Below are 55,853 nucleotides of genomic sequence, written 5' to 3' on the forward strand. Positions count from 1 at the left end.
GCCTTCGCCGTCGGCCTGACCTTCAGGGCGCTGTGCGCGTTCCGGGCGGGCTTCGTTGGTGCGGCCCTCGCCGCGTGCTTCACCGGCGGGACGCTCCTGGCGGGCACCTTCTGCCCGGCCATCGGCATTGCGTTCACGGCGCTCGCCACCGCGGCCTTCACCGCGCTCGCCACGTTCACCGCGCTGGTCCGGACGGCCTTCGGCACGGCCCTCGCCGCGGCCGCCACGGCCACCACGGCGGCCGTCACGGCCTCCGCGTTCACCGCGCTCGCTGCGTTCACCCCGTTCGCCGCGCTGTTCGTCACGCCGGCCTTCGCCGCGTTCGTCTTTCCTGGCTTCCCTGGCCGGCGCTGCAGCGGCAGGTGCCGTTTCCGCACCCACAAAAAATTCCTTGAGTTTTGCAAAGAAGCTTTTTTCAGCGGGAGCCGCGGCAACCGGGCGTGTAGGCCGGGCTGCAGCTGCAGGCGCTGCCACCGGTGCGGGCTTGGGCACAGCAATCGGTGCGGGTGCGTCGGGCAGCACGCCCTTGATCACGGGTTCCTGCTTGTTGTGTTTTTCCTGGCTGCGGCGGGTGACCGTGGTCGGGTCTTCCATCTCGTCGGCCATCTTGTAGCTGGCCTCGATGTTGTCCAGACGCGGGTCGTCGTGTTTCAGGCGCTCGAGCTTGTAGTTCGGTGTTTCCAGCGTCTTGTTCGGTACCAGCAGCACGTTGATGCGCTGCTTCATTTCGATCTTGGCGATCTCGGAGCGTTTTTCGTTGAGCAGGAAAGACGCGACATCGACCGGCACCTGGCACAGCACCGAGGCCGTGCTGTCTTTCAGCGATTCTTCCTGGATGATGCGCAGGATCTGCAGCGCCGAGCTTTCGGTGTCGCGGATATGGCCGGAGCCGCCGCAACGCGGGCAGGGGATGGATGCGCCTTCTGACAACGCAGGCCGCAACCGCTGGCGGCTCATTTCCATCAGGCCGAACTTGCTGATGGTGCCGAACTGCACACGCGCGCGGTCCTGGCGCAGCGCATCGCGCAGGCGGTTTTCAACGTCGCGGCGGTTGCGCGACTCTTCCATGTCGATAAAGTCGATGACGATCAGGCCGCCCAGGTCACGCAGGCGCATCTGGCGCGCGACTTCGTCGGCGGCTTCCAGATTCGTGCGTGTCGCGGTTTCCTCGATGTCGCCGCCCTTGATGGCACGCGCCGAGTTGACGTCCACCGACACCAGGGCCTCGGTGTGGTCGATCACGATGGCGCCGCCCGAAGGCAACTGCACGGTGCGGGCGTAGGCCGACTCGATCTGGTGCTCGATCTGGAAGCGGCTGAACAGCGGCGCGTCGTCGCGGTAGCGCTTGACGCGGTGCTCGTGCTCGGGCATCACGTGGGCCATGAACTGGCGCGCCTGCTCGTAGACGTCGTCGGTGTCGAACAGGATGTCGCCGATGTCGCTATTGAAGTAGTCGCGGATCGCGCGGATGACGAGGCTCGATTCCTGGTAGATCAGGAAAGCGCCCTTGCCGCCTTTGCCGGCACCGTCAATCGCGGTCCACAGCTTGATCAGGTAGTTCAGGTCCCACTGCAGCTCGGCGGCGCTGCGGCCGATGCCGGCGGTGCGGGCGATGATGCTGGAGCCGGCCGGGTATTCCAGCTGGTCCATGTTTTCTTTCAGCTCGGCCCGGTCTTCGCCTTCAATACGGCGGCTGACACCACCGCCGCGCGGGTTGTTCGGCATCAGCACCACGTAACGGCCGGCCAGCGAGACAAAGGTGGTCAGGGCTGCGCCCTTGTTGCCGCGTTCTTCCTTTTCGACCTGGACCAGGATTTCCTGGCCTTCGCGGATCACGTCCTGGATGCGCGCCTGGCTGACCGACACGCCCTGGGCGAAGTACTGCTTGGAGATTTCCTTGAACGGCAGAAAACCGTGGCGGTCTTCACCGTAGTCGACAAAGCAGGCTTCGAGCGAGGGCTCGACGCGTGTCACGACGGCCTTGTAGATGTTGCCCTTGCGCTGTTCGCGCCCTTCAATTTCGATTTCGTAGTCGAGGAGTTTCTGTCCGTCGACGATGGCCAGGCGGCGTTCTTCCGACTGGGTGGCATTGACCAGCATGCGTTTCATGGGGTTTCCTTCGTTCTTCTGTCACTTCGTACATCACTGCCCAAAAAAATGGGCAAACGATGCCGGAGCAGACGCTGCGCAAACGTGGGGAATTGCCGGAGAGCTTTTGACGCGCCATGGCGACTGAAAAAATCAGTCAGCTGAGCGGTCTGGGCGTAGGCGCGTGGATGGGGTGAGCCGGGGTCTGACAGGTGTTTGCTACCAAAACAGTAGCTGCTTGCGCCCGCAGGACAAGGGCTGGCGGCTGATTTATGCCTGAAAACGGGGCCAGAAGGCGCCGCAGGCATAAAAAAATCAGTGCTGCCAGTGTTGTCAAGAGGCTACCCATATAAAGACCAGATTTCACCTGGATCCGTGTCCAGCCCGCGGGGCTGAACACATCGTATTCCGTAGTTGTGTTCGCGTAACGTCGACTCGTCTGCACTGCATATTTCCGCCGCGGGGTGCCTGGCACCGTGCGCTTGCGGACATTTGCCGCCAGTGGCATCGACCTTCCAGCAAGGCTGTTGGCAGTGGCTTGATGAGTGTGTGGACTAAACTCCCAGACAAATCAACCACTTACAGCTTGTCGCTAGTGAAACACATTATAGGCGCAGGTTCAGCCAAAACACGGCGTCCGGGTAAACCCCCGGCGGCGGCAGTGGCTGTCCGCGCAGCCTCTCCCACCCCAGTGCCAGCCTTGCCGGCGTTGCCCGAAAAAGCGGCAGATCCGGCCGGCAAAGCCGCGCCGCAAGCCACGCTGGTGACGGTGGATGCCGACTTTGCGGGCCAGCGCCTGGACAATTTTTTGATCCGGCAGCTCAAGGGCGTGCCGAAAACCCATGTCTACCGCATCATCCGCAGCGGCGAGGTGCGCATCAACAAGGGCAGGGTGCAGGCCGACACCCGGGTGGAAGCCGGCGACGTCGTGCGCCTGCCGCCGGTGCGAACCTCGGAGCGGGCCGACGACAAGGCGCGGGCCATGGCGGTGGAAGTGGCCCGGCACGGCGCGGCCTCCACAGTTGGAGGTCATGCGCCTTCGCGTGAGTTTCCCATCCTGTTCGAGGACGAACACGTGCTGGCGATCGACAAACCGGCCGGCGTGGCCGTGCACGGCGGCAGCGGGGTGGCTTTCGGCGTGATCGAACAGCTGCGCATGGCGCGGCCGGAGGCGAAGTTCCTCGAGCTGGTGCACCGCTTGGACCGCGAGACCAGCGGCATTTTGCTGGTGGCCAAAAAACGCATGGCCCTGAAAAACCTGCAGGAACAGTTTCGCGAGCGCGAAACCGACAAGATTTACCTCGCGCTGGTGGCGGGCGCGTGGCCGGGCAACAAAAAAGTGCTGGACGCGCCATTGCAGAAATACCTTTTGCCGGACGGCGAACGCCGTGTCAGGGTGGTGGACAAGGAGCACCCGGACGCCATGCGCGCGGTCACGCTGGTCAAGGTCGGTTCTGCGCTGGGCATCGCCGGGCGCGATTACACCCTGCTGGAAGTCACCATCAAGACCGGCCGCACGCACCAGATCCGTGTGCACCTGGCCAGCGCCGGCCATCCGATTGCCGGTGACGACAAATACGGTGATTTCGAACTGAACAAAGCCTTGCAAAAAGAAGCCGGCGGTGTGTCCCTCAAGCGCATGTTTCTGCATGCCTGGCGGTTAAAGTTCACCCATCCGTCCAGCGGCAAACGCATTGATCTGCTGGCCGCGCTCCCCCCTGATCTTGAGAGCTTTATTGCCCATGCCACGTCCGCTGAACTTTGACCTGATTGCCTTCGACTGGGACGGCACGCTGTTCGATTCCACCAAAATCATCGTGCGCTGCATCCAGGCGGCGGTGCGCGACGTGGGCGGCACCGTGCCCACGGACGAGGCGGCCGGTTATGTCATCGGCCTGGGCCTGATGCAGGCGCTGGCCCACGCCGCGCCCGACGTGCCGCCGGAAAAATACCCCGAGCTCGGCGCGCGCTACCGCCACCACTACATCGGCCACCAGAACGACATCATCCTGTTTGAAGGTGTGCTGCCTCTGCTGGACACGCTCAAGGCGCGGGGCCACCTGCTGAGCGTCGCGACCGGGAAAAGCCGGCACGGGCTGGATGAAGCGCTGCAGGCCGTGGAGCTCAAAAACCGTTTTGACGGCTCGCGCACTGCCGATGAAACCGCCGGCAAGCCGCACCCGCGCATGCTGCACGAGTTGATGGAGGAGTTTGGCGTAAATCCGGAGCGCACATTGATGATTGGCGACACCACGCACGACCTGCAGATGGCGCTCAACGCCGGCTGCGCCAGTGTCGGGGTGAGTTACGGTGCACACGACACCGCGGGTTTCAGTGCACTGAAACCCCGTTTTGTTGCACATACCGTGCAGGACCTGGCTGACTGGCTGGCGGGTAACGCCTAGCTATATGGCCCCCACGTTTGTCACTTCGTGTACTGCACTGCCCCCCGGGGGGGCGCTGCGCCTGCGGACCGGCAGAGCCGGATCCGCGGCCCTGGCTGGTGAGGACCGGGGCCCCGGGCTTTTCACTTCGTATGCGCCGGGCGTCCCACGCCTGTCGCTGCGGGTGGATGTGTTTTGTAATGGATGAATCGCTGATCGCCCTTTGTTTGGCCGCTGACCTGGTCGACGGCGGCGATGCCGTGCCCTTCGACGTCAACTATGCGGGCCAGACCTGCCGCGCCTTTGCCGTCCGCTTCGAAGGACAGCCACACGCTTACCTGAACCGCTGCACCCATGTGGCGATGGAGCTCGACTGGCAGCCGAACCGTGTGTTTGACGACAGTGGCCAGTGGCTGCTGTGCGCCAGCCACGGGGCAGCCTACCGGCCCGATACCGGCGAATGCAGCGGTGGCCCCTGCCAAGGCGGGCTGGTCGTCATTGATGTTTCTGAAGAGGACGGCCTTGTTTTCTGGCACACGTCCTACAAACTTAAAACCGTGGAGTTCTAAACTATCCCTTATGAATGATTCAAACCGTACCGAACCGTCCGACACCCCCGATTTCAATCCAGATCGGGCTTCAGCCCTTGGAGGACGGGCGCAGACCGCTCCAGAAAACATAGCAAGCCGCAGTGCCGGAGCCGACCTGGCTCCCGGCTGGGAGCGTGCAACGCTGGAGAAACTGGCGTTTGCCGCCCTCAATGAGCAAAAAGCCACGCGCCGCTGGAAGACCTTTGTACGCCTGTCCTGGCTGGCATTTTTTGTGTTTCTCGTTTGGTTTGCGCTGTCCCGCGGTGCGGCCACCAGCAATGTCAGCGTGCCGCATACCGCGGTGGTCGAGATCAAGGGAGAAATTGCCGACGGCGCCGATGCCAGTGCGGAGTTTGTCAACGCTGCACTGCGCGCTGCCTTTGAGGACGAAGGCGCCAAAGCTGTGGTGCTGCTGATCAACTCCCCCGGTGGCAGTCCGGTGCAGGCCGGCATGATGAACGACGAAATTGTTCGCCTCAAGGCCAAGCACAACAAGCCGGTGTATGCCGTCGTGGGAGAAACCTGCGCGTCGGCTGCCTATTACATCGCCGCTTCGGCCGACAAGATTTTTGTGGACAAGGCCAGCATTGTCGGCAGTATCGGCGTGCTGATGGACGGCTTTGGGTTTACCGGCCTGATGGAGAAGCTGGGCGTGGACCGCAGGCTCATGACGGCCGGTGAAAACAAGGGCTTTCTGGACCCGTTCAGCCCGCAAACCGAACAGCAGCGCGCCTATGCCCAGACCATGCTGAACCAGATTCACCAGCAGTTCATCACGGCCGTCAAAAACGGACGCGGCAAGCGCCTGAAGGAAACACCTGAAATGTTCAGCGGTTTGTTCTGGACCGGCCAGCAGGCGGTTGAACTGGGCCTCGCCGACCAGCTGGGCACGCTCGACTATGTCGCGCGTGAGGTGGTCAAGACCGAAGAAATCATCGACTACACGCGCCGTGAAAACGTGGCCGAGCGTTTGGCCAAGAAATTCGGTGCTGCGATTGGTGCGGGCGCGATCCGGACGCTGAAAACGATTCCTGCGATTCACTAGGCTGGTTCTTTTCCCGGTCCCCAGGCAAAAAGCCCGCAGCAAGCGGGCTTTTTGCTGTGCCGGCAGTTTTATCGGCCTATGCAGAACACTCCGGGCAAGGCCAGCGGTGCAACTGGCTTGTCGCGTTTCCATGCGTTCACCGGGGCGCTGTGTGACCAGCCCGAGCCCAGAGTCAAGCCGCAGCTCAGGGACAGTCGCGTGTTGTTCTGCAGCGTTTGCAGCAACGCCTGCAGCAGGGCGGTGTTGCGATAGGGCGTTTCGATAAAAATCTGGGTCTGGCCGGTTTTCAGCGCCAGTGATTCGAGTTCACGGATGCGCTGGTTGCGGTCACCGCCGTCCTGCGGCAGATAGCCGACAAACGCGAAGTTCTGGCCGTTCAGGCCACTGGCGGCGAGTGCCAGCATCAACGACATCGGTCCCGTGAGCGGCAGCACCTGCAGACCCAGGTCATGCGCGGCGCGCACCACCGACGAGCCCGGGTCGGCAATCGCCGGCATGCCGGCTTCGCTGATCAAGCCCATATCCTGGCCGGCAAGGGCAGGCGCCAGCAGGGGCCTGGCGTCGAAGTTGCCGCCGTGGTCGCCTTTCTTGTGCACTTCGCGCGGCAACTCCTGGATTTGCTGCGCCTGCACCGGCTGTTTCAGCGGCAACACCTCGCCCACCCGTTTGAGGTAGGCGCGTGTGCTTTTGGCGTTTTCACAAATCCAGCAGGACAGGCTGGCAGCGACCTGCAGCGTGCCCAGCGGCATCACGTCCTGCAGGGGTGCCTGCGTGTCGCAGCCGAAATCCAGCGGTGCGGGAACCAGGTAAAGCCTCCCTTTGGGGGCGGCTGTCATGCTGGCTCCTGGCGCGCCGGCAGCAGGGCGATGCCTGCTGCCCGGAGCATACGGCAGGTCCGGATCAGAGGCAGGCCGACCAGTGCGGTCGGGTCGTCGTTTTCAATGGCTTCGAGCAAGGCGATGCCCAGGCCCTCGCTTTTGGCGCTGCCGGCACAGTCGTATGGCTGTTCGGCCTGCAAGTAGTTTTCAATTTCCCCATCGCTGAGCGTGCGGAACTGAACTTTCACGGCCGCCAGGTCGGTTTGCTCAAACCCGGTTTGCAGGCACACCACGGCGACAGCGGTCTGGAACACAACGCTTCGGCCGCTCATCCGGCGCAACTGGGCCACGGCATTGGCATGGTTGCCGGGCTTGCCAAGCGGCTGGCCGTGAAGGTCGGCGACCTGGTCGGAGCCGATCACCACCGCATCCGGGAAGTTGGTGGCCACCGCCCTGGCCTTGGCCAGGGCCAGTCGCCGGGCCAGCGTCGCCGGGGCTTCACCGGGCTGCGGGCTTTCGTCTACATCAGGCGAAACGACTTCGAAAGGCGTCTGCAGACGGTGCAGCAGTTCACGCCGGTAGGGTGAGGTCGAGCCCAGGATCAGCCGGCGTGCCGTCATGGGGGAGATGCCGGTGCGGGCATCCGGGGAAGGTGCAGGGTTCATGCTTCGATTCTCTTACACTGCCTGCATGTCCAGACATCTTCATGCCCAGCGCCTCAATATGCAGGCATTTGCCCAGGAGGGAAAGCCTCTCATCGAGATGACTCCGCTATCAGCGATGGAGCGCCTGGCGCAGGAGCTGCATGCGCAGGAGCCCGATTTGTCTGTCAGCTGGCAGGCCAGGGCCGAGTTGCGCCCTCGTGCTGGCGCTGAAGACGAGGTATGGCTGCATCTGCAGGCCCAGGCAACGCTGCCGCTGACCTGCCAGCGCTGCATGGGCGCGGTGCCCGAAGCGTTGCAGGTGGACCAGTGGTACCGCTTTGTTGCCGATGAAGACATTGCCCTGGCCGAGGATGACCAGTCTGAAGAGGATTTGCTGGTGATGACGCCGCAGTTCGACCTGCTGGCCGTGCTGGAAGACGAATTGCTGATGGCTTTGCCTCTGGTTCCCATGCACGAAACCTGTCCCGTGACACCGGTATTCAGTGCTGGAGAAAGTGAATTGAACGGCCAGGAAGAAGCCAAACCCCATCCCTTTGCCGCCCTGGCCCAGCTGAAAAAGGGCAAGTAAGACTTTCAGCCTCTTTGGCTCCCAGGTCCTTCCTGATACTCCCTCAGACTGTCTGGGCGGAGGGCAACTGGAAAAATGGGCCGTATCAGGCTATAATCAAAGGCTTGGCGCCGCATCCCTCGTGGAGGCTTGCAGCGTAATTTACCAACCTATACCCCCTCAGGAGCGGATCATGGCCGTCCAGCAGAACAAAAAATCACCTTCCAAGCGCGGCATGCACCGTGCGCACAACGCTTTGACCGTTCCGGGCATTGCTGTCGAATCCACCACCGGTGAGACGCACCTGCGCCATCACATCAGCCCCACCGGTTTTTACCGTGGCCGCAAGGTGCTGAAAACAAAATCCGAAGCGTAATTTCACGCTTTAACAACCGGCCCGCACTCATCCTGCGGGCCTTTGTTTTGTTGAATTCCCATTATCTGACTGCACCGGTCCTGCCATGATCAGGATAGCTGTCGACGCCATGGGCGGGGATTTCGGCCCGTCGGTCACCGTACCGGCCAGCTTGGCCTTCCTGGACGGCCATCCTGAGGCTGCAATTTTGCTGGTGGGTCAGCCTGCTGCCCTGTCAGGTCAGGCGCAGTTCTCCAGGCTCCAGACCCATCCGCGCTGCCAGGTGGTCGCCGCCTCCGAGGTGGTGGCCATGGACGACCCGATCGAGGTCGCCCTGCGCCGCAAAAAAGACTCGTCCATGCGCGTGGCCATCACGCAGGTGAAAGAGGGCGTTGCCCTGGCGGCCGTTTCTGCCGGCAACACCGGCGCACTGATGGCGATTGCCCGCTACCTGCTCAAAACCCTGGAAGGGATCGATCGGCCGGCGATTGCCGCGCTGATGCCCAATGCCAAGGGCGAGGCGACCACCGTGCTGGACCTTGGTGCCAATGTGGACTGCACCCCCGAGCACTTGCTGCAGTTTGCCGTCATGGGTTCGGCGCTGGTTTCAGTGCTCACGCACAACGACACCCCTTCGGTAGGCTTGCTCAACATTGGTGAAGAAGTCATCAAAGGCAACGATATCATCAAAAAAGCTGGTGAATTGCTGCGATCTGCCGGCAACTCCGGTGATTTGAACTTTTTTGGAAATATCGAGGGTAACGATATTTTCAAGGGAACAACAGATATCGTGGTGTGCGACGGTTTTGTGGGGAATGTGGCGCTGAAAACCAGCGAGGGCTTGGCGACGATGATTGTCGGGTTCCTCAAGGCAGAATTTTCACGCAACATCTTTACAAAAACCGCTGCCATCATGGCCTATCCGGTTCTAAGTGCGCTTAAAAATCGCATGGATTACCGACGTTATAACGGTGCAGCCTTGCTGGGGCTTCGCGGACTGGTATTCAAGAGCCACGGTTCGGCCGACGCCTTCGCTTTCGAACAGGCCTTGAATCGGGCTTATGATGCAGCTCGCAACAATTTGCTGGACAAGGTGAGAGAGCGCATCGCCCACGCGGCGCCGCTGCTGGCAACCGCGGAGGCGGCATCAGCAGAAATGCCTGCCGCTTCGGCGCCTATCGAACTTGCCGCTCCTACTGCCGCACACTGAGTTATTTCATGAGTCCCTATTCACGTATCACCGGTACGGGCAGCTACCTGCCGCCGCGTCGCCTGAGCAATTCCGAACTGGCTGCAGAGCTGGCGACGCAAGGTGTTGAAACCTCTGACGACTGGATTGTCGAGCGCACCGGCATCCGGGCCCGCCATTTTGCCGAGCCCGGTGTCTGTAGTAGCGACCTCGGGGTCGAAGCCGCCAAAAATGCGCTGCAGGCCGCCGGACTGCAAGCTGCCGATATTGACCTGATCATTGTGGCCACCTCGACGCCCGACATGGTGTTCCCTTCGGCAGCCTGCATCCTGCAGAACAAACTCGGCATCGCCGGTTGTCCGGCGTTTGACGTGCAGGCGGTCTGCAGCGGCTTCGTGTATGCATTGACCATTGCCGATGCCATGATCAAGACCGGTTCAGCCAGCAAGGCGCTGGTCATTGGCGCCGAGGTGTTTTCGCGCATTCTCGATTTTTCCGACCGAACCACCTGTGTGCTGTTTGGTGATGGCGCCGGTGCCGTGGTGCTGGAGGCTTCCCAGACGCCCGGCATCCTGGCCAGCGACCTGCATGCGGACGGCAAACACGTCGGCATTTTGTGTGTGCCGGGCACCGTGTCCGGCGGCAAGGTGCTGGGTGATCCGCTGCTCAAGATGGACGGACAGGCCGTGTTCAAGCTGGCTGTGGGTGTTCTTGAAGATGCGGCGCGTGCGACCCTGGCCAAAGCCGGCCTGCAGGAGAGCGACATTGACTGGCTGGTTCCCCACCAGGCCAACATCCGCATCATGCAGAGCACCGCGAAGAAGCTCAAGATGGCCATGGACAAGGTGATCGTCACGGTGGACCAGCACGGCAACACCTCCGCTGCCTCCATTCCTCTGGCGCTCGACGTGGCGGTGCGCAGCGGCAAGGTCAAAAAAGGGGAGACGCTGCTGCTCGAAGGGGTGGGCGGCGGCTTCACCTGGGGTGCGGTACTCCTGAATCTATAGCAGCTTGCGCCCATCCTTTAAGGGTGGAAGGCTGTTTTTATTGATATTTCTATGAAACCTTTTGCTTTTGTTTTTCCCGGACAGGGTTCGCAGGCTGTCGGCATGCTTGACGCCTGGGGTGATCACCGGGCCGTGCGGGAGGCGTTACGCGAGGCCTCTGACGCGCTCGGTGAGGACCTGGCTCAACTGATCAGCCAGGGGCCGAAAGAGACTTTAGGCCTGACCACCAACACACAGCCAGTGATGCTGGTGGCCGGTGTGGCGGCATACCGTGCCTGGATGGCTGAGACTGGCGTTGCGCCAGCTGTGGTTGCCGGGCACTCCCTGGGTGAATACTCCGCTTTGGTGGCATCCGGTGTTTTGAGTCTTGCCCAGGCTGCACCGCTGGTGCGTTTTCGTGCCCAGGCCATGCAGGAAGCTGTTCCCGTGGGCGTGGGGGCCATGGCGGCGATTCTGGGCATGGAGGCCGCTAAAGTCATTGAAGGCTGCGCCGAAGCTGTGCGCACCTTTGGCCTGGGAACGGCCGAAGTGGTCGAGGCCGTGAATTTCAACGACCCCATGCAGACCGTGATTGCTGGTAGCAAGGCTGCGGTGGAAAAAGCCTGTGAGGTGCTCAAGGCCAACGGCGCCAAGCGCGCTCTGCCGTTGCCGGTGTCGGCGCCGTTTCACTCCAGTCTCATGAAGCCCGCTGCCGACAAACTGAGGGAAAAACTCGCTGCTACAGCTTTTGCGCCGCCGCAGATTCCCGTGATCAACAATATCGAAGTTGCGGTCCAAACCGATCCCGGTCGCATTCGTGCGGCCTTGTACGAGCAGGCCTTCGGTCCGGTGCGCTGGGTGGAATGTATGCAGGCCATCAAGGCGCGCGGCATCACCACCATCGTCGAGTGTGGCCCTGGCAAGGTGCTGGCCGGCATGGTCAAGCGCATCGACACTGACCTGACCGGTGTCGCCATGTTCGATCCCGCCAGTCTGGCGCAAACCAGGGAGATACTTGTATGAGCGATATCAGGTTCGAAGGACAGGTTGCGCTGGTCACCGGCGCTTCGCGCGGCATCGGCGCCGCTATCGCACTTGAACTGGCGCAACGTGGCCTGAAAGTGGTCGGCACCGCCACCACCGACGATGGCGCTGCAAAGATCGGCCAGGCGCTGGCGGCCTTTCCTGGTTGTGCCGGAAAAAACCTCAACGTGAACGATGCGGCAGCGGCGGAAGCGCTGATCGACAGCATCGTCAAGGAGCATGGCGGCCTGCAGGTGCTGGTTAACAATGCCGGCATCACGCGCGACATGCTGGCCATGCGTCTTAAAGACGAAGACTGGGACGCGGTGCTGGACACCAACCTGAAAGCTGTATTCCGCATGAGCCGCGCCGTGATGCGCATCATGATGAAGCAGCGTTATGGCCGCATCATCAGCATCACCTCGGTGGTCGGCGCGTCAGGCAATGCAGGGCAGGCCAACTATGCGGCAGCCAAAGCCGGCGTGGCCGGGATGACGCGTGCACTCGCACGTGAACTTGGCAGCCGCAATATCACTGTCAATTGTGTGGCTCCGGGGTTTATCGAAACCGACATGACCGCCGGATTGCCCGAAGAACAGCAAAAAGCCTTGCTGGGCCAGATTCCGCTGGGCCACCTGGGCAAACCGCAGGACATTGCACACGCGGTAGCCTTTGTGGCGAGCCCGCAGGCGGGTTACATCACGGGGCAGGAGCTTCACGTCAATGGCGGGATGTATATGTAAACCATCCGGCGGCTGCCGGCATGCCTCGTGTCACCAGGATCATGAATAATGGTGACGCATGCAGCCTGCAGGCACCGGACCACAAGCCGGGTTTTATCCGTCCGGCTGGCGGGTTAGGGAATCAACCCCAACAACGCTAAAATCACGGATTAATTCACAACCCTCAGAGGGAACTATGAGCGATATCGAAGCACGTGTTAAGAAAATCATTGCCGAGCAACTTGGCGTGGAAGAAGGTCAGGTCACCAACGAAAAAGCCTTTGTGGCCGATCTGGGCGCTGACTCGCTTGACACCGTAGAACTGGTCATGGCTCTGGAAGACGAGTTTGGCATCGAGATCCCCGACGAAGATGCGGAGAAGATCACCACGGTCCAGAACGCGATTGACTACGCGAACACTCATCAAAAAGCCTAAAGACCCCGGTCTTTTTTCAGCCCGCTCGAAAGGCCTCCCACGGTCTTTCGGGACTTTCTTCAGGATTTGCGCATGAGCCGTCGTCGCGTCGTTGTGACAGGTCTGGGGTGTGTCAGCCCGGTGGGTAACACCGTGGCCGACTCCTGGTCCAACCTGCTGGCCGGAACGCCCGGCATTGACCTGATCACGCAATTTGATGCAAGCAATTTCGCATGCAAATTTGCAGGTGAGGTCAAGGGTTTCGACATCACGGATTACATCCCTGAAAAAGAAGCCCGGCACATGGACCGCTTCATTCACCTGGGCCTGGCAGCGGCCTGCCAGGCGATTGCCGACAGCGGCCTACCCACGGGCGATGCGCTGAGCGAGGAGCTGGCGACGCGCATCGGCTGCAACATCGGCTCGGGCATTGGCGGCCTGCCGATGATCGAGCAGACGCATACCGAGCTGATGAACCGCGGCCCGCGCCGGATTTCCCCGTTTTTTGTGCCGGCCTCCATCATCAACATGATCTCCGGACATGTGTCGATCAAGTTCGGCTTCAAAGGCCCCAATATTGCCGTGGTGACGGCCTGTACCACCGGTCTGCATGCCATCGGCCTGTCGGCACGCATGATCGAGCATGGTGATTGCGACGTCATGGTGGCCGGCGGTGCTGAAGCCACGGTTTCACCGCTGGGGGTAGGTGGTTTTGCGGCAGCCCGCGCATTGTCGACCCGCAACGAAGATCCGAAGACGGCCTCACGCCCTTGGGACAAGGACCGGGATGGTTTTGTGCTCGGTGAGGGCGGCGGTGTGATGGTGCTTGAAGAGTACGAACACGCCAGGGCGCGTGGCGCGAAGATGTACGCCGAGGTTGTCGGCTTCGGAATGAGCGGTGACGCCTATCACATGACCACGCCTGACGTGAATGGCCCGCGCCGTTCCATGGCCATGGCCTTGAAAGACGCTGGCGTCAATGCCGGCGATGTCCAATACCTCAATGCGCACGGTACCTCGACCCCGCCTGGTGACCTGAACGAGACCAATGCCATCAAGGCCGCGTTTGGCGACCACGCCAAAAACCTGGTGATCAGTTCGACCAAGTCCATGACAGGGCACCTGCTCGGTGGCGCCGGTGGCATCGAGTCAGTCTTTACCGTGCTGGCCCTGCACCACCAGAAGATTCCGCCGACCATCAATATTTTCAATCAGGATCCCGAGTGCGATCTGGACTACTGCGCGAACACCGCGCGCGACGCAAAAATAGACGTGGCTGTGAAAAACAACTTCGGTTTTGGCGGCACCAACGGAACGCTGGTGTTCAAGCGGATCTGATGTTTTCCCTCTATTTGCCTGGCTGCAAGTCCTATTCCAGTTACTTACTGTCTTGACCATGCATAGCGCCCCGCCGGTTACTTACCCGATGGGGCGTTCGCATTTTCAGGGTTTCGCGCTGCTGGGCCTCTGGTCGGCCGGCGTGGCTGTGCTGGTGTTGTGGTGGTGGGCGGCACAACATGTTGACTGGCGACTGTGGGTGATGCTGACGGCGGTGCTGACCGTTGGTCTCGCCATCGGCCTGGGATGGAAGAATTCGCCTGCGGGCCAGTTGCGTTGGGACGGCCAGGACTGGTGTTGGGAAAGCCGGGGCTACCAGTCGGGCACGCCAGCGCGTCACCTCGCGGTTGCGCTGGACCTCCAGCGCTCCCTGTTGCTCCGATTGGAGAACCATGACCACGCCACCTTGTGGCTCTGGGCCAGCCGGTCTGCCATGCCTGAGCGCTGGCTGGATTTGCGCCGTGCTGTCCATTCGCGGCGCCGGCGATCCGCACCCGCCGGTACAACGGTGCCGTCGGATATCCTTGCCAGCGCCGTTGTTGTTGCAGATTTTTCAGCAGAGCCACCCCGGCGTACCGGTCCATGAGCACTGTCGACGAACGTGTGCAGGAGCCCGCCAGGGCCAGTGACAGCGATGCAATGCTGGTCGAACGCTCAGTTGCGGGTGACCAGAAGGCCTTTGAGCTGCTGGTTATCAAGTACCAGCGCCGCATCCAGCGCCTGATCGGCCGAATGGTGCGTGACGTGGACCTCGTCGAGGACATCGCCCAGGAAACCTTTATCCGCGCTTACCGCGCGCTTGCCCAGTTCCGGGGCGAGGCCCAGTTCTACACCTGGCTGTATCGGATCGCCGTGAACACCGCCAAGAAAGCCTTGATGGAACTCAAACGCGATCCGACGGTCTCCGAGAATTCCTTCAAATCCGGCCAAAGCGATGAAAGCGATGAAACTTCCCCGCTGGAAAATGAACTAATGAGTTCAGAGACACCCGAAGCTGTACTGGCCGGCAAGGAGATTGCGCAGATGGTCAACGCGGCGATGGAGGCTTTGCCTGAGGAGTTGCGTCAGGCGATCACTTTGCGGGAAATTGAAGGTCTGAGCTATGAAGAGATTTCTGAAGCGATGAACTGCCCGATTGGCACTGTGCGCTCCCGTATTTTTCGCGCCCGGGAAGCGATTTCAGCGCGAATCAAGCCCTTGCTGGAAAATCAGACCGGCAAGCGCTGGTAGTGGCGCATGGTGAGAGTGACACCGGAACACAAATTGACAAGTACCACCACGCCGTTGGCAGCCCGAGCAACTGATTGAAACCGGCAGATACAAACTGCCCTGGACACCATGACATCGACAATAACGCAACATCGTGAATTGATATCTGCCCTGGCGGACGGCCAATTGGTGGGCGACGACTTCTCAAGCGCGTTGGCCGTGTGCGAGGCTGATGCACAGGCACTTGACAGCTGGAATGCCTACCATCTTGTCGGGGATATTTTGCGCTCGCCGGAATTGACGGCGCATGCGGGGGATACGGCTTTCGTCGCACGGCTACGCGCACGTTTGAGCCAGGAGCCGGCTTTTATTGAAGCGCCGGCTGCGTTGGACGTGCCGGCGTTGGCCGGCCGGGCTGTTGGCGAAGCAGCGAACGATGCCAGCTTTCCCTGGAAGCTGGTGGCGGGGTTTGCATCCATCGCTGCCGTCGCGGCGATTGCCTGGAATGCCGGAACTGGCCTTCTGTCGCCATCGAATGCGCCGCAACTGGCCCGCTCGGAGCCCTCTGCCCAGCAAATGCTGGTGGTGTCAGGGCAGGGAACCATGGTGCGCGATGCGCGGATGCAGGAGCTGCTGGCTGCCCACAAGCAGTTCGGTGGAGCATCGGCCTTGCAGGTGCCGTCCGGTTTTCTGCGAAACGCCACATTTGAATTGCCTCAAGGCGAGCGTCGTTGATGTGGCACGGCCCGCAATGACATGCTGGTTCATCCCATGAGATCCAAGCTTTTTCGCCTTCTGGCTTTGATGGGTTTTGCGCTGGCCGCTGCCAGTGGCGCAGCGGCCCAGACGCCGCCGCCAGTTGCAACAGCGGCGTCCGGCGTCCCTGCGGAGCCCAGGAACATCAACGACTGGCTGATGCGCATGCACGAGGCCTCCAGGAACCGCTCTTATGTGGGTACGTTTGTGGTGTCTTCCGGCGGCGCGATGTCCAGCGCCAGGATCTGGCATGTCTGTGATGGGACGCAGCAGCTTGAAAAAGTCGAGACATTGACCGGCGCACCGCGCACCATTTTCCGGCACAACGACAAGGTGGTGACCTTCATGCCGGATCAGAAAGTGGTGCGCGCGGAGAAACAGGAGTCGCTGGGCCTGTTTCCCCAACTGCTTAAATCCACCGATAGCCATATCGCCGACTTTTATACTGCCCGGCAAGAGGGTAGCGAGCGGGTAGCGGGTCTGGAGGCTGACATCGTCGCCTTGATTCCCCGGGATACGATGCGTTTTGGTTACCGCGTCTGGGCGGAGCAGAAGAAGGGCATGGTCATCAAGCTTCAGACCTTGGACGCAGACGGCAAGGTGCTCGAGCAGGCGGCTTTTTCAGAGCTGCAGCTGGATGCTCCGGTCAAACTCGACAAGCTGGTGCAAATGATGGCCAGAGTCGATGGCTACAGGATCGAGAAGTCGGGCCTCGTCAAAACCACAGCCAGTGCAGAAGGATGGATGCTCAAAACGCCGGTGCCCGGCTTCCAGTCCATGGGATGCCACAAACGTCCGCTGGCTGGCCGGGCCGGGAGTGATCCCATGCAATGGGTTTTTTCGGACGGGCTGGCGTCGGTGTCGATTTTTGTCGAGTCTTTTGATGCAGAGCGGCATCTCAAGGAGTCCAGGATGTCCCTGGGTGCCACGCAATCGCTGACCCGGCGGGTCGACGCTTACTGGCTGACGGTGATGGGTGAGGTGCCCATGGCCACCCTGGGCCTGTTTGCCGATGGCCTTGAACGCAAGAAATAGTGCCCCATCTCGGCAGCATTCGTATTTGCGGGTGTGGCTAGCCGGTGTCCGGCTCCCGCCACCTGCCGGGCTTCCGATGCCTGATTTGCCGTGCATTTTCCTTTCCTCTTTTTCGACATTTTTTCAAAGGCTGATGATGCGTACATTGAATTGGAAACAAGGTCGTTCTTGCCTCGCAGCGGGCATGCTGGCTCTGGGGGTCGCCCTGATGCCTGTCGCGCCGGCTGTTGCCCAGGTGAGGGGCCTGCCGGACTTCACCGAGCTGGTCGAAGCGGTAGGGCCTTCCGTTGTCAACATCCGGACGCTGGAAAAAGTCAAGGCAGGTGCAGCAGGCAGTGCCGACGAACAGATGCTGGAGTTTTTCCGGCGCTTCGGCATTCCGGTGCCGCCTAACATGCCGCGGGCGCCGCGGCCTGACGGTGGCCAGCCGGACGAAGACCAGCCGCGCGGCGTGGGCTCGGGCTTCATCCTGACGACTGACGGACTGGTCATGACCAATGCCCATGTCGTTGAAGGCGCCGACGAGGTGCTGGTGACGCTGACGGACAAGCGCGAGTTCAAGGCCAAGATCATCGGGACGGACAAGCGCACCGATGTGGCCGTGGTCAAGATTGAAGCGACAGGCTTGCCGGCTGTGAAAATCGGTGACATCACGCGCCTGAAGGTGGGTGAATGGGTGATGGCGATTGGCTCGCCTTTTGGTCTGGAGAACACCGTGACGGCCGGCATTGTGAGCGCCAAGCAGCGCGACACGGGCGACTACCTGCCTTTCATCCAGACCGACGTGGCAATCAATCCCGGCAATTCGGGCGGCCCGCTTCTCAATATGCGCGGAGAGGTCGTGGGTATCAACAGCCAGATCTACTCGCGTTCCGGCGGCTTCCAGGGCATTTCGTTTGCCATTCCGATCGACGAAGCCACGCGTGTGGCGGACCAGTTGCGCGCCAATGGGCGGGTGACGCGTGGCCGCATCGGTGTGCAGATCGACCAGGTCAGCAAGGATGTGGCGGAGTCCATCGGGCTGGGCAAACCGCAAGGTGCGCTGGTGCGCGGTGTCGAGGCCGGATCACCCGCTGAAAAAGCCGGTATTGAGGCGGGCGACATCATCACCAAATTTGAAGGCAGGGCGATCGACAGGGCGACCGACCTGCCGCGGATGGTGGGCAATGTGAAACCCGGTACCAAAACGACCATCACGGTGTTCAGGCGCGGCACCACCCGCGACCTGAATGTGACGATTGCAGAGGTTGAGGCAGAAAAACCGGTGCGCAGGGCACGAACGCCCGAGAGCAAGCCGCCGGTTGCGGGCCCGGCACAGGCGATAGGCCTGGTGGTCAGCGAACTGCCCGAGGCGCTGAAGAAGGAACTCAAGATCAAAGGCGGTGTCAAGGTGGATGCGAGCGAAGGTTCTGCAGCCCGGGCCGGGTTGCGCGAAGGTGACGTTATTCTTGCGATTGCCAATACGGAGGTCGCCAACGTCAAGGATTTTGAAGCGGTGCTCGCCCGTATCGACAAGAGCAAAGTAGTCAACGTCCTGTTCCGGCGTGGCGACATTGCGCAATATGCGCTGATCCGCCCGACACGCTGACGTTGCATGGGGCGCGCAGTGCTCCCTCGTGTCTATTGCCCTTGAAACCCTCATACCCCGCCGGGTTGGGGGGGGGTGTTTCAACTGCTGCTGCGTTGGCGCTTACAAAAAATATTTCTCAACGCCGGGTTAAATTATGTTTGTGAACACTAACATTGAATTCTGCCTAAGGACGTGTTTAGGTAGAATGGAAAGAGTATTCCGGATCATTCGGATATATCAAGCGTTCAAAAATCTGTCCTGTTGCATGAATTGGCACGATTCATTGCTGATCCACAGATCACCCACAAGTTGTCCATAGGCTCTCAGTTAAAATTGTGAATAAGTTGTGGATAAAATTCATGTTGCAGCCTTGCAACGAGAAAAATTTGGCAATTTCGAGGCTATGCGTGGTCGGCTTTTTGCCTACAATGAAGCTTCCAACTATCGCAGTTGCCATAGATTGTTGGTTCAGGGCGCGTCACAAGTGACGCGCCCTTTTTTATGGCTATCGCGAATTGACTGCGATGTCTTCGCAATACTTTCAAGCACTTAGGCGTCCCCTTTGATGAATCACATCAGAAATTTTTCGATCATTGCGCACATTGATCATGGCAAATCCACGCTGGCTGATCGCGTCATCCAGCGCTGCGGTGGGCTGCAGGATCGCGAGATGAGTGCGCAGGTTCTGGATTCCATGGATCTGGAAAAAGAGCGTGGGATAACCATCAAGGCGCAGACCGCCGCGCTCAAATACAAGGCACTCGACGGCCAGGTTTACAACCTCAATCTGATCGACACGCCCGGCCATGTGGACTTCTCCTATGAAGTGAGCCGGTCGCTGTCCGCCTGCGAGGGTGCGCTGCTCGTTGTTGATGCAAGCCAGGGTGTTGAGGCGCAGACCGTCGCCAACTGCTACACCGCGCTCGACCTTGGGGTGACGGTGGTTCCGGTGCTCAACAAAATGGACTTGCCGCAGGCCGACCCGGAAAACGCCAAGCAGGAAATTGAAGACGTGATCGGCATCGATGCGACAGACGCGATTCCCTGCAGCGCCAAGACCGGCATGGGCATCGACGAAATCCTGGAGGCGGTGATTGCCAGGATGCCGCCGCCCCAGGGCAATCCGGATGGGCCCTTGCGCGCGATGATTGTGGACAGCTGGTACGACGCTTACGTGGGCGTGGTCATGCTGGTGCGTGTGGTCGACGGCCGGCTGGCCAAGGGCGAACGCATCAAGCTGATGGCCAGCGAGGCGACCTACAACGCCGAGCAACTGGGGGTATTCACACCGCATACCGAGCCCCGCGCCTCGCTGGAGGCCGGCGAGGTGGGGTTCATCATTGCGGGCATCAAGGAGTTGCAGGCGGCCCGGGTCGGCGATACGGTCACTCTGGTCAAATCAGGTACCGGCGGTGCGGCGGCAACGGCCACAGAAGCCTTGCCCGGCTTCAAGGAAATCCAGCCCCAGGTGTTTGCCGGCCTGTACCCGACGGAAGCCAGCGAATACGACTCGCTGCGCGACGCGCTGGAAAAACTCAAGCTCAACGACGCCTCCCTGCATTACGAACCGGAAGTCAGCCAGGCACTGGGCTTTGGCTTCCGCTGCGGCTTTCTGGGCTTGCTGCACATGGAGATCGTCCAGCAGCGGCTCGAGCGTGAGTTCGACCAGGACTTGATCACCACCGCGCCCAGCGTGGTCTACGAAGTGCTCCAGGCCGACGGTACGGTCATCAAGGTTGAAAACCCGTCGAAGATCCCCGACGCCGGGAGGGTCACCGAGATCCGCGAGCCGATCGTGACCGTGCATCTTTATATGCCGCAGGATTATGTGGGCGCCGTCATGACGCTGGCCAACCTCAAGCGCGGCATCCAGCTCAACATGGCCTACCACGGCAAACAGGTCATGCTGACCTATGAAATGCCGCTGGGCGAGATCGTGCTGGACTTCTTCGACAAGCTCAAGTCCGTCTCCCGCGGTTATGCCTCCATGGACTATGAGTTCAAGGAATTCAGGGCGTCCGACGTGGTCAAGGTGGACATCCTGCTCAACGGCGAGAAGGTCGATGCGCTGTCCATCATCGTCCACCGCAGCCAGTCGGCCTACCGCGGCCGGGCGGTGGTGGCCAAAATGCGCGAGATCATTTCCCGCCAGCAATTCGACGTGGCGATCCAGGCCGCCATCGGGGCCAACATTATTGCGCGTGAGACAATCAAGGCGCTGCGCAAGAACGTGATTGCCAAGTGTTACGGTGGCGACATTTCACGCAAGAAAAAGCTTCTTGAAAAACAAAAAGCGGGTAAAAAACGCATGAAACAAATCGGTTCGGTCGAAGTTCCCCAGGAAGCCTTCCTGGCCATCCTGCAGGTAGAAGAATAATGCTGGGGTTCATGAGTACGCTCACCGCGCTGGTGCTGATGCTGTTCGTTGGTTACGGCGGCGCCTGGTATCTGGGTATGGTGGAAGGCAACTTTTCCCTGCTGCTTTTCCTTGCGACCGTGGTGACCGGCCTTTACTGGCTGGCCGAGAAGTTTTACTTCTGGCCCCAACGCCGCAAGGCGGCTGAAATCATCGCGCAGGAGGCGGCCCGACGCCGCAGCGAACTGGCTGCCAGGGGCATCAGCCAGGTTGACGGCAATATCGAGGAAGCCCGGGCCCGGGTCATCATGCAGCCCTGGTGGCTGGACTGGACCGCCGGGCTTTTCCCGGTCATTGTGGTGGTGTTTCTGCTGCGGTCTTTCCTGTTTGAACCGTTCAAAATCCCCTCGGGCTCCATGATCCCGACCATGCTGGTGGGCGACCTGATTCTGGTCAACAAATTCCACTATGGCGTGCGGTTACCGGTCATCAACCTCAAGGTCATCAACAACAACAGTCCCCAGCGCGGCGATGTGATGGTGTTCCGCTACCCGCCCCAGCCCAGCCTGGACTACATCAAGCGGGTGGTGGGCGTACCCGGCGACGAAGTGGCCTACCTGAACAAAAAGCTCAGCATCAATGGCAAGCCCGTGCCCAAGGTGGCATTGCCTGATTTCTTTGACGAAGATGCCCTGCGTTATGCAAAACAGTTTCAGGAAACCAGTAACAACAAGTCCTACCGGATACTCAATGACGAAGACCGGCCGGCCTTCATTGCCGGTGCGGCCGACTTCCCCTATCGGCAAAATTGCCGTTACAGTAGCGAGGGCGTGGTTTGCAAGGTGCCGGAGGGGCACTATTTCATGATGGGTGATAACCGCGACAACTCGCTGGACTCGCGTTATTGGGGTTTTGTGCCGGAAGCCAATATCGTCGGCAAAGCCTTTTTTGTCTGGATGAATTTTGGTAACCTTAAACGCATTGGCAAGGTTGACTGAGGGGGGAGCCGGACTGGCCGTGTCGGCATGACAGGGGCAGAACGGACGGGTGCAATTAACTAACAACAGCTGGGGAACCACATGAAAAATCGGCAACGCGGTATTTCTTTCATCGGCATCCTGTTCGTGGGTGGGGTGCTGGCTTTCGCCGGCGTGATTGCGGCCCAGGTGTTCCCCACGCTGGTTGAGTTCCAGGCCATCACCAAGGCGGCCAACAAGGCCGCGGAAGGCAGCACGGTGGCCGAGGTGCGAACGATATTCGATAAAGCTGCGCAAATCGACGACATCAAATCGATCAGTGGCAAAGACCTCGAAGTCGGAAAAAACGGAGACAAGGTCACCGTCAGTTTCGCCTACAACCGGGAAATTCATATTGGTGGACCAGCCTACCTGCTGCTCAAATACACGGGCCGATCCAAGTAAGTGCGTGCAAGTTCCCTTTTGAGCCCCGACCTGCAGGCGTTGCAAACGCGTCTGGAGCATGAGTTTTCCAACCCCCGCCTGCTGCAGCAGGCCTTGACCCACCGCAGTTTTTCGGCCGATCACAACGAGCGTGTCGAATTTCTGGGTGATTCCGTTCTGAACCTCGCAGTAGCTGGCCTGCTCTACGAGCGGTTGAGCGAGTTACCCGAGGGTGATTTGTCGCGGGTGCGTGCCAACCTGGTCAAGCAGGACACCCTGCACAAGCTGGCGGTCCAGCTCGGCCTGCCGCAACTCATCCGACTGGGTGAAGGCGAGGCCAAGTCGGGCGGCCAGAAGCGCCCGTCCATCCTGGCTGATGCGCTGGAGGCGGTGATAGGCGCTGTTTACCTCGACGCCGGTTTCGACCACGCCGACCGGCTGGTGCGCCGGTTGTTCCAGGACGTCGAAATCAACCCGCACATGCAGGCCATTGGCAAGGACCCGAAGACCGAGTTGCAGGAATGGCTGCAGGGCCGCAAAATGAACCTGCCTATTTACCGTGTGGTTGGCACGCTGGGCGCCGCGCACCAGCAGACCTTTGACGTGGAGTGCGAAATCAGCGAATACGGGCGGGCCGAGCGCGGCATTGGCGGCTCCCGGCGCGCCGGTGAGCAGGCTGCAGCGGCGGCCATGCTGGCCTACGTAAAAACGCTCGATTGAATTGAAACCGGCGCTGCAAGCGCAGCCGCCCACAGGCGACCACCATGACTTCCGCAAAAAAGACCCCCAAGAAACCGGCACGTCCGGCCGCACCTGCCGCCGGCGCAGCCAGGGCTGCAGAGGCGACCGTGCCCGCGCAGGATACAGCGCTGGAGGCCATGCTGGCCAAGGCCATGACCTCGCAGGCCAACAACGCGCCGCCAGCCGAAGGCCAGCGCTGCGGGCTGATCGCTATTGTCGGCAAGCCCAATGTCGGAAAATCGACCCTGCTCAATGCCTTGGTGGGGCAAAAAATAAGCATCACCTCGCGCAAGGCCCAAACCACCCGGCACCGCATCACCGGCATGCGCACCATCGGTCCCACCCAATATGTGTTTGTTGACACGCCAGGTTTCCAGACCCGGCATGGCAACGCGCTGAACCGTTCGCTCAACAAAACGGTGGTTGGCACCGTCAACGACGTGGACCTGATCGTGTTCGTGGTCGAGGCCGGCCAGTTCAACCAGGCCGACGCCAAGGTGCTGTCACTGCTGCCGGCGAACACGCCGGCCATCCTGCTGGCCAACAAGTTCGACCTGATCCACCGCCGCGCCGAGATTGCCCCCTGGCTCAAGGAGATGCAGGAGCGCCACAATTTTGCCGAGTTTGTACCCATGTCGGCCAACAACGCCAAGGATGTCGAGCGCCTTTTCGGCATCTGCGAAAAATACCTGCCCGAACAGCCCTGGATGTATGGCGCCGAAGAGCTGACGGACCGCAGCGAGCGTTTCATGGCGGCCGAGATCATCCGCGAGAAGCTGTTTCGCCTGACCGGCGACGAGCTGCCCTACACCTCGACCGTGATCATCGACAAGTTCGAGCAGGAGGGCGAATTGCGCCGGATCGCCGCCACCATCGTCGTCGAGCGCGACGGCCACAAGGGTATGATCATTGGCGAGAAGGGAGAAAAACTCAAGCGCATCGGCACGGAGGCGCGGCACGAGCTGGAGGCACTGACCGGCGGCAAGGTGTTCCTGGAGATCTGGGTCAAGGTGCGGTCTGGCTGGGCCGACGATGAGGCTCGGGTCAAGACATTCGGGTATGAGTGATGTGGCCCCCACGGTCGCTCACTGCGTGTAGCTCCCTGCCCCCCGAGGGGGCCGCTGCGCCTGCGGGCCGGCGGAGCCGGACCCGCGGCCCCTGCTTGATTTTGGGTCCCGTGTGTGGTGTTGGCCTGAGCTGAGCAGTACGTGGCGACAAAGCGCATTTCAGACGAGCCCGCCTACGTCCTGCACCGCTACGACTGGAGCGAGTCCAGCCTGATCCTGGAAGTGTTCACCCGCAGCTATGGCCGCATCGCGCTGGTGGCGCGTGGGGCCAAGAAGCCGAGCTCGAACTTCCGGCCTATTTTGCTGCCGCTGCAGCCCCTGCACATCGCCTTTGGCGGTGACGCCGAGATCCGCATGTTGCGCAGCGCCGAGTGGCAGGGCGGCCACGTCATGCCCACCGGTGATGCCCTGCTGTCGGGCTATTACCTCAATGAGTTGCTGATGCGCCTGCTTGCGCGCGACGACCCGCACCCCGTGTTGTTCGACGCCTATGCCGCCACGGTGCAGTTGCTGGCGAGCCAGAACATTGACACGCTGGAGGTGGCTTTACGGGCGTTCGAGTTGCGCCTGCTGCAGGGCATCGGCCTGCTGCCCACGCTGGACGCCCAGACGGTCACCCTGGCCCCGCTGGAGCCGCAGACCCGCTACGTGCTGGTGGCCGAAGCCGGCTTGCGCGAAGCGCATGACGACGATCGCGCCAGTCTGCCGGGCCGGCAGTGGCTGGACCTGCAGGACACGCTCAGGGACGATGCCCCATTTACCGACACCGTGCAGGCCTGCATCAACCACCTGCCTGAACTCAAAACCCAGCTGCGCGCGCTGCTGCACTACCATTGCGATGTGAAGGTTCTCAAAACCCGGCAGATGATGATTGATCTGCAAGCCTTGTAATGGATCCATTTTCATCATGACACCCGCACACGCCCCGGCTCCCGTCCACAAAACCGCCCTGTCGGTCAACGTCAACAAGGTCGCCTTGCTGCGCAACACCCGTCACCTCGGCATTCCCGATGTGTTGCGCGCCGCGCAGCTGTGCCTGGAGGCCGGCGCCCAGGGCATTACCGTGCATCCGCGGCCGGACGAGCGGCATATCCGCAGCGATGACGTGTACGAGCTGGCCGCGCTGATGAAGGACTGGCCCGACCGCGAATTCAATGTCGAGGGCAATCCGCTGCAGAACCTGCTGGAGTTTGTGCGCAACCTGTCGGCGCGCGGCCTGCCGCTGCACCAGTGCACCTTTGTGCCCGACAGCGAAGACCAGTTCACCAGCGACCATGGCTGGAGCTTTCCCCAAGATGCAGCGCGCCTGAAGCCGCTGATTGAAGAAGCTCACAGACGCGGTGTGCGTGTCAGCCTGTTCATGGACCCGCTGCCCGAGGCCATGGCTGCAGCCCAGGCCGTGGGCGCCGACCGGGTGGAGTTCTACACCGAGACTTATGCCCGCGCCTGGGGTACCGCCGAAAAAAACAAGGCTTTGGAGCCGTTTGTCCTTGCCGGGCGGGCGGCAGCAGCTATCAAATTAGGAGTAAATGCCGGCCACGACCTGAACCGCGACAACCTGTCCGAGTTCCTGCATGTGGTGCCCGGCGTGCTGGAAGTGTCGATTGGCCACGCATTGATTGCCGACGCACTGGAGCTGGGCTACAGCGCCACAGTCAAGGACTATCTGCGCTGCATTGACCAGGCTTTCGCACCGGGATACCAGCCCGAATGATTTATGGCATAGGCACCGACATTTGCGACGTGCGCCGGGTTCGCGCCAGTTTTGAGCGCCATGGCGAGCGTTTTGCGCAGAAGATCCTCAGCGACGCCGAGTTTGCTACCTGGCAAGCCCGCAGTGCCCGCTGGCCCGAGCGCGGCCTGCGCTACCTGGCCACACGGTTTTCCGCCAAGGAAGCGTTCAGCAAGGCCATCGGCCTGGGCATGCGTTTACCCATGACCTGGCGCCACTGCGAAATCACCAAGGCCGCCAGCGGCAAACCGGAAATCGTGTTGCACGGTGCGCTCAAGGAGTGGTTTGAGGCAAAGGGCCTCACCGCCCACGTCACCGTGACCGACGAAACCGACTATGCCGCCAGCTTTGTGGTGGTCGAGCACAACCCTTCCCCTTGAACCCGGCGCCAGCCGAACCCTTTTACAGAGACAGAGCATCCATGAGCCAACACGCCCCCCTGATCATCGACATTGCCGGCCAGACCCTGAGCAAGACCGACAAACGCCGCCTGCAGCATCCTTTGACGGGCGGCATCATCCTGTTTGCCCGCAACTGGGAAAACCGCGCGCAACTCACCGCGCTGTGCCGCGACATCAAGAAAGTGCGTGCCGACCTGCTGATCTGCGTCGACCATGAAGGCGGGCGCGTGCAGCGCTTCAAGACCGACGGCTTCACCCATCTGCCGCCCATGCGCACGTTGGGCGAGCTGTGGCTGAAAGACGCCATGGCTGCCACCAACGCGGCCACCGCCTGCGGCTACGTGCTGGGGGCCGAGCTGCGCGCCTGCGGCGTTGATTTCAGTTTCACCCCGGTGCTGGACCTGAACTACGGTGAAAGCAGTGTGATTGGCGACCGGGCTTTTGCGCGCGACCCGCGCGTCGTGGCCCTGCTGGCCAAAAGCCTGATGCACGGCCTGCTGCAAAGCGGCATGGCCAACTGCGGCAAACATTTTCCCGGCCACGGCTTTGTCAAAGCCGATTCGCACACTGATATCCCCGTCGACAGGCGCAGCCTCAAGGCCATCCTGGCCGACGACGCGGCACCTTACGAATGGCTCAACACCACGCTGACCAGCGTGATGCCCGCGCACGTGATCTACCCCAAGGTCGATGCACGCCCCGCGGGTTTTTCCGAGAAGTGGCTGACCTACATCCTTCGCGGCCAACTTGGTTTTGGCGGCGCCATTTTCAGCGACGACCTGAGCATGGCCGGTGCGCGCCTGATTGACGGCAAACAGGTCAGCTACACCGAGGCGGCCGTCACCGCACTCAATGCCGGCTGCGACATGGTGCTGCTGTGCAACCAGTCGATCGATGACGGCAAAGCGGTTGACGAATTACTCGACGGTATGACCCAGGCCCAGCTCAGGCAGCAGTGGGAAGCGCTGGAAGCCAGCGAGGAACGCCGGCGCGACTTGCTGCCTGCCACACCCGCGATTGCCTGGGACGATCTGATGCTGCACCCGGCTTACATGCACGCCCTCGGCCTGGTGCCTTGAGTATGTTTTAAGGTCCTGGCCCTTGTGTGACGGGCGCAAGCTGCTATCAATTAAATAACAAGTCGCGGCTGCATCACCGGCTCACGGTCCACGGCGCTTCGCCGCCGGCAGCCATGTGGGTCAGGTACAGGCGCAGGTCCAGTTCGAACTGGTGGTAATCCGGCTCCATGTAGGTGCAGAGCTGGTAAAACGCCTTGTCGTGCGCCTTTTCCTTCAGGTGCGCCAGCTCGTGCACCGTGATCATGCGCAGGAACTCGATGGGCACCTCCTTGAACAGGCTGGCCACCCGAATCTCGCGCTTGGACTTCAGCTTGCTGCCCTGCACACGTGACACCGTGGTGTGCGTGCCCAGCGCATGGGCAATCACCTGCAGCTTGCTGTCAAACGCCACCTTGCTCAGTGCGTCAGCATTGCGCAGAAAGCTGTTCTTGATGTCCATCACGTAGTCATACAGCGCCTTGTCGGTGCGTATGTCGTGCGCGCTGCGGTATTTTTTCAGCAGCATCGCGCCCAGGCGGTCCTGGGTGACCAGTTCACGCACCTGGCTCTGCAGGGTATCGGGGTAACCCGTCAGGTAGTTCATGGTGGTGGGTGGGGGTGAGCGATGCACCGTTCATTTTAGTTCCTGCCTGTTTCTTGCTAAGCTCAACACATGAACCTGCCCGCTGCACCTGAGTCTGCCATTCCGCCAGACGCCCCCACGCCGCCGCGCATCAACCTGGCGCTGCAGGGCGGCGGTTCGCACGGGGCTTTCACCTGGGGCGTGCTGGATGCCCTGCTGGACGACGGCCGGTTGGACCTCGAAGGCCTCAGCGGCACCAGCGCCGGCGCCATGAACGCGGTAGCGCTGGCCCACGGTTTTGCCCAGTCCCAGGGCAAACCCCGCGCCGCGCGGCAGGACGCGGCGCGCCAGGCGCTGGACAGCTTCTGGAACGGCATTGTCGATCTCGGGGCGCTGTCGTCCTCGCTCTCGCACTCGGTAAGCAAGATGCAGCAGGCGCCTTTCGGCATCCTGTTCGGCTTGATGGGCGGCGGCAACTGGTCCAGCAAGCTGTGGACTGATGCCATGACACGCTACTGGTCCAACGCACTCTCGCCCTACCAGCGCAACCCTTTTGATATCAACCCGCTCAAGGATTTTCTGGAAAAGCAGGTTGATTTTGACCGCCTGGCCGCCGCCGCCGGCCCCGACGTACCCAAGGTGTTTGTGGTGGCCACGCGTGTCAGCAGCGGCAAGGCTGAAGTGTTTTCCGGCAAGCGGCTCACGGCCAGCGCCGTCATGGCCTCGGCTTGTCTGCCCATGGTGTTTCAGGCCGTGGAAATTGACGGCGACCACTTCTGGGACGGCGGCTATTCCGGCAACCCGGCGATTCACCCGCTGATCTACCGCTGCCAGAGCCGCGACATTGTGCTGGTGCAGATCAACCCCATCCAGCGCAACGAGCTGCCCAAAAAACCCGGCGAGATCATGGACCGCATGACCGAGATCACCTTCAACGCCGCGCTGATTGCCGAAATGCGTGCGATCGATTTCGTCAAGCGCCTGCTGGCCGAAGGCAAGCTCGACGCATCGCACTACAAGGACGTGCTGATGCATCGCATCGACGGTGGCCTGGCGCTCGAAAAATTCACCGCCGCCAGCAAGTCATCCACAGACAAGGGCCTGATCCATTCGCTGCGCGATCTGGGCATCGTCTGCGGCAAAGAGTGGCTGGCCAAACGCTTCGACGCCCTCGGTGTCAAAAGCACAGTCAACATCGCACGCGACTATCTGGATGATCTGCGCATGCCGGTGGAGAAGGCAGATCCTGCGCAGATCGAGCCGCCGCCCGAGCCACCGCCAACTTTCTTGCCGGGGGCCGGGTTGCTGTAGTGTGCCGCCCAGGCCGCAACTGCTGTAAATTTGATGGCATTCGGTGGAGGCTCAAGTCAGATGGCGGTTCATGGTGCTGGAGGCAACCGAAACCGTTACCGTCATTGCGTTCGAAGACCAAAGGCGCATCGCCACGAATGAACCAACAATCAAGGGCACGCATGCCGTTTAGCAAGTCGGCTCACGCGGACGTGCAGCAGCAGGTTGCCCATCGCGCCGAACGTGCTAGGTGCCGGTGGCCTCTAAGGTCAGCTCGCGCGGGGGAGCATTTAGCCGATTCCTTGCCCGAGCGGGCCTCAGCTGGTATAAAACCTCTGGCAACGTCGCCAAGCCCGAGGGGTCTCCCATGAAAAAAGCAGTGGTAGTCGCATTGGTCGCACTCACATCGAGCGTGTTCGCACAGCAACCGACGAGTTTAGGCGCGTTGCTGGATTTGGGGGCGCAAAAGCTCTCGTCTGCTGAAGTCCAGTCTCTGGGTGACCTGCGCATCGTGCGCAAGGCTCCGGACGCCCACGCCTACATGACCATGCGTGCCGATGGCACGGTTGTGGGAGTAGTCCACAACAAGCAAGGTTACGGCTCGAGCGAAGCGGTAGGCGTGTGGCGCGTGGGGCCTGACGGTCGGCGGTGCGTCGAGGTCCAGCTGCCGGCGTTCAGGATGGAGATGAACCAATGCGGCTACACGTACCGCCTGGGGAAAGACATCTTCTTTGCACCGTCTGATACGGATCGAACCGTCGCGGTCAATCATTACGCCGAGAACGCTTTTCTCGAGTAGTGCCAATCAGGGTGCAAGCTAACAAGGCGGTCAACGCGGATGCACAAGTTCGTCCGCGTGCGTTGTGCGCTTCTGGTCTTGTGCGTCGGTTACCTCTACGTTAAACCGCATTGGACGTGCAACCGACAATCCGCGACGCCGAGGAGGGAGATCTCACGGGTGTTCTGGCGCTCTACCAGGAGCTACGGCCCGCTGATCCTGTGCTGTCTCCAGCTGTCGCCCGCGAGGTATTTACGACGCTCCTGGGCAGGAGTGGCCTGCATTTGATGGTTTGCGAAATTGAGGACAGGCTTGTCGCAACCTGCATGTTGGTGGTCGTGCCAAATCTGGCGAATGGGGCTCGCCCGTTTGGCTTGATAGAGCACGTGGTCACGCTGTCCAGCCATCAAAAGCGGGGTTACGCGCGACTCGTTCTGGAGCGTGCACTGGCGCAAGCCTGGGTGAAGGGGTGCTACAAGGTCATGCTCTTGTCTGGCGCGCAACGCGCAGACGCACATAGACTCTACGAGTCCGTTGGCTTCGTGGGTGATATCGAACGCGGTTTCGTCGCCAAACCGATCAAAGCGGTAGCAAATCGCTAGAGTGCAGGAGAGAGGATAAAGTGCCAAGCCAAAGTCGGCGTGGCCTCGGCGCCCAGCTTAACCATTAAGGCATCCAGATCATGGCATTCGATTCCACTCTGGCAGAGCGGGTTCGCAAAACCCTCGGCACACGAGCCGGCATCTCCGAACGCAGGATGTTCGGAGGTCTGGCCTTTCTTGTGGATGGCAAGATGTTCATTGGCATCCGGAACTCAAGCCTGATGGCCCGGGTTGGCCCTGAACATCACCAGGACGCGCTCGCCATGCCAGGCGTGCGGGTGATGGACTTCACTGGCAGGCCCATAAAGGGCTACGTCTATATCGATCCGCCGGCTATTGCCGACGACTCGCAACTGACGGCTTGGGTCGCCTGGTGTGTCCAGTATGTCGCCGGGCTGCCTGCGAAGGGCACGAAACTATGACTCGGGCTCGTTTTCGTCTGCCTCTTCGTCGATAGATGCATGGTTCCTTTATGGGGACTCGGCCCCAAGGACAGGCCCCCCCGCCTCAAGCCTCGTGCCGCAGCGCCGGGAACAGAATGACGTCGCGGATGCTGGCGCTGTCGGTCAGCAGCATCATGAAGCGGTCGATGCCGATGCCGCAGCCGCCGGTGGGAGGCATGCCGTACTCAAGGGCGCGCACGTAGTCGGCGTCGTAGTGCATGGCTTCCTCGTCGCCGCCGTCCTTGGCATCTGACTGGGCGAGAAAACGCGCGGCCTGGTCTTCGGCGTCGTTGAGCTCGCTGAAGCCGTTGCCGAACTCTCGGCCGGTGATGTAAAGCTCAAAGCGTTCGGTCACTTCCGGGCGCGCGTCGTTGGCGCGGGCCAGGGGTGAGATCTCGGTCGGGTGCTCCATGATGAAGGTGGGCTGCCAGAGCTTTTCTTCCACCATCTCTTCAAAATAGGTGACCTGCAGGCTAGGCAGCGAACGCGCGTCCAGCCTGTCTTTGGCGCTGAACTTGCCGAGCTTCTTCAGCGCGTTGAGCAGCCAGGCCGCATCGTCGACATGAACGCCGGCGTCAGTGTGCTTGAGGATGGCTTCGCGGATGGTCAGGCGCTCAAACGGCTGGCTCAGGTCCACTGTCTGGCCCTGGTAGGTCAACACGGTGCCACCGGTGACCTGCTGTGCCACATGGCGGATCAGGTCTTCGGTGAAGGTCATCAGGTCCAGGTAGTTCCACCACGCGGCGTAGAACTCCATCATCGTGAACTCGGGGTTGTGCCGCACGCTGATGCCTTCGTTGCGAAAGCTCCGGTTGATCTCGAACACGCGTTCGAAGCCGCCGACGATGAGGCGCTTCAAATACAGTTCGGGCGCGATGCGCAAGAACATCTGCTGGTCGAGTGCGTTGTGATGCGTCACAAAAGGCTTGGCGTTGGCACCGCCCGGAATCGGGTGCAGCATGGGCGTTTCAACTTCGAGGAAGTCGTTGGCGACCATGAAGTTGCGCATGCTGGAGACCGCCTTGCTGCGGTTGGCAAAACGCTGGCGTGCCGCGGCGTCGGTGATCAGGTCAACATAACGCTGGCGGTACTTGACCTCCTGGTCGGCCACGCCATGGAACTTGTCGGGCAGCGGACGCAGGCTTTTGGTGACCAGGCGCAGGCTGGTGGCGTGAATAGACAGCTCGCCGGTTTTGGTGCGGAACAGGGTGCCGCTGGCGGCCACGATGTCGCCCAGGTCCCAGTGCTTGAACGCGGCGTGCACTTCTTCGCCCACGCCTTCGTTGTTGATGTAGAGCTGGATGCGTCCGCCCGAGGGGCCGAAGGAGGTGTCCTGCAGGGTGGCAAAGCTGGCCTTGCCCATCACGCGCTTGAGCATCATGCGGCCGGCCACATTGACTTTCAGGGCCAGCGGTTCGAGTTCTTCATTGGTCTTGTCGCCGTGGGCGGCGAACAGCTCTGCCGCGTGGTGCGAGGGCTTGATGTCGTTGGGAAACGTGACCCCGCGCCCTTCAGCCTGCTGCTGGCGCAGGGCCTTGAGCTTGTCGCGGCGCTCGGCCATGAGCTGGTTCTCGTCATGCGCAGGCGCAGCGATGGGGGGAGTAGGGGATTGGTTGGACATGTGGGAGCAGGTTTTCGAAAAATGGCAGCGCGCCGGGCCGGCAAAAGCGGCAAAGTCCTGATTTTAGGTTACCGGCGCGGCGCGCCGGCCGCGCCTCACATGGCAATGCCGGTGCGCTCGAGGATGTCGCTGACCAGCTCCAGCCGGACCAACGGGTTGTTCAGCTCCATCAGGCGCTGCTTGAGTTCCAGCGGCATGGGCAGCAGTTCGCACCAGCGGTTGGCGACCCAGCCACAGTCGTCCAGCCGATAAGGCGGCTGCAGAGGCATCTGATCCGGCGGTACAGCCCGTTCCTGCAGGGACTTGATCAGCTTGCCCAAGGCATTGGCTGCTGCGCGCAGGTCATCAGGCACCTGGATGGACTGGTCATCCTCGAGGCGAGTGACGTCGGCAATCCACAGGCCATGCTTGAGTTTTTCACGGTTTGAAATTTCGAAACGCTGCGCACCGGCGCAGCGAATCACCATCAGGCCGGGCTGCGGCACCGAAAAACTGCTGATGGTGGCCAGGGTGCCGACGGTATTGAAGGCTTCGCTGGCAAAGCCGTCTTCCGGCTTGCGCACTTCGGAGCCATGGGTCAGCGCGACCACACCAAAAGGCGCGCCCGTCTTGTGGCATTTGCCGATCATGTCGAGGTAGCGTACCTCGAAGATGCGCAGCGGCAGCACGCCGCCGGGGTAAAGTACGGTGCCCAGCGGGAACAGCGGCAGGCAGGAAAGGGTGAGGGCTTCAGACATCAATGCAGGACGGGAAATTTGCGAAAAAGTTCTGGCTGGGCACCATCTTCCCACGATCCCGTTTTCCCATGCTCAAGCCGTGGCCGAAACTGCGCATCGGTCCGCTATTTCTCGGATGAAATCGGGCTCCAGCCCTTATAGTACAGGCGCAAGCTGCTACTGATTAAATAGCAACCTTGCCCGCACTGCAGAGAATGGGGCCTCTTTTTCAGGCGACAGCGTCGGCCGGCTGGCGCAGCAGCATGGCCAGAGAATTGGCCACGGTCTTGCGCAGCTCGCGCCGGTCGCAGATGAAGTCGATGGCACCCTTGGTTTGCAGGAACTCGGCGCGCTGGAAGCCTTCCGGCAGGGTGACGCGCACGGTGGACTCGATCACGCGCGGCCCGGCAAAACCGATCAATGCCTTTGGTTCTGCAATCACGATATCGCCGACAAAAGCGAAGCCGGCACTCACACCGCCCATCGTCGGGTCGGTCAGCACGCTGATGTAGGGCAGGCCTTTTTTTGCCAGGCGCGTCAGTGCCGCATTGGTCTTGGCCATCTGCATCAGGCTCAGCAGGCCCTCCTGCATGCGGGCGCCGCCGGTGGCAGTAAAGCAGATGAAGGGCACCTTCTGCTCGATGGCGGCATGCACGCCGCGCACAAAGCGCTCGCCGACCACGCTGCCCATGCTGCCGCCCATGAAGTCGAACTCGAAACACGCCACCACCACGCCAATGCTGTGCACGGCGCCGCCCATGACCACCAGGGCGTCAGTTTCCCCGGTGTTCTCCAGCGCTTCTTTCAGGCGCTCGGGGTATTTGCGGCTGTCCTTGAACTTCAGCGGATCCACCGGCAGCACTTCCTGGCCGAGTTCATATCGGCCCTCAGCGTCCAGGAAGGCATCCAGCCTGGCCCGGGCGTCCATGCGGTGATGGTGGCTGCACTGGGGGCAGACGCTCTGGTTTTTCTCCAGGTCGGTCTTGTAGAGCACGGCTTCACAGCTGGGACATTTGACCCACAGGCCCTCGGGCACACTGCGGCGCTCGGTCGGGTCGGTCGGGGTAATTTTGGGCGGAAGAAGTTTTTCTAGCCAAGACATGGGTTCGTCCTTGTGAAGAGTGGCCGATGCCGGCATTCGCGTGCCGGCAGGGCCAAAACCGGAAAAGAAAAGGGATTATGCGCTGTCTGCAGCCCCTGCCGGCTGGTCCAGCGCAGCCCGTATGCCGGTAAGGAAATCGCGCACCAGTGGCACCACCTGATCGCGCGGCTGGCCGTCAATCAGCTGGATGATGCGGCTGCCAATCACCACGGCGTCAGCCACGCGGCTGATGGCTTTGGCGGTGGCGGCGTCGCGGATGCCGAAACCGACACCGACCGGCACCCTGACGTGCTCGCGTATGCGCGGTAGCATGGCTTCAACCGCACCCAGGTCCAGCGTGCCGGCGCCGGTCACGCCCTTGAGCGAGACGTAATACACATAACCGCTGGCCACCTGGGCCACCTGGGCCATGCGGGCGGCGGTGGAAGTGGGTGCCAGCAGAAAAATCAGGTCCATCTGGTGCGCGCGCAGGGTGGCCGCGAAGGCCTCGCATTCTTCGGGCGGGTAGTCCACCACCAGCACACCGTCCACGCCGGCCGCCGATGCATCGCGCACAAACGCGTTTTTGCCGCGCTTGAGATCGTAGGCCTCGATCGGATTGGCATAACCCATCAGCACGACGGGTGTGCTGCTGTCCTTCTGGCGGAACACGTGCACCATCTCCAGCACATGCACCAGGCCTATGCCCAGCGCCAGCGCCTGGTCGCCGGCCTTCTGGATCACCGGGCCGTCGGCGCTGGGGTCTGAAAACGGCACGCCGAGTTCGATCACGTCGGCACCCCCGGCGACCATGCCGTGCATCAGTTCGGGGGTGATGTCGGCAAAGGGGAAGCCGGCAGTGACGTAGGGAATCAGGGCCTTGCGGTTTTGCGCCTTGAGCGCTTCAAAGGTGGAATTTATTCGGCTCATGACTGCGCCCCCACGCCCTTGGCACCGCTGGTCTCAGCGCCGGCGGCACCTTTGACGGTGTGTCCGCGCATCGACGGCCGGTCGTAGAAGTCCGCGCCGGAAAGGTCGGCGACGGTGCCGATGTCCTTGTCGCCGCGGCCAGAGAGGTTGACCAGGATGGACTGGTCGGTGCGCATGGTTTTGGCGAGTTTCATCGCGTAGGCCACGGCGTGACTGGATTCAAGCGCGGGAATAATGCCCTCGGTGCGGCACAGGTAGTGAAAGGCCGAGAGCGCTTCCTTGTCGGTGATGCCGACATATTCAGCGCGGCCGATGTCTTTCAGAAACGCGTGTTCAGGGCCCACGCCCGGGTAGTCCAGACCGGCGCTGATGCTGTGCGTTTCGGTGACCTGGCCATCGTCGTTCTGCAGTACATAGGTGCGGTTGCCGTGCAGCACGCCGGGGCTGCCGCGCTGCAATGAGGCCGAGTGTTTGCCGCTGTCCATGCCTTCGCCTGCGGCTTCAATGCCGATCAGGCGCGTGTTTTCATGGGCGATGTAGGGATGGAAGATGCCCATAGCGTTGCTGCCGCCGCCGACGCAGGCAATCACTGCGTCGGGTTGTTTGCCGCCTGTCATCTCAGGCATCTGCGTCAGGCACTCCTCGCCGATCACGCTCTGGAAATCGCGCACCATCATCGGGTAGGGGTGGGGGCCGGCGACCGTGCCGATGATGTAGAAGGTGTTGTCAACGTTGGCAACCCAGTCGCGCATGGCTTCGTTGAGCGCGTCTTTCAGCGTCTTGCTGCCTGATTCAACCGGCACCACGGTGGCGCCCAGCAGTTTCATGCGGTAGACATTGGGACTCTGGCGCTTCACGTCTTCGCTGCCCATGTAGACCACACATTCGAGGCCGTAACGCGCACAGATGGTGGCGGTGGCTACGCCGTGCTGGCCGGCGCCGGTTTCGGCGATGATGCGCGGCTTGCCCATGCGGCGCGCCAGCATGGCCTGGCCGATGGTGTTGTTGATCTTGTGCGCGCCGGTGTGGTTCAGGTCTTCGCGCTTCAGGTAAATCTGCGCGCCGCCCTGTTCGCGGCTCATGCGCGCAGCGTGATAGATGGGCGAAGGCCGGCCGACGAAGTGCTTGAGTTCGTAGTGGAATTCGGCAAGAAATTCCGGGTCATGCTGGTATCTGGCGTAAGCGTCTTTCAGCTCATTGATCGCACGGGTCAGCGTTTCAGAGACGAAACTGCCGCCGTAAATCCCGAAGTGGCCTGTCGGGTCAGGTTGCTGGTAGGTGTACATGGTTCTTTGCAAGTAAGCCGTCGGCGGCACGAACGGCCGCAACGAACTGATTGATCTTTTCGGCGCTTTTGATTCCTTTCGAAATCTCGACGCCCGAACTGACATCGACGGCCAGCGTCTTACAACGCGGCCGCACTTGCAAAATGCCATCGGTCACATTTGCAGGTGTGAGTCCACCAGACAAAACGAGGTGAGCGTTGACGCTTGGAGGAAGAAGTGACCAATTGAATGCTTTGCCGCCGCCGCCATATCCCTCGACATGTGCATCGAGCAGGATGGCCTGGGCCGCTTTGAAGTCCTGTGTATATTTTACGAGATCGAAGGGGGCGCTACCAGAGACGGGGATTTCCAGCGGAATACGCGCGGCGCGCATGAAGGGCCGCCCTGCCTGCAGGCAGGTTTCGGGCGTTTCATCACCATGAAATTGGAGAAATGCCGTTGGTACGCGGGCGCAGGCAGCTATGATTTCAGTAGCAGATGCATTGACGAACAAGAACACCGGCGTGACAAAGGGCGGCAGGCGGCTGGCCAGCTCGGCGGCGCGTTCAGCGCTCACGTAGCGCGGGCTGGAGGCGTAGAGCACAAAACCCACCGCATCAGCACCAGCGGCCACAGCAGCGTCCACGTCTTCCTCGCGGGTGAGGCCGCAGATCTTGATGCGCGTGCGCTGAGATGAGGAAGAGGTCATAAGGTACCCCGTGTTCGATGACAGCTCAGGTGCTTTTCATACCAGCAGGGGCCGCGGAACCGGCTTCGCCGGGCCGCAGGCGCAGCGGCCCCCCCGGGGGCAGCGTATTGCACGAAGTGAAAAGCGTGGGGGTAGTCATGGCAGCCAATCATAGGCCGGTGTACGTTCCGGCAGGCCATAACGGGCTTCGTACCGGGGGCCGAGAAAATACAGGCCGTCGGGCGAGAAGGTCGGGGCAGCTGCGTCCCGGTTGCGGGCAGCCACGACCTCTGCCATCCAGCCGGGCGCGTGGTTGCCCTGGCCGACGGCTACCAGGCAACCCATGATGTTACGGATCATGTGATGCAAAAAGGCATTGGCCTCGAACTCGAAGCGCCAGTAGCCGGCGCGCCGCGAGACCTCGATCCGGCTGATGGTTTTGACGGGCGACTTCGCCTGGCACTGCGCTGCCCGGAAGGAGCTGAAATCATGCTCGCCGATCAGGTGGGCAATGGCCGCGCGGATGGCCGTCTCGTCCATGGGGCGGTACACCCAGCCGACGCGCCCGGCTTCGACGCTGGGGCGCACCGTCGACTCCAACAGCACATAGGCGTAGCGCCGGCTGATGGCGCTGCCGCGGCAATGGAACTCGTCGGGAACGTCGTGCGCCCATTGCACGGCGATATCACGCGGCAAAAAGGCATTGGTTCCGCGCACCCAGGAAGGAAGGTCGCGCTGAAGGCCGGTGTCAAAGTGCACCACCTGCATCAGCGCATGGACCCCGGCATCGGTGCGCCCGGCGCAGAGGGTGCGCACCGGCTGGGCCATGAACTTGCCAAGTGCTTTTTCCAGCTGGTCCTGCACGGTGTTGCCCGAGAGCTGGCTTTGCCAGCCCTCGTAAGCGGTGCCGCTGTAGCTCAATCCCAGAGCGATCCTCACGGGCAGCCCTCAGGGGAAAGGTGCAAAAGATCAGGCCAGGGCGTTGAGAAAAGCCTGGGCCTTGCTTTTGAGGGAACCGCTGGATTGCGCCAGCACTTCTTCGGCCAGGGAACGGGCGCCGTCCACATCGCCAATTGCACGGAACTCTTCAGCCAGCGCAAATTTGGTTTCCAGCGGATCGTCACTTTCCACAGCTGGTGCCAAGGCGCTTGCCGCGGTGATTTTCTGGCTTTCGGTGGTCGGTTCCTCGAGATCGAGCGACAGGGCACCCAGATCGAACTCCAGCATGCCGCCGGACGTATCCAGATTGGCTGCGGCGGTTGTTGCTGGCGGCTCGGCGGTGAAACTCAAATCGCCACCGGCCATCGCAGGGGCCGGTGGCGCTTTGACGGGCGCAGGGGCAACTGCAGCGGGCATGGCCACCGTGGCGGAGCTGAAATCCATGCCATTGTCGACAGGGGCCGCTGCCACCACCGGCATGGCCATCGTGGGTTCGGGACGTGCCACCGGCTTCGGGGCGGGAGCCGGCACGGATGCGATGGGTTCGGGTTCATCGCCCAGCGAAAAATCCAGGTCCAGGTCGAAGTCAACGGCGGAGGCCGCTGGCTCGGGCGACGGGCTGGTGGCGCGGGGCTGGGGTTGCACGGCGGATGCCACAGCGCCAGCAGCGGCCACATGGGCAGCGGTGGCTGGTTGGCCGCCGGGCTGGTACATGGGGTTGGCGGGGTCCAGTTCGCGACCCATTTCGGCCATGTGGGACCATTCGATGCCCTGGCCCCTGGTCAGGTTGAACGCCTCGGCAGCCACCATTTCAAAGGCTTTGGTGTCGCGGCGTTTGGCATAGATTTCCATCAACTTGCCGTGGATGGCCACGCGCGCGGGGCTCACGCGAATGGCTTCCTTGAGGATTTCCTCGGCTTGCAGGTCACGCCCATAGGCCAGATAGACATCGGCTTCGGCCACAGGATCAACGTCGCCAGCGGCGTCTAGCTGGCTCGGAGAATAGACCATGGATGAGCCGGTGACATTGGCTTCATTCGTGTCGATTCGCTGGCCGCCGCTGGCGCCGAAAAAAGAATCTGGTTGCAGCCTGCTTTCGAGGAAAGAGCTGTCCACTGAAACGGCGTTTTTACGCTGACGTGCGCGGTAGGCGCCGAAGGCGGCCAAAAGTACCAGCAAGGCGGCGGCGCCGCCCAGCATCAACGGGTTGTCAAGCAGCTCGTCAATCAGGCTGGGCTCGGGAGGCGGAGGAGGCGCCACTGCTACCCGCTTTTTGACGGGTGCAGGAGCAGGTGCCGGTGCGCTGGCTGCCACTGCCGGCGCGCTGGCCTCAGCCGGGCTGCTTGCTGCCGGCATGGCCGGCGCAACAGCTGCGGGGCTCGCAGGTGCTGAAGCGGCGGGTGCTGCCGGCAATGCGCCTGCGGGCGATGCTGCGGACAGCGTTCCCGGGGTGGTGACCGCGACACCTGGCGTGGAGGGACTGCTGGCTGCGGGGCTGGCTGGCGCCGCCGGCACGCTTGGCGCAGCGCTGAGTTTGTTGAGATCGCTGATGTTCTTCGACAGTTCGGCCACGCGCTCGGCGGCTTCCTTGGCCTGCCGGTCCTTCGCGATTTTTTCTTCCGCGGCCTTGCTTTGTACCGCACCCTTGGAGAGGGTCAATTTGTCGGGCGTAGCGGCGGCAGGCGCCTTGTCTTCAACCTTGGCCTGGACCTGGCCCGAGGCTCGACGGTCCGCGCTGTTGACCTGGGTCGTTGGGGCACCCTCCGCCAGCTTGCGGCGGAATTCGTTGAAGTCTTTGCTCTGGGCAACGATGGTCCGGCTTGCTTCGGCGGCGGGAATGTACTCGGCCTGGTCGCCAGCCGGTACATCGAGCACGGCACCGGCTTTGAGGCGGTTGATGTTGCCGCCTATGAAGGCATCGGGGTTGCTGCGCAACAGTGCCACCAGCATCTGGTCCAGCGAGACGCTGGCTGGTTTGGTCTGCGCTGCGATTTTTCCGGCGGTGTCGCCGGGCTTCACCGTAATTTTCTGTCCATCGGCCGTTGGCGCTCTTTCGACAGGAGCTGCCTGTGCTGCCGGTGCCTGGGCGACCGGGGCTGGCCTGGAAGGCTGTGGCGCAGGTGCGGCGGATGGTGCCGGTGCAGCGGACGGTGCGGGCCGAACTGCCACGGGGGGAGGAGGAGGCTGCGAAACGGAAGGTGCCGTGGGTGCTGCCATGACGGGGGCCGCCTGGCGCAGGTTCGGCGGATCAAACAGCATCGTGTAGTCGCGCACGATGCGTCCGGATGCCCATCGGGCTTCCAGGATCAGGTCCACAAAAGGTTCGCTGACGGGCCTGTCGCTGCTCAGGCGCAGGTAGGCGCGGCCATCGCTTCGCTTTTGCAGGCTGATCCGGACGTTGGTTACTGCGGCTGTGTATTCCAGGCCGGCTGCGCGGAACGCATCGGCACTGGCGACGCTGGCTTGCAGGGATGCCGCTTCGTCGGCGCTGATCTCGACAATATCGATTTCAGCCCGCAGCGGTTCACCCAGGGCGGACTGAACCGTCACCCGGCCCAGTCCCAACGCATGCGCCGGCAAGCTGGAGAGACTACCCAACAGGACCATGGCGGCTGCCACGCCACCTTTACGCCAACGGCCTGCTTGTTTCATGGGAATTGGAGCCTCCGGTGCCCGGTTTGCATTAAATTTTATTCTGCTGGTCCGCACAAAAACCTCAACGCTAATTTTCGACAAAACAACATTAACATCAAGGCATTAGGCTGACAAGCTAAGACAGCACTTAAGTTTTGACACGCGGGGTTAGCATCAACTTACAACTTCTACTTGTTGTCTGACGACAACGAGATGTCACAACTGGTTACGGCTGATGGCTGCACATGAGCAGCCATCAGTCCGTCATTTCAGCCCTGCAAAAGAATGCGCAGCATGCGCCGCAAAGGCTCGGCCGCACCCCACAACAACTGGTCGCCGACCGTGAAGGCGCCCAGGTAGTCGGGTCCCATGGCCAGCTTGCGCAGGCGGCCGACCGGGATCGTCATGGTGCCGGTCACGGCCACCGGTGTCAGGTCGGTCACGCTGGCTTCGCGTGTGTTGGGCACAACCTTGACCCACTCGTTGTCGGCCGCGATCATGGCCTCGATGTCGGCCAGCGGCACATCTTTCTTCAGCTTGAAGGTCAGTGCCTGGCTGTGGCAGCGCATGGCGCCTATGCGCACGCAAAAGCCGTCCACCGGGGTTTCAGCGGTGCCGAAGCTGGCGCCCTGACCCAAAATCTTGTTGGTCTCGGCGCCGCCCTTCCATTCTTCCTTGCTCATGCCGTTGCCCAGGTCCTTGTCGATCCAGGGGATCAGCGAGCCGCCCAGCGGCACGCCGAAGTTGGCGGTTTCTGAAGAGGAAAGCGATTGCTGTTTGGCCAGAACGCGGCGGTCGATTTCCAGAATCGCGGACTTCGGGTCGTCCAGCAAGGCCCGCACTTCGCTGCTGAGTGTGCCGAACTGGGTGAGCAGTTCGCGCATGTGCTGCGCGCCGCCGCCGGAAGCGGCCTGGTAGGTCATGCTGGTCATCCATTCGACCAGACCAGCCTTGTACAGCGCACCCACGCCCATCAGCATGCAGCTCACGGTGCAGTTGCCGCCAATCCAGTTTTTGCCGCCCTTGGCCAGCGCCTTCTGGATGACCGGCAGGTTGACCGGGTCCAGGATGATGATGGCGTCGTCGTTCATGCGCAGCGTCGAAGCCGCGTCAATCCAGTGGCCGGTCCAGCCGGCGGCGCGCAACTTGGGGTAGACCTCGGTGGTGTAGTCGCCGCCCTGGGCGGTGATGATCACATCGCATTTTTTCAGGGCCGCAATGTCGAACGCGTCTTTCAGCGTGGTTTCGTTTTTGGCCTGGGCCGGGGCTTTGCCGCCGGCATTCGAGGTCGAGAAGAAGACTGGTTCGATCAGGTCGAAGTCGCCCTCGGCCTGCATGCGGTCGATCAGCACCGAACCGACCATGCCGCGCCAGCCGACGAGTCCTGTGAGATTGCCTGCGAGTTTCATTGGATTGCCCTTTTTCAAAAAATATGCTTTTTGACCCGGCCCATCGGGCCGGCAGGGCACGACGAACCGGGCTTGCTAGCCTTTAATGGTCGTCGTTTTGGTGATCTGGGCAAAAACCGGCGCAGCGCTGATCGCGCGCGAAGTGGCGATGAAGCGGGTGAGTGCAGGGTTTTTACGCATGGAGCTATTGTAATCACGGCCGGCCGGACCGGCGCCGCGGGGCGCTATTTGCCGGCCTGGCCTGTGGTTGCCAGCCAACGCCGAAGCGCTGGCGTCAGGGTTTTCAGGACTGACTGAGGGCTTTTACGACCGCATTGCCCATCTCGACGGTGCCGACCCTGGTCGTGCCTTCGCTATAGATGTCAGGTGTGCGCAGGCCTTGCGTCAACACGGCGTCAACGGCTTTTTCAATACGCACGGCTGCTTCGGGCTGGTTCAGGCTGAAGCGCAGCATCATGGCCGCGCTCAAAATCGTTGCCAGCGGATTGGCCACGCCCTTGCCGGCGATGTCAGGTGCGCTGCCGTGGCTGGGTTCGTACAGCCCCTGGTTTTTCGTGTTCAGGCTGGCCGAGGGCAGCATGCCGATGCTGCCGGTCAGCATGGCGGCCGCGTCGCTGAGGATGTCGCCGAACATGTTGCCGGTCACCACCACGTCGAACTTCTTGGGCGCCTTGACCAGCTGCATGGCGGCGTTGTCCACGTACATGTGGTCCAGCGCCACGTCGGGGTACTGCAGGCCGACTTCAGTGACGATGTCTTTCCAGAACTGGAAGGTTTCCAGCACGTTGGCCTTGTCGACGCTGGTCACGCGGCTGCCGCGCTTGCGTGCGGCCTGGAAGGCGACGTGGGCAATGCGTTCGATTTCCGGGCGCGAATAACGCATGGTGTCAAACGCTTCCTCGCTGCCGGGGAAGTGTCCGTCGGTGGCGGTGCGGCGGCCGCGCGGCTGGCCGAAGTAGATGTCGCCGGTCAGCTCGCGGATGATGAGGATGTCCAGGCCGGACACCAGCTCGCGTTTCAGGCTGGACGCATCCACCAGTTGCGGGTAACAGATGGCGGGCCGGAAATTGGCGAACAGGCCCATGTTCTTGCGCAGGCCCAGGATGGCTTGCTCGGGGCGCAGCGGGCGGTCCAGCTTGTCGTATTTCCAGTCGCCGACAGCGCCAAACAGCACAGCGTCCGCGGCTTGCGCGAGTTTCAGCGTGGCCTCGGGCAGCGGATGACCGTGCGCTTCGTAGGCGGCACCGCCGACCAGTGCGGTCTCGGTTTCAAATTTCAGGTCCAGTGCCTTCAGGACCTTGACAGCCTCGGCGACGATTTCGGTGCCGATGCCGTCACCGGGAAGAATTGCGATTTTCATGCTTGCTCTTTTATTGATAGCTGCTTGTTCCCTATTTATAAGGGCTAGAGGCATATTTTGGTTGAAAAATCGGGAGTATCAGGAGATCAGGGTGTGAGCCAGCCAGGGCTTGGTAGCCAGCCGCTCTGCTTCAAACGCCTTGATCTTGTCGCTCTGGCGCAAGGTCAGGCCAATGTCGTCATAACCACCCAGCAGGCAGAATTTCTTGAAAGCCTGCACCTCGAAGGGAATTTCTTCGCCTTGTGGCTTGATCACCACCTGGCGCTCCAGGTCGATGGTGAGCTGGTAGCCGGGAAAGGCCAGCGCCTCGTCGAACAGCTGGCCGACCTGCGCTTCGCTCAGCACGATGGGCAGCAAGCCGTTCTTGAAACTGTTGTTGAAAAAGATGTCGGCGTAGCTGGGCGCAATGATGGCGCGAAAGCCGTACTGGTCCAGCGCCCAAGGCGCGTGTTCGCGCGAAGAGCCGCAGCCGAAGTTCTTGCGTGCCAGCAGGATGGAGGCGCCTTTGTAGCGCGGCTGGTTCAGCACGAAGTCCGGGTTGGGCTTGCGTGTGGCCGGGTCCTGGCCCGGAAAGCCGGGGTCCAGGTAGCGCCAGGCGTCAAACAGGTTGGGGCCGAAGCCGGTCTTGCGGATGGACTTCAAGAACTGTTTGGGAATGATCGCGTCAGTGTCGACGTTCTCACGGTCCATGGGCGCGACCAGGCCTTTGTGTATGGTGAATTTCTGCATGATGTGACTCTCAGGAGAACTTGCGAATATCGACGAAATGGCCATGCACGGCTGCAGCCGCCGCCATGGCGGGACTCACCAGATGCGTGCGACCGCCGGCGCCTTGCCGGCCTTCGAAGTTGCGGTTGCTGGTGGAGGCGCAGCGTTCACCCGGCTCGAGACGGTCGGCGTTCATGGCCAGGCACATGGAGCAGCCGGGTTCGCGCCACTCGAAGCCGGCGGCGACAAAAATCTTGTCCAGGCCTTCGCGCTCTGCTTGCTCTTTCACAAGACCGGAGCCCGGCACCACCATAGCCAGCTTCACATTGCCTGCCACCTTCTGGCCGATTTTCTGGACCATGGCGGCCGCCTCGCGCATGTCTTCAATACGGCTGTTGGTGCAGGAACCGATGAAGACCTTGTCTACCAGGATGTCGTTGATGGCCTTGCCGGGCTGCAGGCCCATGTAGGTCAGGGCGCGTTCGATGGCGTCGCGTTTGCTGGCGTCTTTTTCCTTGTCCGGGTCGGGCACGCGGTCGTCAATCGACAGCACCATCTCGGGCGAGGTGCCCCAGGTGACCTGCGGCCGGATCTGGCTCGCGTCAAGCTTGACCACGGTGTCGAACTTCGCGTCAGCATCGGACTGCAGCGTACTCCAGTACTGCACCGCCTGGTCCCACTCCACGCCGGTCGGTGCCAACGGCCGGCCCTTGACGTAGGCAATCGTCTTGGCGTCCACCGCCACCAGGCCAGCGCGCGCGCCGGCCTCGATGGCCATGTTGCAGACCGTCATGCGCGCTTCCATGCTGAGCGCGCGGATGGCCGCGCCGCCGAATTCAATGGTGTAGCCGGTGCCACCTGCCGTGCCGATTTTTCCGATGATGGCCAGCACGATGTCCTTGCCAGTCAGGCCTGGGGCCAGCGTGCCGTCCACCTGCACCAGCATGTTTTTGGCTTTTTTGGCGAGCAGGGTTTGCGTGGCCATCACGTGTTCCACTTCGCTGGTGCCTATGCCGTGCGCCAGCGCCCCAAAGGCGCCGTGGGTGGAGGTGTGCGAGTCGCCGCAAACCACCGTCATGCCGGGCAGGGTGGCGCCGGTTTCAGGCCCCATCACGTGCACGATGCCCTGGCGTTTGGACAGGAAGGGGAAGTAGGCCGCCGCACCGAACTCGGCGATGTTGCTGTCCAGCGTGGTGATCTGCTCCTTGCTGACCAGGTCGGTGATGCCGTCGTAGCCGAGTTCCCAGCCGGTGGTCGGCGTGTTGTGATCGGCGGTGGCGACGATGGAGCTGATGCGCCAGACCTTGCGGCCGGCTTCGCGCAGGCCTTCAAAGGCCTGCGGGCTGGTGACCTCATGCACCAGGTGCCGGTCGATATAGAGGATGGCCGTGCCATCTTCCTCGGTGTGAACGACGTGTTCGTCCCAGATTTTGTCGTAGAGGGTGCGTCCCATGTGGTTTCCTTCGTGGTCTGTCGATTTTAAGTGGGTGAGGTGGGGGCCGTGGCCACTGCGCGCGCGGTGAGGTGATCGACCAGCAGGCGGGCGGTGACGGGCAGGCTGGAGAAATCGCGCGCCACCAGCTCGATGTGGCGCTCGGCCCAGTCGTTGGTCAGCGCAACCGACTCGAGCTCGCCAACGCCATGCATGAGCTCGAAAGCGCGCTGCGGCATGACACCGACGCCCAGTCCGTTGTGGATCATGCGGCACATGGCGTCCAGTCCGGTCACGTGGATGCGCAGCTTGATGGTGCGGCCGGCCTGCGCCGCGGCATCGCGCATGGCCAGGTAGATCGAGCTGTTCGAATGCAGGCCGACGTGGTCGAAGTCCAGGCTGTCTTCAAAAGCAATCGCATCCTGCGCACCCAGCACATGGCCGCGCGGCACGATCATGACCAGGCGGTCCTGCCGATAGGGCAGGGTCTGCAGGTCGCCGCTGCCGTCGGCGGTGTTGCAGATACCGAGGTCGGCTGCGCCTTCCTGCACCGCGCGCACGACTTCCGTGCTCAGGTGTTCTTCCAGGTCGATCTTGACCTCGGGGTGCTGGCCGATGAAAGCGCCCAGGTCTTCCGGTAAAAACTGCACGATGGCCGAGATGCTGGCGTGCACCCGCACATGGCCGCGCACGCCGTGGGCGTATTCGCTGAGTTCGCCCTGCATCTTCTCGAGACTGAAGAGCACTGAGCGCGCATGGTGCAGCAGGCTTTGGCCGGCGGGCGTCAGGTCCACGCCGCGGGTGTGGCGGTAGAGCAGAGGCGTGTCGAGCGCGGCTTCCAGGTCGGACAGGCGCTTGCTGACGGCCGATGCCGCGATGAATTCACGCTCGGCCGCCTTGCCGATGCTGCCGAGTTCACACACCGCGACAAACAATTGCAGCGAGGTGAGGTCAATGCGGCGGGCAAAACTGCGTTCCGAGGTTTTCATGAGGGTCAAAGCCATCGCGATTCACGATGATTTGCTATTTTGAATGCTTATGAAAGACCTCGTCATCGCGATATGCGATGGGTGACTTGCCCGCCCGTGAGGCTTTGGCAGCAGCTTTCCTGATATTTATGAGTGTTTCAGGGCTCTGCCCTTATGGGGTGGGCTCAAGAAGCTATCAAAACAGTAGCGAATGCTTCAATCAGCAATGGTGCGGGGGTCCAGCACCCGGATGCGCGGGTCCACGTTGTAGCCGCCGTATTCGGTGTAGCGCAGCAAATGCCGGTCGCAGCGCGTGCAGTGCCAGACATCGCAGCGGTTGTAGGGGAAGAAAGAGACAGCCACCGGCGCGTCGGGTGAGTCGTAACGTGTGCCCTGGGGATGGTGTTCTTCCAGTGTCGGTTCCTCCAGGCCGGGGTCGCGCAGGGTGGCGACCTGCGTCATCTGGTTGGCTTCCCAGCGGTATTCGGCCAGGCTTTCCCAGCCGGCACAGGCGCCGAGTGCGCAGCTGCAGGCGCGGGGCGGTGCCGTTCCGGCCATCGCCTGGCGCAGCTCATCGGCGGTTTGAAGGGGTTTCAAAAAATGCTCCTGGGAGACCATGGTCGCAAAAAAGCCCGCCGGCGTTGCCACGGGCGGGCTTGGTTCACGCAAACAGGCCGATCAACCGGATCAGCGTTTGGCGAGGGGTTTCACATCGCGCGTTACTGAACCGTTGAACAGCTGGCGTGGGCGGCCGATCTTGTATTCGGGGTCGCCAATCATTTCGTTGAGCTGGGCGATCCAGCCGACGGTACGGGCCAGCGCGAAGATCGCCGTGAACAGCGGCACCGGGATGCCGATGGCGCGCTGCACGATGCCGGAGTAGAAGTCGACGTTGGGGTAGAGCTTGCGCGACACGAAGTATTCGTCTTCCAGAGCAATCTTTTCCAGCGCCATGGCGAGCTTGAACAACGGGTCGTTTTCCAGGCCCATTTCCTTGAGCACTTCCTTGCAGGTTTCCTGCATCAGCTTGGCGCGTGGGTCGTAGTTCTTGTAGACGCGGTGGCCAAAACCCATCAGCTTGACGCCGGAATTCTTGTCCTTGACCTGCTTGATGAAGTCGCCGATTTTCTCGATGCCGCCGGCTTTCTGGATGTCGCCCAGCATGTTGAGTGCCGCTTCGTTGGCGCCGCCGTGTGCCGGGCCCCAGAGGCAGGCCACACCGGCAGCAATCGCTGCAAACGGGTTGGTGCCGGACGAGCCGCAGAGGCGGACCGTGGACGTCGAGGCGTTCTGCTCGTGGTCTGCATGCAGGATGAAGATGCGGTCCAGCGCGCGTTCGAGCACCGGATTGACCTTGTATTCTTCACACGGCGTGGCAAACATCATGTGCAGGAAGTTGCCCGCATAACTGAGGTTGTTCTTCGGGTACATGTAGGGCTGGCCCACGGTGTACTTGTAGGCCATGGCGACCAGCGTCGGCATCTTGGCGATCAGGCGGATGGCCGAGATGTCGCGGTGCTCGGGATTGGTGATGTCGGTGCTGTCATGGTAGAAGGCCGACAGGGCGCCGACCAGGCCGGTCATGATGGCCATCGGATGCGCGTCGCGGCGGAAACCGCGCAGGAAAAACTGCATCTGCTCGTTGACCATGGTGTGGTTGGTCACGCGGCTGACGAAATCTTTTTTCTGCTCGACATTGGGCAGCTCGCCGTACAGCAGCAGGTTGCAGGTCTCCATGTAGTCGCAATTGGTGGCCAGCTGCTCGATGGGATAGCCGCGGTACAGCAGCTCGCCCTTGTCGCCGTCGATATAAGTGATGGCCGACTGGCAGGAAGCCGTGGACAAAAAACCCGGGTCGTAAGTAAACATGCCGGTCTGTGCATACAGCTTGCGGATGTCCACGACGTCGGGACCGACGTTGCCGTGGTACACCGGCAATTCGACACTGGGACTGCCGTTGCTGAAGGATAGGGTGGCTTTGTTGTCAGCGAGTTTCATTTCTGGGTTCTTTCTACATCAATTCAATGGAGGCGGTCAGTGGGCGGGCGATGGGACCCGCATCATGTTTAATACTTCGAGTGCTTCGGCGGTGGCAGCGCTGGTGGCTGGTAGCTGGCCGGGTTCTTTACGTTTTAGCAGCAAATCCAGCAGGTCGTTGTCGGACAAATCCATTAAATCATCCAGACCTTTGGCCTGCCTGACGGTCAAGCCCGCTTCATGCTTGCGGAAAAACCGCTCGATGAACAAATCATTCTCAAGCAGCCCCCGGCGGCAGCGCCATCTGAGCTTGCTCAATGCCCGTTCACCGAGAAGTTCGTCCGTGGTCTGCATGATCAGAGAACGATTTTTCCGCCGAGCGAAGCGAAGGCGTGACCAGACCAGCCGGGGCCGCGGAACAGGCTTTGCCGGGCCGGAGGCGCAGCGGCCCCCTCGGGGGGCAGCGAAGTACGCGAAGCGACAAGCGTGGGGGCCATATTTAAATAGTGCGAAGCACCATCATTTCCTTGATCTTGCCGATGGCCTTGCTGGGGTTCAGGCCCTTGGGGCAGACATCGACGCAGTTCATGATGGTATGGCAGCGGAACAGGCGGTACGGGTCTTCCAGGTTGTCCAGGCGCTCGGCGGTCGCCTCGTCGCGGCTGTCGGCGATGAAGCGGTAGGCCTGCAGCAAGCCGGCCGGGCCGACGAACTTGTCCGGGTTCCACCAGAAGCTGGGGCAGGACGTCGAACAGCTGGCGCACAGGATGCACTCGTACAGGCCGTTGAGTTCATCACGCTCTTCGGGGCTCTGCAGGCGCTCCTTGTCGGGCGGCACGTTGTCGTTGATCAGGTAGGGCTTGATCGAGTTGTACTGCTTGAAGAAGTCCGTCATGTCGACGATCAGGTCGCGTACCACAGGCAGGCCGGGCAGGGGCTTGAGCACGATGGTCCCGGGCAGGGTGCGCATGTTGGTCAGGCAGGCCAGGCCGTTCTTGCCGTTGATGTTCATGGCGTCCGAACCGCAGACGCCTTCGCGGCAGGAGCGGCGGAAGGAAATGGTCGGATCCTGCGCCTTGAGCTTCATCAGGGCGTCGAGCAGCATGCGCTCGCTGCCGTCCAGCTCGACCTCGATGGTCTGCATGTAGGGCTTGGCATCCTGATCGGGGTCGTAGCGGTAAATCTGGAAGGTGCGTTTGGTCATGGGGTTTCCGCTTGTCTTTTTAGAAGGAGCGAACTGTCAGGGGAATCGAGTCCACTGTCAGTGGTTTCATCTGCACAGGCTTGTATGCCAGGCGGCTGCCTTCGCTGTACCAGAGCGTGTGCTTGTGCCAGTCGGTGTCGTTGCGGCCGTTCGGATGCTCGGGCGTGTCGCCGTAGTCATCCACCGAATGCGCGCCGCGGCTCTCGTGGCGGGCGGCAGCCGAGACGATGGTTGCCTGGGCGGCCTCGATCAGGTTTTCGACTTCCAGGGCCTCGATGCGCGCCGTATTGAAGATCTTCGACTTGTCCTTCAGGCCGATGTTGCTCACGCGCTTGCGCAGCTCGGCGATCTTGGCGACACCGGCATCCATGATGGCCTGGGTGCGGAACACGCCGGCGTGTTGCTGCATGGCCGCGCGGATGTCGTTGGCCACGTCCTGCGCATATTCGCCTTCAGTGGCGTTGTCCAGGCGGGCAATACGTGCCAGCGTGGCGTCGGCTGCGTCAAGCGGCAGGCCTTTGTGCGAAGTGGTCTTGTTGTATTCAACGATGTGGTTGCCGGCCGCGCGGCCGAACACCAGCAGATCGAGCAGGGAGTTGGTGCCCAGGCGGTTCGCGCCGTGCACGCTGACGCAGGCGCATTCACCGACCGCGTACAGGCCACCCACGACCTGGCTCTGGTTGTTGACGTCCTGCGTGACGACCTGGCCGTGGATGTTGGTCGGGATGCCGCCCATCTGGTAATGGATGGTGGGCACCACGGGGATCGGTTCCTTGGTGATGTCGACGTTGGCAAAGTTGTGGCCAATTTCGAACACCGACGGCAGGCGCTTCATGATGGTCTCGGCACCCAGGTGGGTCATGTCGAGGTTGATGTAATCCTTGTTCGGGCCGCAGCCGCGGCCTTCCTTGATTTCCTGGTCCATGCAGCGTGACACATAGTCGCGCGGTGCCAGGTCTTTGTAGGCCGGTGCATAACGCTCCATGAAACGCTCGCCGTTGCTGTTGCGCAAAATGGCGCCCTCGCCGCGGCAGCCTTCGGTCAGCAACACGCCGGCGCCATGCACGCCGGTCGGGTGGAACTGCCAGAACTCCATGTCTTCAAGCGGGATGCCGGCACGCGCCGCCATGCCCAGGCCGTCGCCGGTGTTGATGAAGGCGTTGGTCGAGGCGGCAAAAATGCGGCCGGCGCCGCCGGTGGCCAGCAAGGTGGTCTTGGCTTCGAAGATGTGAACGTCGCCGGTTTCCATCTCGATGGCGGTCACGCCGACCACGTCGCCGGCGGCATCACGGATCAGGTCCATGGCCAGCCATTCGACGAAGAAGCTGGTTTTTTCCTTGACGTTCTGCTGGTACAGCGTGTGCAGCATGGCGTGGCCGGTGCGGTCGGCCGCAGCGCAGGCGCGCTGCACCGGCTTTTCGCCGTAGTTGGCGGTGTGGCCGCCGAAGGGGCGCTGGTAAATCGTGCCGTCGGGGTTGCGGTCGAAAGGCATGCCCATGTGCTCCAGGTCGTACACGACCTTGGGCGCTTCGCGGCACATGTACTCGATCGCATCCTGGTCGCCGAGCCAGTCGGAGCCCTTGACGGTGTCGTAGAAGTGATAGTGCCAGTTGTCTTCGGACATGTTGCCGAGCGAGGCGCCGATGCCGCCCTGGGCCGCCACCGTATGCGAGCGCGTCGGGAACACCTTGGAGAGCACGGCCACGTTCAGGCCGGCGCGCGCCAGCTGCAGCGAGGCACGCATGCCGGAGCCGCCGGCCCCGACGATCACCACGTCAAATTTTCGTTTGGGAAGCTTGGAGGATGCAGTCATGTTTGTTTTTCAGTCGTGGGTCAGATGCGGCTCAGAAGCGCCACAGGACTTGGATGGCCCAGCCGGCGCAGGCGACCAGCCAGACGATGGTGAACACTTCCAGGGACAGCCTGAGCCACACGGGCTTGATGTAGTCCATCCAGATGTCGCGCATGCCGACCCACACGTGGTAAGCCAGCGCGATGATCACGGTGAAGGTCAGGACTTTCATCCATTGCGAAGAAAAAATCCCGGCCCACTGGGTGTAGCCGATCGGGCCTTTGCTGAAGATGACCTGTGCCAGCAGCAACACGGTAAAGAGGGCCATCAGGGCCGCGGTGATGCGCTGGGCCAGCCAGTCGCGCGTGCCGTAATGCGCACCGACAACGAGGCGTTTGGAGCCGTAGTTCACAGACATGTCTTGCTCCCTGTTAGTAAAGGCCGAACAGCTTGGCGCCCAGCACCAGTGTCAGGAAAATGCTCAGGCCCAGTGTGACCAGAGCGGTGTTTTTGCCGAACTCGTTGCTCAGGGAGTGCGTCACATCCATATAGAGATGACGCAGGCCGGCGATGAAGTGATGCAGGTAGGACCAGATCAGCGCCAGCGCCACCAGCTTCCAGACGAAGCCAGGCAAGCCCAGCATGCCGACACCGAAAGCGGCCCTGAATTTCTCGAAGGAGATTTCGGAAGAAATCGAGGTGTCGAGCATCCAGATGATGAAGGGCAGCAGGATGAACATGATGCCGCCACTGGCACGATGCAGGATGGAGACCCAGGCCGCCGGTGTCATGCGGTAGGTGGTCAGGTCTTTGAAGGCGTTGATGTTGCGGAACTCAGGCCGCTTGGGACGCTGTTTGGATGCCAGCTCTGTCATTGTTGGGCTTTCGTGGGAGGACTGGTAACGGCTTGGTAACTACCCCGACAAAAGGGCAGGGTAAATAACAATTCAAAACATCCGGATTCTATTGCAACGCAGCATCGATTTGATTGGTACCGGCGATGGCTGCCGGTTTTTGTCGGACAAGCCGGGGATTAAATGTTCACAAGTCGCATTGATCGGCACGTAAACGGCTGCAAGCTGACGCGAAAGTTACAACCAACCCGGGTTTGCGCGCCTGGCCTGTACGTGTTGCTGCATTCTTGCGGTGACCTCTTGCCCAACATGCCATGTGAGGATGCTCAGCTCAAGGTATTGCGGTAGTAATGTGTGTCGGTGCGGTAGTAGCCGCGCCGCAGTTCCATCGGCACATCGTTGTAGGTGTAGGCAATGCGTTCAACGCTCAGCAGCGGCGTGCCGTGCTCTACTTTTAATAGCAATTCGCGGCCGTCGGTGGCGGGCTCGGCGCGTATTTTTTCTTCGGCGCGAACCATGCGCACATTGAACTCGGTTTCGAACAGCGCGTACATCGGGCCGTGGTAGTCGGCCAGCCGTTCGGCGGTCAGGCCCTTGAAGGGGGCGGCAGGCAGCCACAGGTCTTCCAGGATCGTAGGGGTGCCGGCAAAACTGAGGACTCGGCGTGCCTGCAGCACGGCGTCACCTGTGCGCAGCGCGAGCGCGCGGGCAATGTCGGCGCTGGCGCGCACGCGGCGGCAGTCGATGATGTCGCGCTGCGCCGGGCCTTCACTGCCCGGCGTGCCGCTGTCGGGCACCAACTTGAGGAAGCGGAACTGCACATGCTGCTCGGCATGCGTGGCCACAAAAGTGCCCCGGCCCTGACGGCGCACCACCAGGTTGTCGGCGGCCAGCTCGTCGATGGCTTTGCGCACCGTGCCCTGGCTCACGCGGTAGCGGGCGGCCAGGTCCATCTCGGAGGGAATGGTTTCACCGGGCTTCCACTCGCCGGACTGCAGGCTCTGCAGGATCAGGCCCTTGATCTGCTGGTACAGCGGGCTGAAGGCCGGCGTGGCACCTGCAAAATCATCAGCGGACGAGGTAGGTAGGGCGGCCATGGAGAGGTGTTGGAATCCACGCAATCATATCTTATATAAGACATAAGACAAATTGACGCCTCAGGGTTTTCCAGCGTAAAATCTTTGGCTGAGTCGACGCAAGGCTTTGCCCCGGTGTGACGCAGTTCACATGCGTTTTCGGGTGCCCCAAGCTGCGCAAGCTACCTCACTATTTCTACCCGTCCAACCGATTTCAACCTTCCTGGAGTTCTCCATCATGAGCAAAAAACCCGTCCGTGTTGCCGTTACAGGGGCCGCTGGTCAAATCGGTTACGCGCTGTTGTTCCGCATCGCTTCCGGCGAAATGCTGGGCAAGGACCAGCCGGTGATCCTGCAATTGCTGGAAGTGCCGGTGGAAGGCCCGCAAAAGGCACTCAAGGGCGTGATGATGGAACTTGACGACTGCGCCTTCCCGCTGCTGGTCGGCATGCAAGCGTATGACGATCCGATGAAGGCTTTCAAGGACGCCGACTACGCGCTGCTGGTCGGTTCGCGCCCGCGCGGCCCCGGCATGGAGCGTGCCGAACTGCTGGCCGTCAACGGTGCCATCTTTACCGCCCAGGGCAAGGCGCTGAACGCTGTGGCCAGCCGCAATGTCAAGGTGCTGGTGGTCGGCAACCCCGCCAACACCAATGCCTACATTGCGATGAAAAGCGCGCCTGACCTCCCACGCAAGAACTTCACCGCCATGCTGCGCCTGGACCATAACCGTGCTGCCAGCCAACTCGCCGCCAAAACCGGCAAGGCCGTGGCCGACATCGAAAAACTCACCGTCTGGGGCAACCATTCGCCCACGATGTATGCCGACTACCGTTTCGCCACCATCAAGGGCGAAAGCGTCGCCAAGATGATCAACGACCAGGAATGGAACGCCAACGTGTTCCTGCCGACCGTTGGCAAACGCGGCGCGGCCATCATCGAAGCGCGCGGTTCTTCCTCTGCCGCCTCAGCCGCCAACGCCGCCATTGACCACATGCGCGACTGGGCGCTGGGCACCAACGGCAAGTGGGTCACCATGGGCATTCCGTCGGATGGCCAGTACGGCATTCCCAAGGACATCATGTTCGGCTTCCCCGTCACCTGCGAAGGCGGCGAATACAAGCTGGTCGAAGGCCTGGAAATCGACGCCTTCAGCCAGGAACGCATCAACAAGACGCTCGACGAACTCAAGGGTGAGCAGGACGGCGTCAAGCACCTGCTCTGATCGCGTAGAAGCCCGCTGCAGTGCCACATCCCCGCGACGTTCTGCTCGGTGCCCAGGCGCAAACCGGTTTTCTTCCGGTTTGCGACCACTACAGCGGCGTCGAGGCGCGGATGCGCAAAAGCCTGCAGCTGCAGGCGGAAATGACCGAAGAGTTCGGCACCTGCGTTTTTGACGTCACCCTCGACTGCGAAGACGGCGCTCCCGTCGGCGGCGAGGCGGATCACGCGGCGCTTGTGGCTTCCCTGCTTGCACAGGCCAGTAGCAAGGCGCGCGTCGCGGTGCGGGTCCACCCTGTGGACCATCCGGCGTTTGAGCCGGACATCAGCGCCATAGCCGGCTGCAGGCTCAGCCACATCATGGTGCCGAAGGTGGAGTCGGTCGATGATGTGGAGCGTGTGGTGGCTGCACTGGCTGCGGTTTCGCAGGCCACGCTACCGATTCATGTGTTGCTGGAATCCGCAGCGGCGATACACCGGGCCTTCGACATTGCGGCCCATCCGCGGGTGCAATCACTCAGCTTTGGCCTGATGGATTTTGTTTCCAGCCATGGCGGAGCCATTCCTGCCGAGGGCATGAGCAGCGAGGGGCAATTCACACACCCGCTGGTGGTGCGTGCCAAGCTCGAAATTGCATCGGGTTGCCACGCCCATGGCAAAGTCCCCTCACACTGTGTTGTCACTGAATTCAGTGACACTGCAGCCATGCATGCGGCCGCCCGGAAAGCGGCCCGCGAGTTTGGCTACACCCGGATGTGGAGCATCCACCCGAGCCAGATACGCCCCATTCTC

At 61.6% G+C, this 55,853-nt stretch carries 57 protein-coding genes (1 of these 57 running past the window's edge); 32 read left to right on the top strand and 25 right to left on the bottom strand.

The features are described 5' to 3' along the window. The coding region (locus WA904_RS11315; RefSeq protein ID WP_425197223.1) for an Rne/Rng family ribonuclease at positions 1-2,109 on the bottom strand (2,109 nt) is incomplete at its 3' end. 520 nt (positions 2,110-2,629) lie between these two features. Between WA904_RS11315 and WA904_RS11320 the strand changes: the two genes are divergently transcribed. The 4 genes from WA904_RS11320 to WA904_RS11335 all read left to right on the top strand — a co-directional run bounded on the left by WA904_RS11320 (position 2,630) and on the right by WA904_RS11335 (position 6,107). Next, positions 2,630-3,853, top strand: a complete 1,224-nt coding sequence (locus tag WA904_RS11320; protein WP_425197224.1) for an RluA family pseudouridine synthase — start codon at positions 2,630-2,632, stop codon at positions 3,851-3,853. Next, positions 3,831-4,493 (top strand): HAD family hydrolase, encoded by a 663-nt coding sequence (locus WA904_RS11325; protein ID WP_425197225.1) that lies wholly within the window; start codon positions 3,831-3,833, stop codon positions 4,491-4,493. The genes WA904_RS11320 and WA904_RS11325 overlap by 23 nt, the downstream gene beginning before the upstream one ends. A 179-nt stretch (positions 4,494-4,672) precedes the next feature. After that, positions 4,673-5,041, top strand: a complete 369-nt coding sequence (locus WA904_RS11330; RefSeq protein ID WP_425197226.1) for a Rieske (2Fe-2S) protein — start codon at positions 4,673-4,675, stop codon at positions 5,039-5,041. Between the two features lie 10 nt (positions 5,042-5,051). Beyond that, complete coding sequence (locus WA904_RS11335; protein ID WP_425197227.1) at positions 5,052-6,107, top strand: S49 family peptidase; 1,056 nt, start codon at positions 5,052-5,054, stop codon at positions 6,105-6,107. 68 nt (positions 6,108-6,175) lie between these two features. On the opposite strand, the gene WA904_RS11340 is transcribed toward WA904_RS11335, so the two are convergent. Further along, positions 6,176-6,943 (bottom strand): SAM-dependent methyltransferase, encoded by a 768-nt coding sequence (locus WA904_RS11340; protein ID WP_425197228.1) that lies wholly within the window; start codon positions 6,941-6,943, stop codon positions 6,176-6,178. After that, on the bottom strand, positions 6,940-7,590 hold the full coding sequence (locus WA904_RS11345; protein WP_425197229.1) for a Maf family protein: 651 nt from the start codon (positions 7,588-7,590) through the stop codon (positions 6,940-6,942). The genes WA904_RS11340 and WA904_RS11345 overlap by 4 nt, the downstream gene beginning before the upstream one ends. Positions 7,591-7,615: 25 nt before the next feature. On the opposite strand from WA904_RS11345, the gene WA904_RS11350 reads away from it, so the two are divergent. The 22 genes from WA904_RS11350 (at position 7,616) to nagZ (ending at position 27,511) form a co-directional block, all read left to right on the top strand. After that, the gene (locus tag WA904_RS11350) at positions 7,616-8,158 is read left to right on the top strand and encodes a YceD family protein (RefSeq protein WP_425197230.1); all 543 of its coding nucleotides are present in this window, start codon (positions 7,616-7,618) and stop codon (positions 8,156-8,158) included. A gap of 172 nt (positions 8,159-8,330) precedes the next feature. Beyond that, positions 8,331-8,513: a 50S ribosomal protein L32 gene (gene rpmF, locus WA904_RS11355; RefSeq protein WP_096669354.1), complete on the top strand. Its 183-nt coding sequence runs from the start codon at positions 8,331-8,333 to the stop codon at positions 8,511-8,513. A gap of 85 nt (positions 8,514-8,598) precedes the next feature. Continuing rightward, positions 8,599-9,702: a phosphate acyltransferase PlsX gene (gene plsX, locus WA904_RS11360; RefSeq protein WP_425197231.1), complete on the top strand. Its 1,104-nt coding sequence runs from the start codon at positions 8,599-8,601 to the stop codon at positions 9,700-9,702. A gap of 8 nt (positions 9,703-9,710) precedes the next feature. Beyond that, positions 9,711-10,688 carry a beta-ketoacyl-ACP synthase III gene (locus WA904_RS11365; RefSeq protein WP_425197232.1) on the top strand — a complete coding sequence of 326 codons (978 nt, stop codon included), beginning with the start codon at positions 9,711-9,713 and terminating at the stop codon, positions 10,686-10,688. A gap of 51 nt (positions 10,689-10,739) precedes the next feature. Beyond that, the gene (gene fabD, locus WA904_RS11370; RefSeq protein ID WP_425197233.1) at positions 10,740-11,690 is read left to right on the top strand and encodes an ACP S-malonyltransferase; all 951 of its coding nucleotides are present in this window, start codon (positions 10,740-10,742) and stop codon (positions 11,688-11,690) included. Then, a complete protein-coding gene (gene fabG / locus WA904_RS11375; protein WP_425197234.1) occupies positions 11,687-12,433 on the top strand; it encodes a 3-oxoacyl-ACP reductase FabG in 747 nt (248 codons plus the stop codon). The genes fabD and fabG overlap by 4 nt, the downstream gene beginning before the upstream one ends. 175 nt (positions 12,434-12,608) lie before the next feature. Next, positions 12,609-12,848 (top strand): acyl carrier protein, encoded by a 240-nt coding sequence (gene acpP / locus WA904_RS11380; RefSeq protein ID WP_007873885.1) that lies wholly within the window; start codon positions 12,609-12,611, stop codon positions 12,846-12,848. A gap of 72 nt (positions 12,849-12,920) precedes the next feature. Continuing rightward, positions 12,921-14,165: a beta-ketoacyl-ACP synthase II gene (fabF, locus tag WA904_RS11385; protein ID WP_425197235.1), complete on the top strand. Its 1,245-nt coding sequence runs from the start codon at positions 12,921-12,923 to the stop codon at positions 14,163-14,165. Between the two features lie 58 nt (positions 14,166-14,223). Continuing rightward, positions 14,224-14,751: a hypothetical protein gene (locus tag WA904_RS11390; RefSeq protein ID WP_425197236.1), complete on the top strand. Its 528-nt coding sequence runs from the start codon at positions 14,224-14,226 to the stop codon at positions 14,749-14,751. After that, positions 14,748-15,395: an RNA polymerase sigma factor RpoE gene (gene rpoE / locus WA904_RS11395; protein ID WP_425197237.1), complete on the top strand. Its 648-nt coding sequence runs from the start codon at positions 14,748-14,750 to the stop codon at positions 15,393-15,395. The genes WA904_RS11390 and rpoE overlap by 4 nt, the downstream gene beginning before the upstream one ends. Positions 15,396-15,503: 108 nt before the next feature. Beyond that, positions 15,504-16,109, top strand: coding sequence for a sigma-E factor negative regulatory protein (locus tag WA904_RS11400; RefSeq protein WP_425197238.1), 606 nt, complete (start codon positions 15,504-15,506; stop codon positions 16,107-16,109). A gap of 36 nt (positions 16,110-16,145) precedes the next feature. Further along, on the top strand, positions 16,146-17,165 hold the full coding sequence (locus WA904_RS11405) for a MucB/RseB C-terminal domain-containing protein (RefSeq protein WP_425197239.1): 1,020 nt from the start codon (positions 16,146-16,148) through the stop codon (positions 17,163-17,165). A gap of 136 nt (positions 17,166-17,301) precedes the next feature. Continuing rightward, positions 17,302-18,753: a DegQ family serine endoprotease gene (locus WA904_RS11410; RefSeq protein ID WP_425197240.1), complete on the top strand. Its 1,452-nt coding sequence runs from the start codon at positions 17,302-17,304 to the stop codon at positions 18,751-18,753. A 547-nt stretch (positions 18,754-19,300) separates the two neighbouring features. Next, positions 19,301-21,112: a translation elongation factor 4 gene (lepA, locus tag WA904_RS11415; protein WP_425197241.1), complete on the top strand. Its 1,812-nt coding sequence runs from the start codon at positions 19,301-19,303 to the stop codon at positions 21,110-21,112. Beyond that, positions 21,112-22,089, top strand: coding sequence for a signal peptidase I (lepB, locus tag WA904_RS11420; RefSeq protein ID WP_425197242.1), 978 nt, complete (start codon positions 21,112-21,114; stop codon positions 22,087-22,089). The genes lepA and lepB overlap by 1 nt, the downstream gene beginning before the upstream one ends. 81 nt (positions 22,090-22,170) lie before the next feature. Then, on the top strand, positions 22,171-22,512 hold the full coding sequence (locus tag WA904_RS11425; RefSeq protein WP_425197243.1) for a DUF4845 domain-containing protein: 342 nt from the start codon (positions 22,171-22,173) through the stop codon (positions 22,510-22,512). Between the two features lie 18 nt (positions 22,513-22,530). Then, entirely contained in the window at positions 22,531-23,211 is a 681-nt protein-coding gene (gene rnc, locus WA904_RS11430) for a ribonuclease III (RefSeq protein WP_425197244.1), read from the top strand. 158 nt (positions 23,212-23,369) lie between these two features. Then, the gene (gene era / locus WA904_RS11435; RefSeq protein ID WP_425197281.1) at positions 23,370-24,299 is read left to right on the top strand and encodes a GTPase Era; all 930 of its coding nucleotides are present in this window, start codon (positions 23,370-23,372) and stop codon (positions 24,297-24,299) included. Positions 24,300-24,440: 141 nt separating this feature from the next. Next, on the top strand, positions 24,441-25,190 hold the full coding sequence (gene recO, locus WA904_RS11440) for a DNA repair protein RecO (RefSeq protein WP_425197245.1): 750 nt from the start codon (positions 24,441-24,443) through the stop codon (positions 25,188-25,190). Positions 25,191-25,206: 16 nt separating this feature from the next. Then, the gene (locus WA904_RS11445) at positions 25,207-26,013 is read left to right on the top strand and encodes a pyridoxine 5'-phosphate synthase (protein ID WP_425197246.1); all 807 of its coding nucleotides are present in this window, start codon (positions 25,207-25,209) and stop codon (positions 26,011-26,013) included. Continuing rightward, entirely contained in the window at positions 26,010-26,411 is a 402-nt protein-coding gene (gene acpS / locus WA904_RS11450; protein ID WP_425197247.1) for a holo-ACP synthase, read from the top strand. Before WA904_RS11445 ends, acpS begins: the two co-directional genes overlap by 4 nt. A 41-nt stretch (positions 26,412-26,452) precedes the next feature. Then, entirely contained in the window at positions 26,453-27,511 is a 1,059-nt protein-coding gene (gene nagZ / locus WA904_RS11455; protein WP_425197248.1) for a beta-N-acetylhexosaminidase, read from the top strand. A gap of 73 nt (positions 27,512-27,584) precedes the next feature. Here nagZ and WA904_RS11460 read toward each other — a convergent pair whose 3' ends face one another. Continuing rightward, a complete protein-coding gene (locus WA904_RS11460) occupies positions 27,585-28,094 on the bottom strand; it encodes a YgjP-like metallopeptidase domain-containing protein (protein ID WP_425197249.1) in 510 nt (169 codons plus the stop codon). 69 nt (positions 28,095-28,163) lie between these two features. Here WA904_RS11460 and WA904_RS11465 point away from each other — a divergent pair, with 69 nt between their 5' ends. The 4 genes from WA904_RS11465 (at position 28,164) to WA904_RS11480 (ending at position 31,165) form a co-directional block, all read left to right on the top strand. Further along, positions 28,164-29,384 (top strand): patatin-like phospholipase family protein, encoded by a 1,221-nt coding sequence (locus tag WA904_RS11465; protein ID WP_425197250.1) that lies wholly within the window; start codon positions 28,164-28,166, stop codon positions 29,382-29,384. A 346-nt stretch (positions 29,385-29,730) separates the two neighbouring features. Further along, the gene (locus tag WA904_RS11470; protein WP_425197251.1) at positions 29,731-30,162 is read left to right on the top strand and encodes a hypothetical protein; all 432 of its coding nucleotides are present in this window, start codon (positions 29,731-29,733) and stop codon (positions 30,160-30,162) included. Positions 30,163-30,278: 116 nt separating this feature from the next. Further along, the gene (locus WA904_RS11475; RefSeq protein WP_425197252.1) at positions 30,279-30,743 is read left to right on the top strand and encodes a GNAT family N-acetyltransferase; all 465 of its coding nucleotides are present in this window, start codon (positions 30,279-30,281) and stop codon (positions 30,741-30,743) included. Positions 30,744-30,823: 80 nt separating this feature from the next. Continuing rightward, positions 30,824-31,165, top strand: coding sequence for a TfoX/Sxy family protein (locus tag WA904_RS11480; RefSeq protein ID WP_425197253.1), 342 nt, complete (start codon positions 30,824-30,826; stop codon positions 31,163-31,165). 85 nt (positions 31,166-31,250) lie between these two features. On the opposite strand, the gene lysS is transcribed toward WA904_RS11480, so the two are convergent. The 21 genes from lysS to WA904_RS11585 all read right to left on the bottom strand — a co-directional run bounded on the left by lysS (position 31,251) and on the right by WA904_RS11585 (position 53,861). After that, on the bottom strand, positions 31,251-32,807 hold the full coding sequence (lysS, locus tag WA904_RS11485) for a lysine--tRNA ligase (RefSeq protein ID WP_425197254.1): 1,557 nt from the start codon (positions 32,805-32,807) through the stop codon (positions 31,251-31,253). Positions 32,808-32,902: 95 nt separating this feature from the next. Next, positions 32,903-33,544: an LON peptidase substrate-binding domain-containing protein gene (locus WA904_RS11490; RefSeq protein ID WP_425197255.1), complete on the bottom strand. Its 642-nt coding sequence runs from the start codon at positions 33,542-33,544 to the stop codon at positions 32,903-32,905. A gap of 208 nt (positions 33,545-33,752) precedes the next feature. Continuing rightward, the gene (accD, locus tag WA904_RS11495; protein ID WP_425197256.1) at positions 33,753-34,625 is read right to left on the bottom strand and encodes an acetyl-CoA carboxylase, carboxyltransferase subunit beta; all 873 of its coding nucleotides are present in this window, start codon (positions 34,623-34,625) and stop codon (positions 33,753-33,755) included. A 75-nt stretch (positions 34,626-34,700) separates the two neighbouring features. After that, complete coding sequence (gene trpA, locus WA904_RS11500; protein ID WP_425197257.1) at positions 34,701-35,534, bottom strand: tryptophan synthase subunit alpha; 834 nt, start codon at positions 35,532-35,534, stop codon at positions 34,701-34,703. Beyond that, positions 35,531-36,820 (bottom strand): tryptophan synthase subunit beta, encoded by a 1,290-nt coding sequence (gene trpB, locus WA904_RS11505; RefSeq protein ID WP_425197258.1) that lies wholly within the window; start codon positions 36,818-36,820, stop codon positions 35,531-35,533. Before trpB ends, trpA begins: the two co-directional genes overlap by 4 nt. Continuing rightward, positions 36,798-37,508, bottom strand: coding sequence for a phosphoribosylanthranilate isomerase (locus WA904_RS11510; RefSeq protein WP_425197259.1), 711 nt, complete (start codon positions 37,506-37,508; stop codon positions 36,798-36,800). Before WA904_RS11510 ends, trpB begins: the two co-directional genes overlap by 23 nt. A 135-nt stretch (positions 37,509-37,643) precedes the next feature. Beyond that, the gene (gene truA / locus WA904_RS11515; protein WP_425197260.1) at positions 37,644-38,426 is read right to left on the bottom strand and encodes a tRNA pseudouridine(38-40) synthase TruA; all 783 of its coding nucleotides are present in this window, start codon (positions 38,424-38,426) and stop codon (positions 37,644-37,646) included. A 30-nt stretch (positions 38,427-38,456) separates the two neighbouring features. Continuing rightward, positions 38,457-41,078, bottom strand: coding sequence for a FimV/HubP family polar landmark protein (locus WA904_RS11520; protein WP_425197261.1), 2,622 nt, complete (start codon positions 41,076-41,078; stop codon positions 38,457-38,459). Between the two features lie 251 nt (positions 41,079-41,329). Further along, positions 41,330-42,469, bottom strand: coding sequence for an aspartate-semialdehyde dehydrogenase (asd, locus tag WA904_RS11525; protein ID WP_425197262.1), 1,140 nt, complete (start codon positions 42,467-42,469; stop codon positions 41,330-41,332). Between the two features lie 283 nt (positions 42,470-42,752). Beyond that, the gene (gene leuB, locus WA904_RS11530) at positions 42,753-43,829 is read right to left on the bottom strand and encodes a 3-isopropylmalate dehydrogenase (RefSeq protein ID WP_425197263.1); all 1,077 of its coding nucleotides are present in this window, start codon (positions 43,827-43,829) and stop codon (positions 42,753-42,755) included. A gap of 78 nt (positions 43,830-43,907) precedes the next feature. Next, positions 43,908-44,558: a 3-isopropylmalate dehydratase small subunit gene (gene leuD, locus WA904_RS11535; RefSeq protein ID WP_425197264.1), complete on the bottom strand. Its 651-nt coding sequence runs from the start codon at positions 44,556-44,558 to the stop codon at positions 43,908-43,910. 10 nt (positions 44,559-44,568) lie between these two features. Then, positions 44,569-45,990 carry a 3-isopropylmalate dehydratase large subunit gene (leuC, locus tag WA904_RS11540; protein WP_425197265.1) on the bottom strand — a complete coding sequence of 474 codons (1,422 nt, stop codon included), beginning with the start codon at positions 45,988-45,990 and terminating at the stop codon, positions 44,569-44,571. Positions 45,991-46,016: 26 nt separating this feature from the next. Further along, positions 46,017-46,958 carry a LysR family transcriptional regulator gene (locus WA904_RS11545; RefSeq protein ID WP_425197282.1) on the bottom strand — a complete coding sequence of 314 codons (942 nt, stop codon included), beginning with the start codon at positions 46,956-46,958 and terminating at the stop codon, positions 46,017-46,019. A 195-nt stretch (positions 46,959-47,153) separates the two neighbouring features. Next, entirely contained in the window at positions 47,154-47,534 is a 381-nt protein-coding gene (locus WA904_RS11550) for a hypothetical protein (protein ID WP_425197266.1), read from the bottom strand. 90 nt (positions 47,535-47,624) lie between these two features. Then, positions 47,625-48,935: a citrate synthase gene (gltA, locus tag WA904_RS11555; protein ID WP_425197267.1), complete on the bottom strand. Its 1,311-nt coding sequence runs from the start codon at positions 48,933-48,935 to the stop codon at positions 47,625-47,627. A gap of 36 nt (positions 48,936-48,971) precedes the next feature. Further along, entirely contained in the window at positions 48,972-49,268 is a 297-nt protein-coding gene (locus WA904_RS11560; protein ID WP_425197268.1) for a succinate dehydrogenase assembly factor 2, read from the bottom strand. Between the two features lie 145 nt (positions 49,269-49,413). Next, positions 49,414-50,118, bottom strand: a complete 705-nt coding sequence (locus tag WA904_RS11565; protein ID WP_425197269.1) for a succinate dehydrogenase iron-sulfur subunit — start codon at positions 50,116-50,118, stop codon at positions 49,414-49,416. 19 nt (positions 50,119-50,137) lie between these two features. Beyond that, a complete protein-coding gene (gene sdhA / locus WA904_RS11570) occupies positions 50,138-51,931 on the bottom strand; it encodes a succinate dehydrogenase flavoprotein subunit (protein WP_425197270.1) in 1,794 nt (597 codons plus the stop codon). A gap of 31 nt (positions 51,932-51,962) precedes the next feature. Further along, positions 51,963-52,328, bottom strand: coding sequence for a succinate dehydrogenase, hydrophobic membrane anchor protein (gene sdhD / locus WA904_RS11575; protein ID WP_425197271.1), 366 nt, complete (start codon positions 52,326-52,328; stop codon positions 51,963-51,965). A gap of 13 nt (positions 52,329-52,341) precedes the next feature. Beyond that, positions 52,342-52,785, bottom strand: coding sequence for a succinate dehydrogenase, cytochrome b556 subunit (gene sdhC, locus WA904_RS11580; protein ID WP_425197272.1), 444 nt, complete (start codon positions 52,783-52,785; stop codon positions 52,342-52,344). Positions 52,786-53,090: 305 nt separating this feature from the next. Beyond that, the gene (locus WA904_RS11585; protein ID WP_425197273.1) at positions 53,091-53,861 is read right to left on the bottom strand and encodes a GntR family transcriptional regulator; all 771 of its coding nucleotides are present in this window, start codon (positions 53,859-53,861) and stop codon (positions 53,091-53,093) included. Between the two features lie 217 nt (positions 53,862-54,078). Here WA904_RS11585 and WA904_RS11590 point away from each other — a divergent pair, with 217 nt between their 5' ends. Further along, on the top strand, positions 54,079-55,065 hold the full coding sequence (locus tag WA904_RS11590; RefSeq protein ID WP_425197274.1) for a malate dehydrogenase: 987 nt from the start codon (positions 54,079-54,081) through the stop codon (positions 55,063-55,065). A 20-nt stretch (positions 55,066-55,085) separates the two neighbouring features. Further along, positions 55,086-55,853, top strand: the 5' portion of a protein-coding gene (locus WA904_RS11595; RefSeq protein ID WP_425197275.1) for an HpcH/HpaI aldolase/citrate lyase family protein. Its footprint extends 213 nt past the window's final position; only the first 768 of its 981 coding nucleotides appear in the window; it begins with the start codon at positions 55,086-55,088; its stop codon lies off the right edge, out of view.

Source organism: Polaromonas sp. (genome assembly GCF_049790275.1).
Lineage (GTDB): Bacteria > Pseudomonadota > Gammaproteobacteria > Burkholderiales > Burkholderiaceae_C > Polaromonas.

Bases quoted from the DNA above. Each gene is read 5' to 3' on its own strand.
- era (WP_425197281.1), top strand. From the start codon at position 23,370: ATGCTGGCCAAGGCCATGACCTCGCAGGCCAACAACGCGCCGCCAGCC.
- leuD (WP_425197264.1), bottom strand. From the start codon at position 44,558: ATGCAGAAATTCACCATACACAAAGGCCTGGTCGCGCCCATGGACCGT.
- WA904_RS11340 (WP_425197228.1), bottom strand. From the start codon at position 6,943: ATGACAGCCGCCCCCAAAGGGAGGCTTTACCTGGTTCCCGCACCGCTG.
- WA904_RS11545 (WP_425197282.1), bottom strand. From the start codon at position 46,958: ATGAAAACCTCGGAACGCAGTTTTGCCCGCCGCATTGACCTCACCTCG.
- nagZ (WP_425197248.1), top strand. From the start codon at position 26,453: ATGAGCCAACACGCCCCCCTGATCATCGACATTGCCGGCCAGACCCTG.
- sdhC (WP_425197272.1), bottom strand. From the start codon at position 52,785: ATGACAGAGCTGGCATCCAAACAGCGTCCCAAGCGGCCTGAGTTCCGC.
- WA904_RS11330 (WP_425197226.1), top strand. From the start codon at position 4,673: ATGGATGAATCGCTGATCGCCCTTTGTTTGGCCGCTGACCTGGTCGAC.
- sdhA (WP_425197270.1), bottom strand. From the start codon at position 51,931: ATGACTGCATCCTCCAAGCTTCCCAAACGAAAATTTGACGTGGTGATC.
- fabD (WP_425197233.1), top strand. From the start codon at position 10,740: ATGAAACCTTTTGCTTTTGTTTTTCCCGGACAGGGTTCGCAGGCTGTC.
- WA904_RS11510 (WP_425197259.1), bottom strand. From the start codon at position 37,508: ATGACCTCTTCCTCATCTCAGCGCACGCGCATCAAGATCTGCGGCCTC.
- WA904_RS11320 (WP_425197224.1), top strand. From the start codon at position 2,630: ATGAGTGTGTGGACTAAACTCCCAGACAAATCAACCACTTACAGCTTG.
- WA904_RS11425 (WP_425197243.1), top strand. From the start codon at position 22,171: ATGAAAAATCGGCAACGCGGTATTTCTTTCATCGGCATCCTGTTCGTG.
- acpS (WP_425197247.1), top strand. From the start codon at position 26,010: ATGATTTATGGCATAGGCACCGACATTTGCGACGTGCGCCGGGTTCGC.
- lepA (WP_425197241.1), top strand. From the start codon at position 19,301: ATGAATCACATCAGAAATTTTTCGATCATTGCGCACATTGATCATGGC.
- WA904_RS11335 (WP_425197227.1), top strand. From the start codon at position 5,052: ATGAATGATTCAAACCGTACCGAACCGTCCGACACCCCCGATTTCAAT.
- WA904_RS11490 (WP_425197255.1), bottom strand. From the start codon at position 33,544: ATGTCTGAAGCCCTCACCCTTTCCTGCCTGCCGCTGTTCCCGCTGGGC.
- WA904_RS11400 (WP_425197238.1), top strand. From the start codon at position 15,504: ATGACATCGACAATAACGCAACATCGTGAATTGATATCTGCCCTGGCG.
- WA904_RS11365 (WP_425197232.1), top strand. From the start codon at position 9,711: ATGAGTCCCTATTCACGTATCACCGGTACGGGCAGCTACCTGCCGCCG.
- accD (WP_425197256.1), bottom strand. From the start codon at position 34,625: ATGTCTTGGCTAGAAAAACTTCTTCCGCCCAAAATTACCCCGACCGAC.
- acpP (WP_007873885.1), top strand. From the start codon at position 12,609: ATGAGCGATATCGAAGCACGTGTTAAGAAAATCATTGCCGAGCAACTT.
- WA904_RS11565 (WP_425197269.1), bottom strand. From the start codon at position 50,118: ATGACCAAACGCACCTTCCAGATTTACCGCTACGACCCCGATCAGGAT.
- lysS (WP_425197254.1), bottom strand. From the start codon at position 32,807: ATGTCCAACCAATCCCCTACTCCCCCCATCGCTGCGCCTGCGCATGAC.
- gltA (WP_425197267.1), bottom strand. From the start codon at position 48,935: ATGAAACTCGCTGACAACAAAGCCACCCTATCCTTCAGCAACGGCAGT.
- WA904_RS11585 (WP_425197273.1), bottom strand. From the start codon at position 53,861: ATGGCCGCCCTACCTACCTCGTCCGCTGATGATTTTGCAGGTGCCACG.
- WA904_RS11470 (WP_425197251.1), top strand. From the start codon at position 29,731: ATGAAAAAAGCAGTGGTAGTCGCATTGGTCGCACTCACATCGAGCGTG.
- WA904_RS11520 (WP_425197261.1), bottom strand. From the start codon at position 41,078: ATGAAACAAGCAGGCCGTTGGCGTAAAGGTGGCGTGGCAGCCGCCATG.
- WA904_RS11390 (WP_425197236.1), top strand. From the start codon at position 14,224: ATGCATAGCGCCCCGCCGGTTACTTACCCGATGGGGCGTTCGCATTTT.
- WA904_RS11590 (WP_425197274.1), top strand. From the start codon at position 54,079: ATGAGCAAAAAACCCGTCCGTGTTGCCGTTACAGGGGCCGCTGGTCAA.
- leuB (WP_425197263.1), bottom strand. From the start codon at position 43,829: ATGAAAATCGCAATTCTTCCCGGTGACGGCATCGGCACCGAAATCGTC.
- asd (WP_425197262.1), bottom strand. From the start codon at position 42,469: ATGAAACTCGCAGGCAATCTCACAGGACTCGTCGGCTGGCGCGGCATG.
- WA904_RS11465 (WP_425197250.1), top strand. From the start codon at position 28,164: ATGAACCTGCCCGCTGCACCTGAGTCTGCCATTCCGCCAGACGCCCCC.
- rpmF (WP_096669354.1), top strand. From the start codon at position 8,331: ATGGCCGTCCAGCAGAACAAAAAATCACCTTCCAAGCGCGGCATGCAC.
- leuC (WP_425197265.1), bottom strand. From the start codon at position 45,990: ATGGGACGCACCCTCTACGACAAAATCTGGGACGAACACGTCGTTCAC.
- WA904_RS11560 (WP_425197268.1), bottom strand. From the start codon at position 49,268: ATGCAGACCACGGACGAACTTCTCGGTGAACGGGCATTGAGCAAGCTC.
- sdhD (WP_425197271.1), bottom strand. From the start codon at position 52,328: ATGTCTGTGAACTACGGCTCCAAACGCCTCGTTGTCGGTGCGCATTAC.
- WA904_RS11410 (WP_425197240.1), top strand. From the start codon at position 17,302: ATGCGTACATTGAATTGGAAACAAGGTCGTTCTTGCCTCGCAGCGGGC.
- fabF (WP_425197235.1), top strand. From the start codon at position 12,921: ATGAGCCGTCGTCGCGTCGTTGTGACAGGTCTGGGGTGTGTCAGCCCG.
- fabG (WP_425197234.1), top strand. From the start codon at position 11,687: ATGAGCGATATCAGGTTCGAAGGACAGGTTGCGCTGGTCACCGGCGCT.
- trpB (WP_425197258.1), bottom strand. From the start codon at position 36,820: ATGTACACCTACCAGCAACCTGACCCGACAGGCCACTTCGGGATTTAC.
- WA904_RS11445 (WP_425197246.1), top strand. From the start codon at position 25,207: ATGACACCCGCACACGCCCCGGCTCCCGTCCACAAAACCGCCCTGTCG.
- lepB (WP_425197242.1), top strand. From the start codon at position 21,112: ATGCTGGGGTTCATGAGTACGCTCACCGCGCTGGTGCTGATGCTGTTC.
- WA904_RS11350 (WP_425197230.1), top strand. From the start codon at position 7,616: ATGTCCAGACATCTTCATGCCCAGCGCCTCAATATGCAGGCATTTGCC.
- trpA (WP_425197257.1), bottom strand. From the start codon at position 35,534: ATGAGCCGAATAAATTCCACCTTTGAAGCGCTCAAGGCGCAAAACCGC.
- WA904_RS11480 (WP_425197253.1), top strand. From the start codon at position 30,824: ATGGCATTCGATTCCACTCTGGCAGAGCGGGTTCGCAAAACCCTCGGC.
- WA904_RS11345 (WP_425197229.1), bottom strand. From the start codon at position 7,590: ATGAACCCTGCACCTTCCCCGGATGCCCGCACCGGCATCTCCCCCATG.
- WA904_RS11325 (WP_425197225.1), top strand. From the start codon at position 3,831: ATGCCACGTCCGCTGAACTTTGACCTGATTGCCTTCGACTGGGACGGC.
- rpoE (WP_425197237.1), top strand. From the start codon at position 14,748: ATGAGCACTGTCGACGAACGTGTGCAGGAGCCCGCCAGGGCCAGTGAC.
- plsX (WP_425197231.1), top strand. From the start codon at position 8,599: ATGATCAGGATAGCTGTCGACGCCATGGGCGGGGATTTCGGCCCGTCG.
- WA904_RS11405 (WP_425197239.1), top strand. From the start codon at position 16,146: ATGAGATCCAAGCTTTTTCGCCTTCTGGCTTTGATGGGTTTTGCGCTG.
- WA904_RS11460 (WP_425197249.1), bottom strand. From the start codon at position 28,094: ATGAACTACCTGACGGGTTACCCCGATACCCTGCAGAGCCAGGTGCGT.